At 71.7% G+C, this 55,861-nt stretch carries 53 protein-coding genes and 2 pseudogenes (2 of these 55 running past the window's edge); 25 read left to right on the plus strand and 30 right to left on the minus strand.

Annotated elements, in window-relative coordinates:
* The 10 genes from FHU36_RS15865 to FHU36_RS15910 all read right to left on the minus strand — a co-directional run.
* Nucleotides 1-988, minus strand: the beginning of a protein-coding gene (locus tag FHU36_RS15865; RefSeq protein WP_185084426.1) for a glycoside hydrolase family 5 protein. Its footprint begins 1,448 nt before the window's first position; the window shows 988 of its 2,436 coding nt (coding positions 1-988); its start codon is at nucleotides 986-988; its stop codon lies beyond the left edge, outside the window.
* Between the two features lie 207 nt (nucleotides 989-1,195).
* Nucleotides 1,196-2,491, minus strand: coding sequence for a glucosidase family protein (locus FHU36_RS15870; RefSeq protein WP_185084427.1), 1,296 nt, complete (start codon nucleotides 2,489-2,491; stop codon nucleotides 1,196-1,198).
* Complete coding sequence (locus tag FHU36_RS15875; RefSeq protein WP_185084428.1) at nucleotides 2,492-3,520, minus strand: LacI family DNA-binding transcriptional regulator; 1,029 nt, start codon at nucleotides 3,518-3,520, stop codon at nucleotides 2,492-2,494.
* Nucleotides 3,521-5,230 carry a glycoside hydrolase family 36 protein gene (locus FHU36_RS15880; RefSeq protein ID WP_185084429.1) on the minus strand — a complete coding sequence of 570 codons (1,710 nt, stop codon included), beginning with the start codon at nucleotides 5,228-5,230 and terminating at the stop codon, nucleotides 3,521-3,523.
* Nucleotides 5,231-5,232: 2 nt separating this feature from the next.
* Nucleotides 5,233-6,042, minus strand: coding sequence for a carbohydrate ABC transporter permease (locus FHU36_RS15885; RefSeq protein WP_185084430.1), 810 nt, complete (start codon nucleotides 6,040-6,042; stop codon nucleotides 5,233-5,235).
* Nucleotides 6,039-6,941: a carbohydrate ABC transporter permease gene (locus FHU36_RS15890; RefSeq protein WP_185084431.1), complete on the minus strand. Its 903-nt coding sequence runs from the start codon at nucleotides 6,939-6,941 to the stop codon at nucleotides 6,039-6,041. Before FHU36_RS15890 ends, FHU36_RS15885 begins: the two co-directional genes overlap by 4 nt.
* Nucleotides 6,938-8,245 carry an ABC transporter substrate-binding protein gene (locus tag FHU36_RS15895; protein WP_185084432.1) on the minus strand — a complete coding sequence of 436 codons (1,308 nt, stop codon included), beginning with the start codon at nucleotides 8,243-8,245 and terminating at the stop codon, nucleotides 6,938-6,940. Before FHU36_RS15895 ends, FHU36_RS15890 begins: the two co-directional genes overlap by 4 nt.
* Complete coding sequence (locus FHU36_RS15900) at nucleotides 8,242-9,348, minus strand: aminotransferase class V-fold PLP-dependent enzyme (RefSeq protein WP_185084433.1); 1,107 nt, start codon at nucleotides 9,346-9,348, stop codon at nucleotides 8,242-8,244. The genes FHU36_RS15895 and FHU36_RS15900 overlap by 4 nt, the downstream gene beginning before the upstream one ends.
* Nucleotides 9,349-9,863: 515 nt before the next feature.
* Complete coding sequence (locus FHU36_RS15905; RefSeq protein ID WP_312891608.1) at nucleotides 9,864-11,264, minus strand: MDR family MFS transporter; 1,401 nt, start codon at nucleotides 11,262-11,264, stop codon at nucleotides 9,864-9,866.
* A 421-nt stretch (nucleotides 11,265-11,685) separates the two neighbouring features.
* On the minus strand, nucleotides 11,686-12,279 hold the full coding sequence (locus FHU36_RS15910; protein ID WP_185084435.1) for a hypothetical protein: 594 nt from the start codon (nucleotides 12,277-12,279) through the stop codon (nucleotides 11,686-11,688).
* Nucleotides 12,280-12,485: 206 nt separating this feature from the next.
* On the opposite strand from FHU36_RS15910, the gene FHU36_RS15915 reads away from it, so the two are divergent.
* On the plus strand, nucleotides 12,486-13,097 hold the full coding sequence (locus tag FHU36_RS15915) for a Pr6Pr family membrane protein (RefSeq protein ID WP_312891640.1): 612 nt from the start codon (nucleotides 12,486-12,488) through the stop codon (nucleotides 13,095-13,097).
* Between the two features lie 39 nt (nucleotides 13,098-13,136).
* Here the strand turns inward: FHU36_RS15915 and FHU36_RS15920 are convergent, their stop codons facing one another.
* The gene (locus FHU36_RS15920; protein ID WP_185084437.1) at nucleotides 13,137-13,889 is read right to left on the minus strand and encodes an MBL fold metallo-hydrolase; all 753 of its coding nucleotides are present in this window, start codon (nucleotides 13,887-13,889) and stop codon (nucleotides 13,137-13,139) included.
* A gap of 28 nt (nucleotides 13,890-13,917) precedes the next feature.
* On the opposite strand from FHU36_RS15920, the gene FHU36_RS15925 reads away from it, so the two are divergent.
* From FHU36_RS15925 to FHU36_RS15945, 5 genes are all read left to right on the plus strand, one after another.
* The gene (locus tag FHU36_RS15925; RefSeq protein ID WP_185084438.1) at nucleotides 13,918-14,322 is read left to right on the plus strand and encodes a MerR family transcriptional regulator; all 405 of its coding nucleotides are present in this window, start codon (nucleotides 13,918-13,920) and stop codon (nucleotides 14,320-14,322) included.
* Between the two features lie 625 nt (nucleotides 14,323-14,947).
* The gene (locus tag FHU36_RS15930) at nucleotides 14,948-15,208 is read left to right on the plus strand and encodes a hypothetical protein (RefSeq protein WP_185084439.1); all 261 of its coding nucleotides are present in this window, start codon (nucleotides 14,948-14,950) and stop codon (nucleotides 15,206-15,208) included.
* 10 nt (nucleotides 15,209-15,218) lie between these two features.
* Nucleotides 15,219-16,034, plus strand: a complete 816-nt coding sequence (locus tag FHU36_RS15935; protein ID WP_185084440.1) for a hypothetical protein — start codon at nucleotides 15,219-15,221, stop codon at nucleotides 16,032-16,034.
* A gap of 10 nt (nucleotides 16,035-16,044) precedes the next feature.
* Complete coding sequence (locus tag FHU36_RS15940) at nucleotides 16,045-16,419, plus strand: YbaB/EbfC family nucleoid-associated protein (protein ID WP_185084441.1); 375 nt, start codon at nucleotides 16,045-16,047, stop codon at nucleotides 16,417-16,419.
* Nucleotides 16,412-16,795, plus strand: a complete 384-nt coding sequence (locus FHU36_RS15945; protein WP_185084442.1) for a YbaB/EbfC family nucleoid-associated protein — start codon at nucleotides 16,412-16,414, stop codon at nucleotides 16,793-16,795. The genes FHU36_RS15940 and FHU36_RS15945 overlap by 8 nt, the downstream gene beginning before the upstream one ends.
* 27 nt (nucleotides 16,796-16,822) lie before the next feature.
* On the opposite strand, the gene FHU36_RS15950 is transcribed toward FHU36_RS15945, so the two are convergent.
* Both FHU36_RS15950 and FHU36_RS15955 read right to left on the minus strand, forming a co-directional pair.
* On the minus strand, nucleotides 16,823-18,250 hold the full coding sequence (locus tag FHU36_RS15950) for an L-fucose/L-arabinose isomerase family protein (RefSeq protein WP_185084443.1): 1,428 nt from the start codon (nucleotides 18,248-18,250) through the stop codon (nucleotides 16,823-16,825).
* Between the two features lie 250 nt (nucleotides 18,251-18,500).
* Complete coding sequence (locus tag FHU36_RS15955; RefSeq protein WP_185084444.1) at nucleotides 18,501-19,238, minus strand: DeoR/GlpR family DNA-binding transcription regulator; 738 nt, start codon at nucleotides 19,236-19,238, stop codon at nucleotides 18,501-18,503.
* 183 nt (nucleotides 19,239-19,421) lie between these two features.
* On the opposite strand from FHU36_RS15955, the pseudogene FHU36_RS15960 reads away from it, so the two are divergent.
* From FHU36_RS15960 to FHU36_RS15980, 6 genes and pseudogenes are all read left to right on the plus strand, one after another.
* Nucleotides 19,422-21,662 (plus strand): annotated as a pseudogene (locus FHU36_RS15960) (family 78 glycoside hydrolase catalytic domain); the annotation flags it as partial.
* Nucleotides 21,663-21,758: 96 nt separating this feature from the next.
* Nucleotides 21,759-21,941: pseudogene (locus tag FHU36_RS46810) on the plus strand (alpha-L-rhamnosidase C-terminal domain-containing protein); the annotation flags it as partial.
* Complete coding sequence (locus FHU36_RS15965) at nucleotides 21,938-23,248, plus strand: extracellular solute-binding protein (protein WP_246502058.1); 1,311 nt, start codon at nucleotides 21,938-21,940, stop codon at nucleotides 23,246-23,248. The pseudogene FHU36_RS46810 and the gene FHU36_RS15965, both read left to right, overlap by 4 nt.
* Entirely contained in the window at nucleotides 23,245-24,177 is a 933-nt protein-coding gene (locus FHU36_RS15970) for a carbohydrate ABC transporter permease (RefSeq protein ID WP_312891610.1), read from the plus strand. Before FHU36_RS15965 ends, FHU36_RS15970 begins: the two co-directional genes overlap by 4 nt.
* A complete protein-coding gene (locus FHU36_RS15975; protein ID WP_312891611.1) occupies nucleotides 24,174-24,986 on the plus strand; it encodes a carbohydrate ABC transporter permease in 813 nt (270 codons plus the stop codon). The genes FHU36_RS15970 and FHU36_RS15975 overlap by 4 nt, the downstream gene beginning before the upstream one ends.
* Nucleotides 24,983-28,456 (plus strand): hypothetical protein, encoded by a 3,474-nt coding sequence (locus FHU36_RS15980; protein ID WP_185084446.1) that lies wholly within the window; start codon nucleotides 24,983-24,985, stop codon nucleotides 28,454-28,456. The genes FHU36_RS15975 and FHU36_RS15980 overlap by 4 nt, the downstream gene beginning before the upstream one ends.
* Before the next feature lie 306 nt (nucleotides 28,457-28,762).
* On the opposite strand, the gene FHU36_RS15985 is transcribed toward FHU36_RS15980, so the two are convergent.
* Nucleotides 28,763-29,611 (minus strand): helix-turn-helix domain-containing protein, encoded by an 849-nt coding sequence (locus tag FHU36_RS15985; RefSeq protein ID WP_312891612.1) that lies wholly within the window; start codon nucleotides 29,609-29,611, stop codon nucleotides 28,763-28,765.
* 80 nt (nucleotides 29,612-29,691) lie between these two features.
* Here FHU36_RS15985 and FHU36_RS15990 point away from each other — a divergent pair, with 80 nt between their 5' ends.
* Both FHU36_RS15990 and FHU36_RS15995 read left to right on the plus strand, forming a co-directional pair.
* Complete coding sequence (locus tag FHU36_RS15990) at nucleotides 29,692-31,077, plus strand: MFS transporter (protein WP_185084448.1); 1,386 nt, start codon at nucleotides 29,692-29,694, stop codon at nucleotides 31,075-31,077.
* 110 nt (nucleotides 31,078-31,187) lie between these two features.
* A complete protein-coding gene (locus FHU36_RS15995) occupies nucleotides 31,188-31,577 on the plus strand; it encodes a hypothetical protein (RefSeq protein WP_185084449.1) in 390 nt (129 codons plus the stop codon).
* Here FHU36_RS15995 and FHU36_RS16000 read toward each other — a convergent pair.
* The 7 genes from FHU36_RS16000 to FHU36_RS16030 form a co-directional block, all read right to left on the minus strand.
* Complete coding sequence (locus FHU36_RS16000) at nucleotides 31,571-32,557, minus strand: NAD(P)-dependent alcohol dehydrogenase (protein WP_185084450.1); 987 nt, start codon at nucleotides 32,555-32,557, stop codon at nucleotides 31,571-31,573. The two genes, FHU36_RS15995 and FHU36_RS16000, sit on opposite strands and share 7 nt — an antisense overlap.
* A 57-nt stretch (nucleotides 32,558-32,614) precedes the next feature.
* Entirely contained in the window at nucleotides 32,615-33,304 is a 690-nt protein-coding gene (locus tag FHU36_RS16005; protein ID WP_185084451.1) for a response regulator, read from the minus strand.
* Nucleotides 33,301-34,437, minus strand: coding sequence for a sensor histidine kinase (locus tag FHU36_RS16010; protein WP_312891613.1), 1,137 nt, complete (start codon nucleotides 34,435-34,437; stop codon nucleotides 33,301-33,303). Before FHU36_RS16010 ends, FHU36_RS16005 begins: the two co-directional genes overlap by 4 nt.
* 28 nt (nucleotides 34,438-34,465) lie before the next feature.
* The gene (locus tag FHU36_RS16015; protein WP_185084452.1) at nucleotides 34,466-34,963 is read right to left on the minus strand and encodes an SRPBCC family protein; all 498 of its coding nucleotides are present in this window, start codon (nucleotides 34,961-34,963) and stop codon (nucleotides 34,466-34,468) included.
* Nucleotides 34,960-35,322 (minus strand): metalloregulator ArsR/SmtB family transcription factor, encoded by a 363-nt coding sequence (locus tag FHU36_RS16020; RefSeq protein ID WP_185084453.1) that lies wholly within the window; start codon nucleotides 35,320-35,322, stop codon nucleotides 34,960-34,962. The genes FHU36_RS16015 and FHU36_RS16020 overlap by 4 nt, the downstream gene beginning before the upstream one ends.
* Before the next feature lie 21 nt (nucleotides 35,323-35,343).
* Nucleotides 35,344-36,075 (minus strand): class I SAM-dependent methyltransferase, encoded by a 732-nt coding sequence (locus FHU36_RS16025; RefSeq protein ID WP_185084454.1) that lies wholly within the window; start codon nucleotides 36,073-36,075, stop codon nucleotides 35,344-35,346.
* Between the two features lie 291 nt (nucleotides 36,076-36,366).
* Nucleotides 36,367-36,822, minus strand: a complete 456-nt coding sequence (locus FHU36_RS16030) for a nuclear transport factor 2 family protein (protein ID WP_185084455.1) — start codon at nucleotides 36,820-36,822, stop codon at nucleotides 36,367-36,369.
* Nucleotides 36,823-36,986: 164 nt separating this feature from the next.
* Here FHU36_RS16030 and FHU36_RS16035 point away from each other — a divergent pair, with 164 nt between their 5' ends.
* Nucleotides 36,987-37,763 carry a neutral zinc metallopeptidase gene (locus FHU36_RS16035; protein WP_185084456.1) on the plus strand — a complete coding sequence of 259 codons (777 nt, stop codon included), beginning with the start codon at nucleotides 36,987-36,989 and terminating at the stop codon, nucleotides 37,761-37,763.
* A gap of 71 nt (nucleotides 37,764-37,834) precedes the next feature.
* On the opposite strand, the gene FHU36_RS16040 is transcribed toward FHU36_RS16035, so the two are convergent.
* A complete protein-coding gene (locus tag FHU36_RS16040) occupies nucleotides 37,835-39,091 on the minus strand; it encodes a hypothetical protein (RefSeq protein ID WP_185084457.1) in 1,257 nt (418 codons plus the stop codon).
* 106 nt (nucleotides 39,092-39,197) lie between these two features.
* On the opposite strand from FHU36_RS16040, the gene FHU36_RS16045 reads away from it, so the two are divergent.
* The 3 genes from FHU36_RS16045 to FHU36_RS16055 are packed head-to-tail and all read left to right on the plus strand — an operon-like array spanning nucleotide 39,198 to nucleotide 41,807.
* The gene (locus tag FHU36_RS16045) at nucleotides 39,198-39,917 is read left to right on the plus strand and encodes a TetR/AcrR family transcriptional regulator (protein ID WP_185084458.1); all 720 of its coding nucleotides are present in this window, start codon (nucleotides 39,198-39,200) and stop codon (nucleotides 39,915-39,917) included.
* Between the two features lie 32 nt (nucleotides 39,918-39,949).
* Nucleotides 39,950-40,732, plus strand: a complete 783-nt coding sequence (locus FHU36_RS16050) for a DNA-formamidopyrimidine glycosylase family protein (protein ID WP_185084459.1) — start codon at nucleotides 39,950-39,952, stop codon at nucleotides 40,730-40,732.
* Nucleotide 40,733: 1 nt separating this feature from the next.
* Entirely contained in the window at nucleotides 40,734-41,807 is a 1,074-nt protein-coding gene (locus FHU36_RS16055) for a spore photoproduct lyase family protein (protein ID WP_185084460.1), read from the plus strand.
* Nucleotides 41,808-41,866: 59 nt separating this feature from the next.
* Here FHU36_RS16055 and FHU36_RS16060 read toward each other — a convergent pair whose 3' ends face one another.
* The 3 genes from FHU36_RS16060 to FHU36_RS16070 all read right to left on the minus strand — a co-directional run bounded on the left by FHU36_RS16060 (nucleotide 41,867) and on the right by FHU36_RS16070 (nucleotide 45,591).
* Nucleotides 41,867-43,645, minus strand: coding sequence for a PA14 domain-containing protein (locus FHU36_RS16060; RefSeq protein ID WP_185084461.1), 1,779 nt, complete (start codon nucleotides 43,643-43,645; stop codon nucleotides 41,867-41,869).
* A 254-nt stretch (nucleotides 43,646-43,899) separates the two neighbouring features.
* Nucleotides 43,900-44,925, minus strand: coding sequence for an NAD-binding protein (locus FHU36_RS16065; protein WP_185084462.1), 1,026 nt, complete (start codon nucleotides 44,923-44,925; stop codon nucleotides 43,900-43,902).
* A gap of 105 nt (nucleotides 44,926-45,030) precedes the next feature.
* Nucleotides 45,031-45,591, minus strand: a complete 561-nt coding sequence (locus FHU36_RS16070) for an ArsR/SmtB family transcription factor (RefSeq protein ID WP_185084463.1) — start codon at nucleotides 45,589-45,591, stop codon at nucleotides 45,031-45,033.
* A 79-nt stretch (nucleotides 45,592-45,670) separates the two neighbouring features.
* Here FHU36_RS16070 and FHU36_RS16075 point away from each other — a divergent pair, with 79 nt between their 5' ends.
* Nucleotides 45,671-47,176, plus strand: a complete 1,506-nt coding sequence (locus FHU36_RS16075) for an alpha/beta hydrolase family protein (RefSeq protein ID WP_221495909.1) — start codon at nucleotides 45,671-45,673, stop codon at nucleotides 47,174-47,176.
* A 34-nt stretch (nucleotides 47,177-47,210) separates the two neighbouring features.
* Here the strand turns inward: FHU36_RS16075 and FHU36_RS16080 are convergent, their stop codons facing one another.
* Nucleotides 47,211-47,609, minus strand: a complete 399-nt coding sequence (locus tag FHU36_RS16080) for a hypothetical protein (protein WP_185084464.1) — start codon at nucleotides 47,607-47,609, stop codon at nucleotides 47,211-47,213.
* Nucleotides 47,610-47,740: 131 nt separating this feature from the next.
* Between FHU36_RS16080 and FHU36_RS16085 the strand changes: the two genes are divergently transcribed.
* The 6 genes from FHU36_RS16085 to FHU36_RS16110 all read left to right on the plus strand — a co-directional run bounded on the left by FHU36_RS16085 (nucleotide 47,741) and on the right by FHU36_RS16110 (nucleotide 51,265).
* Nucleotides 47,741-48,097 (plus strand): MmcQ/YjbR family DNA-binding protein, encoded by a 357-nt coding sequence (locus FHU36_RS16085; RefSeq protein WP_185084465.1) that lies wholly within the window; start codon nucleotides 47,741-47,743, stop codon nucleotides 48,095-48,097.
* 10 nt (nucleotides 48,098-48,107) lie between these two features.
* Entirely contained in the window at nucleotides 48,108-48,722 is a 615-nt protein-coding gene (locus FHU36_RS16090; protein WP_185084466.1) for a GNAT family N-acetyltransferase, read from the plus strand.
* A gap of 15 nt (nucleotides 48,723-48,737) precedes the next feature.
* Nucleotides 48,738-49,115: a hypothetical protein gene (locus FHU36_RS16095; RefSeq protein WP_185084467.1), complete on the plus strand. Its 378-nt coding sequence runs from the start codon at nucleotides 48,738-48,740 to the stop codon at nucleotides 49,113-49,115.
* 18 nt (nucleotides 49,116-49,133) lie between these two features.
* A complete protein-coding gene (locus FHU36_RS16100) occupies nucleotides 49,134-50,198 on the plus strand; it encodes a DMT family transporter (RefSeq protein WP_246502059.1) in 1,065 nt (354 codons plus the stop codon).
* Between the two features lie 10 nt (nucleotides 50,199-50,208).
* The gene (locus FHU36_RS16105; RefSeq protein WP_185084468.1) at nucleotides 50,209-50,841 is read left to right on the plus strand and encodes a GntR family transcriptional regulator; all 633 of its coding nucleotides are present in this window, start codon (nucleotides 50,209-50,211) and stop codon (nucleotides 50,839-50,841) included.
* A 61-nt stretch (nucleotides 50,842-50,902) separates the two neighbouring features.
* Nucleotides 50,903-51,265, plus strand: coding sequence for a hypothetical protein (locus FHU36_RS16110; RefSeq protein WP_185084469.1), 363 nt, complete (start codon nucleotides 50,903-50,905; stop codon nucleotides 51,263-51,265).
* 70 nt (nucleotides 51,266-51,335) lie between these two features.
* Here the strand turns inward: FHU36_RS16110 and FHU36_RS16115 are convergent, their stop codons facing one another.
* The 4 genes from FHU36_RS16115 to FHU36_RS16125 form a co-directional block, all read right to left on the minus strand.
* Nucleotides 51,336-52,382 carry a 2-oxoacid:ferredoxin oxidoreductase subunit beta gene (locus FHU36_RS16115; RefSeq protein WP_185084470.1) on the minus strand — a complete coding sequence of 349 codons (1,047 nt, stop codon included), beginning with the start codon at nucleotides 52,380-52,382 and terminating at the stop codon, nucleotides 51,336-51,338.
* The gene (locus FHU36_RS16120) at nucleotides 52,375-54,219 is read right to left on the minus strand and encodes a 2-oxoacid:acceptor oxidoreductase subunit alpha (protein ID WP_185084471.1); all 1,845 of its coding nucleotides are present in this window, start codon (nucleotides 54,217-54,219) and stop codon (nucleotides 52,375-52,377) included. The genes FHU36_RS16115 and FHU36_RS16120 overlap by 8 nt, the downstream gene beginning before the upstream one ends.
* A gap of 143 nt (nucleotides 54,220-54,362) precedes the next feature.
* Nucleotides 54,363-54,437: a putative leader peptide gene (locus tag FHU36_RS46815; protein ID WP_357911006.1), complete on the minus strand. Its 75-nt coding sequence runs from the start codon at nucleotides 54,435-54,437 to the stop codon at nucleotides 54,363-54,365.
* Nucleotides 54,438-54,475: 38 nt separating this feature from the next.
* Nucleotides 54,476-55,861, minus strand: the 3' portion of a protein-coding gene (locus FHU36_RS16125) for a polysaccharide deacetylase family protein (protein ID WP_185084472.1). It continues 405 nt past the right edge of the window; 1,386 of the gene's 1,791 nt are visible here — the last part of the coding sequence; the start codon falls outside the window, past its right edge; the stop codon is at nucleotides 54,476-54,478.

Genomic DNA, 55,861 nt, shown 5'->3' on the forward strand with positions numbered 1-55,861 from the left:
CGACAGCCGCCATCCGTATCGGCGCGGAAAAGGCGACGCCCTTACTCGCCGGGCGAAGGGCGATTCTGCGCGCCGGGAGGAGGGCGACGAGGGCTGTCGTTGCGAGGGCGAGGAGAGCGCCGAAGGAGAGCGCGGGGGCAAGGCGGAGCACAATCGCCGGGGCCCAGAACGTGTCGCCGCCCTCCAGGTCGCCGGGGAGCCCGATGGCCACCTCGGCCAGGCCCAGCGTCGCGGCCGCTCCCAGCGCGGAGATCCCGGCCACGATGGCCCGCGGCGAGGTGGTGACGCTGAGCCAGCGGTTCAGTGCCCAGGTCATCACGCCCAGCAGGGTGACGGCGGCGAGGCAGCCCAGCGGTCCCGCCTCGGGCGCCGGGGCCAGTGGGGAGTCGCCGATGGCGTACCCGACGGGTGAGCCACCCCACCACACCCCACCGACCAACGCACCCAAGACCACGGCCGCCACCGCCGCCACCCACCCCGGCCCTGACGCCGACGGGACGAATGCCTCCGAGGCCGCAGCGGGTCCAGCGCTCGACTCTGGGGAGGGCGGGGAGGTCGAGCCGGAATGGAGTCGGGTGGGGCGGCGGCGCAGGAGCTGGGTGAGCCAGGTGGCTGCCAGGACCGGCAGGCCGAAGACCGCCGCCTTGACCCCGGTGAAGCCGGTCGACCACGCGAGGTAGACCACATCACCGAAGGCCATCACCAGTGACATCACCAGCTTGGCCGCCATCGCCGACCACACCACCGAGCCCCACACCAGCAGGGCCGTACGCAGCGGGGCATGTCCGAGCCCGACCACCCACGCCAGCACCCCCACCCCCGCCAGCAGCACCGGCACGTACACGGCCGGCGCAGCCACCTGCCAGAGTCCGGCGACGGGTAGCAGGTCGGCGCCCGTCCACGTGTACGGCGCGGCCAGCCCCGACGGGTCGAACATCGCCCCCAGCACGATGACTGCGGCCAGCACCACGACGGCAATCGGCGACAACCAGCGGTTCCTCATAGTGCCGGTGACCATACATGAGCATGGCTCATAAATGAAGGTCCAGATTGACAACATGTCTTCCCGCCGAAGAGCGAGCGGGTACTCCCGGAACGGCAGTGGACAGGTCCATCAGCCGGGCCGCGATGGCGTTGTCGAAGGCCGGCGGGATCGACCGCGTCCATGTCCATCGAGGCCGGGCGAATCCATGCGCTAACCGCGTTCTGAGGTGACGGTGGCGCCAGGCGGGACGTCCCGGGTGATGTCGGAACCGCCGGGGAAACGGGCGGTCCACCGGTACGTCACCTGGTGGGACAGGTTGGTGAGCGTGGTGGCGTGCTCGCCGTCGTGCCGCACGGCGACGCTGCCCTCGCCGATCGGGATGCCGGAGACGGCAACCCAGCCGATCTCCGCGGGCAGCCTCGAGACAGTGGTCAGCGCGTTCTCCGGTGCGTTCGGCCGGACCCCGAGCAGACCCTCCACCACCTGACTCACCAAGGTGAAGGAGACCTCCGGGTAGTCCCCGTTGAGCCCGCCGGCCACGTGCTGGGCGATGCGGGCGTGGAAGATCTCCCGCATCCACCGCCAGGCGGTCTGCGGCCTGTCGTGGCGGAAGAAGACGTCGGGCAGGTAGGTCCACGCCTCGACGTTCTTCGGCCGCTTCGGACCGCTCGCCTGGGCGTCGATGTAGTCGAGGTAGGCCGGGTCGTCGCGCAGGCCCTTCAGGGGCATGAACCAGCTGTTCTCCGCGCCCCACCCGGTGACAGGCCGGCCGTCGAAGGTGAAGCCGCGAGCGCCGTTCCACTTCTGCTCGTAATGGCGGCGCAACTTCGCGGCCAGCGCCTCGAACCTCTCGCCGTCATCGCCGCGCGCCCTGGCCAGCTCGGCCATCGCCAGGTGGGCGGCGTATTGTGCGGCGATGCCGTCACCGGCCACCGCAAGCGGCTCGCCGCTCAGCTCGTTGTAGCTGGCGGTGCCCTCGAAGATGCCCGTCCCCTGGCCGGTCGCGGGCAGCGCGATCGCGTTCGCGCAGTAGTCGTGCAGTGCGGGGTCGTGGACGTAGGCGCGGTCGCCGGTCCAGCGATAGAGCGCCGCCACGCACTCCACCAGCTCGAAGACCGCCGGCACCTCCCTGACGAACTCGTCGGGAGCGCGGTAGTCGATCGACAGGTAGGAGCCGTCGAAATTGAACGCCCACACCGGACGGTGGCCGTGCTCCTCCGTGGCGGAGGCGGCGAAGCAGCGCAGCATCGCCAGGTTGGCCTCGGACAGGCCGAGCAGGTGCGCGCCTGCCGCCTGGTGGACGAAGTCGCGGGCGTAGAACCCGCTGCGGTGCGCGTACCCGGCCCAGTAGGAGGGCAGGTAGAGGCCCTCACCGGTGCCGTACGGGTGCCGCTCGTCGACATTCACCGGCCCGCGCGTACCGCCGGGATGGGCCCAGCGCAGCGCACGGTCGCGCGCCCACGCGAACATCGCCACGAGTTCGTCGTGGCCGGAGTCAAGCTGCATTCACGGTCCTAGGCTTGGGCGGATCACCGGCTCGCCGGGGAGCATGAGCCCCGCCTGCGGGGTGACGCCGTCTTCGATGATCTGGAGGAGACGGCTGATCAGCGCCTCGGCAATGCGGCGCAGCGGCAGCCGTACCGTGGTCAGCGCCGGTTGGAGGAAGGCGGTGATCGGCAGGTCGTCGAAGGCGGCCACGGCCAGGTCTCTGCCGATCTCCAGCCCTTGCGCGCGCGCCGCCGTGTAGACGCCGAGCGCGAGCCAGTCACCGCTGGCGATGATCGCGGTAGGCCGGTTGCGCCCGGCCAGTTGGTCGCGGGTGGCCGTGACGATCTCGCCTGGATCGTCGCCCGGCACGGAGTACACCTGCCCGGCCAGGCCATGGCGGCGCACGCCGGCCAGAAACCCGTCGCGCCGGTCGTCCATCCACGGCTGCCCAGAGGTGGAGGCGAGGAAGGCCACCCGTCGGTGCCCTCTGGCCGCGACCAGGCCGACCAGATCGATCACCGCCTGCACGCTGTCGACATCCACCCAGGACTGCGGCTGATCGGGCAGGGTTCTGCCGAAGGCGGCGAACGGGAAACCCGTGCTGGTCAGGTGAGCCACGCGAGGGTCATCGCGCAGTATGTCCGACAGCAGGAATCCGTCCACGGTCCGCGCGGCGATCAGTTCGTCGAGCGCCTGCTCCTGGCTCTGGCCTGGCCGTGGGCGCACCAGCAGGATGCGGTAGCCCGCCTCACCTGACGCCGCCACGACCGCTTCGAGGAAGCCGCCCATCAAGGGGTTGGGGTTGGCCGGGTCGTCCACCGGTGTCGGGTAGGCGATGATCCGACGGGTGCCCGACTTCAGGCTGCGTGCCGACTGGTCGGGCCGGTAGCCGAGCTTCTCGATGATCGCGGAGACGCGCTCCAGCGTCTCGGCCTTCAGCCGGTGCGGGGCGTTGAGGGCGTTGGAGATCGTCTGGCGGGACACGCCGGCCGCTCGCGCGACGTCCTCGATGGTGACCCCGCGCTCGCGCGGCTGACGTGCCGTCACTCAGTCTCTCCTCAGCGTGAGCAGGCCGCCCATGGGCACCTCGACGAGGCAGACCCCGGACTCCAGCACGAGTGTGGCCGTTCGGACCAGGGCGCCGCCGCAGTTGTGGACCTCGACGTGTGCCGAGCCGGTGCCGTACAGGACGACCCGCGGGTCGGGGTCGGCGTTGGCGATGAGGAGTTCGCCGGAGTTCGGTACCTCGACGGGCAGGGGTGCGTACCGGGCGACGATCGTGGTGCGCTCGTCGCGGGCCCGCACAAGCGGGTAGCCGTGCTCAGGCTGCTCCGGCTCCAGTGTCCCCAGTTGAAGCGTGCCCAGGTGCCGGCGGAAGATCCCCAGCCAGAACCGGATCGCGGCGAGTTGGTCGGGGCGTTGCGCCGCCAGGTCGACCGAGATCTGCGGAACCGAGAACAGCGCGTTGATCAGATGCGCGGCCACCTGTTCCGCCGGCTCGTCGGGATGCCAGAGGATCATGTCGGAGTGCACCGCCACAGGACCGGCGGTGAGCCGCAGGTCGACCGTCCGCTGTCGGTTCTCCTGTGAGCTGAGCGGGCAGTCAACCGCTCTGATCATGTTCGCGTAATGCCACAGCCCAGGACTGGTGTAAGGCTGGCGGTGCTCGATCAGCACCTCCGGCTTGGTAAGGCGGAGCCGCGCGTCCAGGTCGTGCAGCAGCCGCCTGACCCCTTCGTCCACATCCACGCAGTCGGCCCCCGCGCCGGGCGCCAGGTCGCCGCCCGGGGTCGCGAAGCGGTCCACGAAGTCGATCTTCAAGCCGTCCATACCCCAGGTCTCGATGGCCCGGGCGAGCCGATCGATGAGGAATTCGCGCACCTCAGGATAACGCGGATCCAGCACGGCGGCGTCCATGTGGTCGAGGTAGCGCAGGAACCTGCCTTCGAAGCGTTCGAAGGCGGCGTTGTGTTTGCCGACGAACGGCAGCGCGTACCAGAGTAGGTAGGCCATGCCGAGCTCACGCACCCGAGCCACATGTCCCGAAATGTCAGGGAAGGCGGCCACGTTCGGCTCCCAATCACCGCAGAACGCGTACCCGCGCGCCCGGTCGGCGGTCTGCCAGCCGTCGTCCACGATGATCGTCTCGCAACCCAGCTCCTTGGCCAGCTTCGCCTGGAACTCCACGGACTCGGCGGAGACGTTCTGGTGCATGCTGTACCACGTCGAGTAGGCCGGCAACCGGGCACGGTCCGGCGTGGCAGGCAGGTCGCCCGCCTCTTCCTGCCACCAGGCCGCCACGCCGGCCACCGCCGCGGAGAACGGCCGCTCCGAAAGGTCCAGCCGGATCCGCAGTCCCTCACCGTGCAAGGTGAAGACGAACTCGCCGGTCTCCTCCATCACCCCGCCGGTGAAGCTGGCCTGGGCCACCGGCTCGGCCAGGCCGACCGTGCAGACGTTGGCCCCGGCCGTGCCGATGAGGGAGACCACCGGCGAGCCCGCGGTCAGCCTCGACATCAGCGGCGCGCTCCAGATCGGCGGCACCCAGTGGGTGCCGCCCACGGGCGTCCAGAACGCACTGACGTTCACGCACGGCACCCGCCACTGCGCGGCCGTGGCCCCTGGCGCATCGATCAGCCAGATGCCGTCGGAGACCTGCGTCACCGTCGCATCGGCCGCCCCGGCCATGGCCAGTTCGACCGCGCCGGCCCGTACCGGGGTCGTCTCGCCGAGCGCGTAGGGCTCCCAGACCTGCATGCCTATCCTTTCGTGGCACCGGCCAGCAGGCCGGAGATGAACTGTTTCTGGAGGATGAGGAAGAGCACCATCATGGGCAGCGAGGAGATGGCGGTGCCCACCATGACCTGGCCGAAGTCTGTCCTGGCCAGCCCCTGCAGAGTGGCCAGCGCGACGGGCAGGGTGTACATCTCCGGCGTGCGCAACGCGATCAGCGGCCACAGGAAGTCGTTCCACGCGCCGAGGAAGAGGAAGACGGCCAGCGCCGCCAGCACCGGGCGCATGACAGGGATCACCACCCGCCAAAGCACCCGCAGCTCGCCCGCTCCGTCGACCCTGGCCGCGTCGAGCAGCTCGTCGGGGATGGCCAGCAGTGACTGGCGCATCAGGAAGATGCCGAACGGCACCGACAGGCTCGGCAGGATCAGCGCCGGGAAGCTGTCGATCAGCCCGATGTCGTTCATCATCTCGAAGATCGGGATGATGGTCACACCGCCGGGGATGACCAGCGTCGACAGCAGCAGCACGAAGAAGAGGTTGCGCCCGGCGAACTGGAACTTGGCGAAGGCGTACCCGGCCAGCAGCGAGACCACGATCGCGCCCGCGGTCTGCGCGACCGCGACGAAGAGCGTGTTGCCCAGCACGTTGACCAGCCCGATCGACTCCTCCAGCTTCGCCGTGTTGGCCGCGAGCTGGTCACCGGGATAGAACCTTGGGGGCCAGGAGAAGATGTCGGAGTTGGCATGCGTGGCCGCCATGGCCAGCCAGTAGAACGGCCCGACGCACAGCCCGAACACCGCGGCGAGCACGAAGGTGAGCGTCCAGCCCTTCATCGTTTCTGCATCCTCATCTGCGCGATCCCGAATCCGACCACGATCAACGTGAGCGCGTAGGCGATCGCCGCGGCGTAGCCGAAGTCGAAGTAGCGGAAGCCGTTCTGGTACAGATACAGCGAGATCGTCAGGGTCGAGTTGTCCGGCCCGCCGCCGGTCAGCACGAACGGCTCGTCGAACAGCTGCAGGGTGCCGATCGTGGACAGCACCACGGTCAACAGCAGGATCGGCCTCAGCTGAGGCACCGTGATCGACCAGAACCTGCGGGCCGAGCCGGCGCCGTCCACCATCGCGGCCTCGTAGAGATCCTTCGGGATGCTCTGCAGGCCAGCTAGGTAGATCACCGCGTTGTAGCCGGTGTAGTGCCAGGTGAGCGCGATGACGATGGCGATGCGGGCCCAGAACGGGCTGCCCAGCCAGTCGATCGGGTCGACGCCGAAGAGGCTGAGCAGCCAGTTGAGCAGTCCCGCGTCCTTGCGCAGGATCACCGAGAACATCACGCCGTAGGCGACCAGGCCGGTCAGCGACGGCATGAAGACGCCCAGCCGCCACAGGCCGCGCAGCCGTACGAGGGATGAGTTGAGCCCGAGCGCCAGCAGCAGCGCGAGCAGCAGCATGATCGGGACCTGGACGACCAGGATCAGCCCTGTGTTCCACAGTGAGGTCCAGAACAGCGGGTCGTTCACCAGCCGCACGTAGTTGTCCAGCCCGACGAAACTGCGCGCCGCGCCCGCGCCGGTGGTCAGGCTGATGTACATGGCGGCCAGGATCGGATAGGCCTTGAACACCATGAAGCCCAGCAGTGCGGGCAGGACCAGCAGGTAGGGGATGTTCCGCTTGGTGACGAACGAGCGCCTGGGCACCGTCATCCGCCCGGGCCGCGGCAGGGTGAGCGTCATCCCGCGAGCTTCCTGTTCGTCTGCTGGGCCAGCAGCGTGGCGGCCTCGGTCAGTGCCGCGGCCGGGTCGGCGCCCTTGAGCAGGACCTTCGTCTGCGCGTCACTGGCGATCTTCAGCGCCCTGGCGTAGTCGCCCGAGTAGTAGGTGGCGTCGGCGCCCTCGGTGAGGGCGTCCACGAAGGTCTTGAGCGCGGGCTGGCCGCCGAAGTAGGGCTGGGGCGCGGCGAAGGCCGGATCAGAGTAGGCCTCGGTCAGCGCGGGGAAGACGCCGCCCTCCTTGAAGGCCTTGGTGACGACCTCGGGCTTGGTCAGCGCATACTCGACGAACGCGAACGCCTCCGCCTGGTGCGAGCTGGTCCCCGAGATCGACAGATGGGTCGAGTTGACGATCGCGGTGCGCTTGCCACCTGCCGCTATCGCGGGGGGCTGCATAACCCGCCACAGACCCTTCTGCTCGGGACGCATCTCGGGGATGTAGCTGACCGCCCAGGCCGCCCAGGGCAGCACGGCCAACTTGCCGCCGCTGATGAGTTGCTTGGCGGTGTTCTCGCCAGAGGTGTCCGCGACGATGCCCGCGTCGTTCATCTTCTTGATGAGGGTCATCGCCTGGATGGCAGGTGGGGAGGAGAGCGTGACCTCGTCCTGCTGGTTGAAGTAGAAGGCGCCCTGCTGCTGGAGCAGCGACTGGAAGAAGTCCATGTCCGCGCCGCCGGCCGCAGGCTTGTTCAGCCCGATGAGGAAGGCGCCTGTCTTCTCCTTGAGCGTCTTGCCCGCTTCGATGGCGTCGTCCCAGGTCTGGATCTTCTCCGGATCGATGCCCGCCTTCTTGAACAGGTCCGCGCGGTAGAAGAAGCCGACCGGGTTGACCTCCCAAGGCATCGCGTAGACGCCGCCGTCCTTGCCGGTCACCGTGGGCCACAGACCCTTGGCGAAGGCGTCCTTGTGCTTGTCGGCGCCCAGCTTACGCAGGTCGGCAAGGCCGCCGGAGAACTTGTCCATGTATCCAGGCAGGTAGTCGACGCCGATGTGCAGCACATCGGCCAGACCCTTGCCGCCTGCGGCCATGGCGATGGTGATCTTGTCCCAGATGGCCGGGTTGCCGACCGCCTGGACGTCGACCTTGATGCCGGGATGCGTCTGCTCGAAGTCTTTGGCGACGGCGGCCAGGCCGTCGGAGGCGGGCTTCCAGCTCCAGACGGTGATCTTGACAGGCCCGCTGCCCTTCTCGGGCGCCTTGCCGCCACAGGCGGCGAGGGCGAGCGTGCCGGTGAGGGCGAGCGCCAGGGCTCCACGACGGTTGATCATGGGTGTGTTTCCCTTCGGGGGGTGATTGCTGCGCGCAGCCGGTCGGCGGTGTCGGCGGGAGTGGTGGCGTGCGGGGAGAGCCGGATCCAGCCACCGCGCAGCGTGGTGGTGAGCCCGGCGGCGCCGAGTGCCGCGTGTGTGCTCGCGGGGTCGCGGCCAGGCAGTCGCACGCGCGCGATCCCGGCCGATTCGGTGGGGACCAGGACTTCGGCGCCTGCGGTCCTGGCGGCGTCCAGCAGATTCGCCAGGGTTCGAGCGATCTGCCGGGCGATGTTGCCTTCTCCGGCGGAGAGCACCAGGTCGATGGCGGTTCCCAGCGCGGCGACGGCGGTCAGGTCGGGGTTGGTGGCCATGTGTGCGATGGCTCCCGCCAGTGGCGGCGCGGGGTGCCGGACTCCGAACGGAGCCTGTACGCCCGCCCAGCCGCCGAGACCGGGGGCCAGGCGGTCGGCCACTCGGTCGCGGACGAGCATCAGGGCCGCGCCCCAGCCCGCCCGCAGCCACTTCTGCCCGCCGCAGGCGAGCACGTCCGCCGCCGCCACCTCCAGCGGCACCGCGCCGAGGCCCTGGACAGCGTCCACCACCAGCAGTCGGTCCTCGCCCAGAACTTCCTTCAGCGCGCCCAGCGGGGCGCGGTGGCCGGTTGTGGCGTCCACCGCGCTGACGGCGAGCGCCCTGACGTCGTCGTCGAGGTGCTCGCGCAGGACGTCGGCGTTGATCGCGACGGAGTCGATCCAGCGTGGCCGAAGGCCGCCGCGTTCCTGGAACCGCAGCCACGGGTAGACGTTGGCAGGGAACTCGCCGCGTGGGACGAGCACCACGCCGCCGTCCAGCCCTGCCGCTGCGGCGAACAGCGCATGGCTGGTGGAGGAGACGAAGGCCACCTCGTGCGGGGCGCAGCTCAGCAGGCGGGCCGCGGAGGCGCGTGCACTGCTCGCCTCAAGCTCCAGTCTGGTAAGCGCTGCGGAGGGATCGCACGCCAGCGACTCCGCAGCCTGCGCGACGGTCCGTGCGACGGCCAGTGAGGGCGGCCCGATCCTGGCGAAGTCAAGATATCCGGCCGGTTCCCGGAACTGGCTCAGATAGGCGTGTTGAACGTTCAAACCAGCTCCGACCAGGTAAAGCGGCGCAATGAGAGGAGGTGGCAAGGGCAAAGTGCCGACTTGCCTGGGCAAACGATATTTGAGCGTTCATATCGTGCGCAAGAGGGAGTTGCGGTGAGGTTGCGGAGCGAGAGATCGACGCAGAGGACGCCTTGTTGGGAAGCCTGAATCGTCGGCGAGTTGGTCAACGGCGCGCGGGGTGCCGGTATCCGCCGGATGGATCTCGATGCACTACGCATCCACGTGGCCGAGGCGCGAGCGCAGGCCCGCGCCTCGGCCACGGCGGATGACGACCGGTGGGGAGATCACCTCCCCCATGCCTCGGCGATCCCCGTCACGCCGCCCGCCCTCAGGGGCGCCCGGCCGAACCCATCCGGCAGCCCCTCAGCGTTCAGCACATGTATGTGAAGTGTGCGCTCCTGGCCCGTCCTGCCGCCGTTGATTCAGGGAGTGGCTGATGTCCGGGTGAACAGCCGGCCTGACAGGGGAGGGCACAGCGTCCCCCTCCACCGTCGTCACGCCGGTATCGGCCGGGTCTCCTCGATCTCGCCGGTGCTGTCCGCTCGGGCGGGCAGGAGCAGGGCGGTGACGACCACGACCACGGACATCACCGCGCCGATGATGAAGGCCAGCCGCATGCCGTCGAGGTTGGCGAGCACCTCCGTGGCTCCCGCGGATCTCAGGGCATCGGCTCGCGCGCTCATCACGGTGATCACGAGCGCGGTGCCGATGGCCGCGGAGACCTGCTGCAGCGTGCTCAGGATCGAGCTGGCGTGGGAGTAGAGCGGCGGCGGAACCGCTCCGAGCCCGAGGGTGAACACCGGGGTGAAGGTCGCGGCCAGACTCACCATCAGCAGCGCGTGCAGACCGAGGAGCTGCCAGAACGGCATGGTCATCGTGACCTGGGTGAAGCCGGTGAGCGCGAGGGTGATCCCGATCGCGCCGGGGATGACCAGAACCCGGCCGCCGAACGAGTCGAACAGGCGGCCGACGGTCGGACCGAGCAACCCCATCGCGAGGCCGCCCGGCATCACGAGGAGCCCGGTCTGCAGGGCGCTGAGCTCGCGGACGTTCTGCAGGTACAGCGGCAGCAAGATCATCGAGCCGAGCATCGCCATGAAGGCCACCGACATCATGATCAGCGCGACCGTGTAGGTGCGGTGGCGCAGAGTGCGCAGGTCCAGCAGCGGCACGCCGCGCTTCTGCAACGACAGCTGGCGGACGACGAAGACGGCGATGGCGACCAGGCCGGCCGCCACGATCGCGGCGGCGACGCGGACGTCACCGCCCTCGAACCGGCTGAGCCCGTAGACCAGGCCGCCGAAGCCGGCGGCCGCGGTCACCACGCTCAACCAGTCGACGGTGCTGAACTGGGGCTCCCCGACGTTCTTGAGCTGCTTGAGGCCGCTCCATGTGATCACGGCGGCGATGGGGAGCACCACGGCGAACAGCAGCCGCCAGGACCCGAACTGCAGGATCACCCCCGAGACCGTCGGGCCCATGGCGGGCGCGACCGAGATGGCCAGGGTGACGTTGCCCATCACCCGGCCCCGGTCCGACTCGGGCACCACCTGCATCAGCGTGGTCATCAGCAGCGGCATCATCACGGCTGTCCCGGACGCCTGGATGATGCGGGCGACCAGCAGCACCTCGAACGACGGCGCGATGCCGGCCAACGCCGTGCCGAGCAGGAACAGGCCCATCGCGGTCGTGTAGGCGGTGCGGGTGGACACCCGCTGCAGGAACCAGCCGGTGATCGGGATGACGGCGGCCATGGTCAGCATGAAGGCGGTCGAGAGCCACTGTGCGGTCTGCTCGGTGATGCGCAGTGCGCCCATCAGCCGCGGGATCGCGTTGATCATGATCGTCTCGTTGAGGATGACCACGAATGTGGCGAGCACCAGCAGCCGGATCACGGCCGGGGTGCGACCTGGAACGGCGGTCGCGGGGTTGGCGGGTGAGTCTAGCTGTGGGCTGGGCACGGTACCTCGATCGGGGTTGTCGGACATGACATTGTCACGGCTGGAGTCACCAGCCGTGGGTGCCACTGGAAGTCGTGGTCATGCAAGACTGACCGGCACCACTGACAAAACTCATCGCCGTCCCGAGCATTCCGGCAAGAATGCGAAATGTCACCCGGTTTTTTTCGCCGGCCGGACGGTTCGCTGTGTCCACTGGCCCGGGCTCCGGCGAGCACACGCCGCAAGTCGCGGGGATCCGGTACCGGCCACCTGGAGTGCGGGTGTCGCGCTCCTCGAAGTCATGGCGTACTGGCCGGTCAGTGACTCTCCAGCCAGTACGCGCGCGGAGGGGCCTTGTCCAGGCGCTGCGGCCGAGCTAGCAGACGCCGGGAAGCTTGCACACCTTGGCGGCCATCTTCCTGGCGTCCTTGGTCAGTCGGCCGGGGTCGTAGGCTCCCTCGTCGGTCGTGTAGATCATCAGCGCGCTGCCCCGGCGCGCGGCGATACCGGTGATCGTCTGGTTCACACTGCCGTCCTGCCAGGTCTGATAGCCCATGCCCGTGGCCTCGTCTCCCGCCCTGGCCTTACTCGTCCGCCACCGGATCCTGAGTTGGGGCACCGACGGGTCGCCCTTGCGCGCGCACCGCTTGACCTCGGCGCGCAGCCGGGTGAGCGCGGCACGGGCGGCACGGGGGCTGTTGTAGATGACGAGCTGTTCGGAGGAGCCGCTGGGCGCGCTGGTCCAGCGCGTGATCGTGCGGGCCGCCACCCGGTCGCGGTCGACGGCGTGCCGGTGCCAGCACGGGTTCAGCTCCAACGGCTTGGTGAGCTTGTCGCTGATCTCGTAGCCCTGTTCGTCCGCCTCATGGGGGTTCAGGTGCCTGCGCGCGTCGCGTTCGGTGATCAGGAAGTTCTTCGGAATCTCGGTCACCGTCGCCGGAGACAGGGCCAGCACCAAGGAGAGTGTCACGCTGATCATGAAGAGTTGGATGCCGGCGGGGACGGCTTGGTTCTCGGTCCTGTCGCCAGAGCGGCTCAGCAGATCGGGCTGAACCGCCCGCGTGCCGCCGACCGCGGCGGCCCGGCGGTGGTTCATTACGGTGAACCGCCCACCGGGCGAGTGCGATCCGTGCGACGGTGATCTTTATGGTTTGGGCGACGATGTTCCGCTTGGCGGTGATTCTGGTCGCGGTGGTCGGCCTGAGTTACACGTGGGTGGCGCTGGCCGATCCGCTGAACCCCCTCGTGCTCTTCACCGTGCAGAGCAATCTGCTGCTCGCGGGTTACTGCGTCTGGCGAGTGGTGAGGAGGGGGCGGCCTACCCCGGAGGTCAAGGGGGCGGTGACGCTCTACATCGTGATCACGGGGCTGGTCTGGCATTTTCTGCGCATGCGTGGAGCCAGCCCCTTCGAGCGGCTCTCCTTCTCCGGGTTCGGCCTCGGTAACTTCCTCCTCCACTACGTGACGCCGATCATGGCCGTGATCGACTGGCTGTTCCTCGACCGGACCGCGCACCGGCCGAGGTGGGCGGCGGCCTTCGGGTGGCTGGTCTATCCGATGGCGTATCTGGTCTTCGCCCTGGTCCGGGGTGCGCTGCTGCCCCCGGACGCCTGGAAGCGGTATCCCTATCCGTTCCTGGACGTGGACCGCTTCGGGTACGGCGGAGTCTCGCTCATGGCGGTGGCGCTGGCTGCCGGCTTCCTCCTGCTCGGCTTCGGGCTGATCGCCCTGCACCGCGCCGTCGATCGCCGGGTGCCCCGCGCTCCGGCCGAGACCTCGGCCCCCTAGACCGTCCATCGGCGGAGCCGGTGGCCTGCGGGAAAGGGCTCATGGCGTGGGCTCCCAGCGCCTGCCCGTCGGCAGGTCCACGACGTTCAGGTCCGGTCCGGCCAGGGCCGTCGCGTCCGAGGCCGTGCCCGTGGTGCGGAACAGCGCCGAGAGCGGATCGCGCCCGTGGGCGTCGTGCACCGGGACCAGCACACGCGCGCCGAGTACGGACGCGCCGGCCACCGCCTGGTCGGGGCCCATCACCAGGCGTGGCCCGAGGAGCGGTCGCAGGCCGTTCACCGGGAGCAGGGCCACGTCGACCGGTGGGTTCCCGGCCCGGTGGCGCTCCAGCGGCGCGACCTCGGCGATCTCCCCGCCGAAGAACACCCGGGAACCGGCCGTGCTGAACGAGTAGGCGTTGTTGGGCCAGACGAGGGTCCGCCCCGCGGGCACGACCCGCATCAGCACGCCGGGTGCGATCTCGCGGGTCTCCCCCCAGCGCACCCGCTGGGCGTGCCGGAAACCCAGCGCTCGCGCCCGGCGGGCCATGCCTGAGGTGGGGACGTACACCGGTGTTACGTCCTTGCCCGCCAGCATGCGCAGCGCACGAAGATCCCAGTGGTTGGTGGCCAGGTTGGTGACGACGACGGCGGCAAGCGGCGGCAGATCGGCGATCCGCAGCCCGAGCGGTTCACCGCGGCGCAGCCACCACCGTTCGGTGAACCAGGGGTCGGTGAGCACCGCGTGACCGTTCAGTTCGAGCAGCACACAGGAGTTGGCCGCGCGCGTGACCGCGATCGATTTCTTGATCATGCGGTCGACGGTGCCGGTTAATGTACGCATGAAGTCAAGTGCGGAACTGACGATCGGCGAGCTGGCGGAGCGGTTCGGGCTCGCCACCCACGTGCTGCGGTACTGGGAGAGCAGGGGACTGATCGAGCCCGCGAGGCGCGCGGGCGGTCAGCGCCGCTACGGACGGGACGCGCTGGTCCGGGTGGCGCTGATCCTGATGGGCAAGGAGGCGGGTCTCGGCCTGCGGTCGCTCGGGGCCCTGCTGTCCACGCCCGACCCGATGGACCACCGGGATCTGTTGCGCGGCCACGTCGCCGAACTGGAGCAGCGCATCGCGCGCGCACGCTCCGCCAAGGACCTGATCGAGCACGCACTCGCCTGTCCCCACCGCTTCGCGGACTGCGAGCACGCCCGTGATCAGATCGCGGCGCGCATCCCGCCCGTGCCCCGATGATCACCCCGTGCACATGGCGGACACTTCCGTGGACGCCGATGACGATCGTCCATTAGATTGTGGTCCGGCCCGTTATCGGAGGCTCCGCTTGGAGCCGGTCGTTGCGTCGCACCCGCTTCGTCCAGGCGGAGAGGAGGCAACGCGCTCCGGTCGCGGTTCCCAGTCGTCGGCCGACCGTTCTCGAAGCCGTGTCGCCCATCTGCTGAGCACATGGAAGGTGTATCGAGTGCCGGACGGTAACTCCCCGAGCCCGCCATATCCGGGCTCATCCGCGGGGCCCTCGCCGAGCGACTCCGCGTCGCCCGGTCCGTCCCCCAGTGACTCCGCGTCGCCCAGTCCGTCCCCCAGTGACTCGGGGTCGCCAGGTCCGTCCCCCAGCGGCTCCGGCTCGCCGAGCCCGTCACCGAGCTCGTCGACCCCCCCTCCGTCGAGCCTGCCCGCGTGCCCGCACGAGCCGCCGTGCCGGATTCGCCCGTGCCTGCCGACGGACAGGCTGGGCCGTCCGCCGGGTCCTCTTCAGCCCGGTCCTGACGACCACGTTCCGGCCCCGCCGCCCGCTCCGCCCGCCCCGGACGAGAAGGACGGCTACGGGGCGCGGACCGACAAGATCGTCGCATTCGCCGACGTGATGCTGGAGGCCGCGACGGACGTCGCCCGGATCAAGGCCAAGACGCCCGTGGTCGAAGACGGGGGGTGGTTCGACACCCCCCGCATCATCAGTCCCTTCCTCGACAGGCTCAACGGCTACGTCGAGGAATGGACCGCGGCCGCCGGAACCCTGGAGCGCGTGCTCAAGGAGGACGCGCCGAAGCTCATCAGCGTGGCGAAGAGGTATCGCGACGCCGAGGACGATGCCGGAGCAGCCGTCAATCAGATCAACCGGTGAAGGTGCCCAGATGCCGACCCCCTCGCGCAGATCGCCCAGGCCGCACCACAGCAGCAGCCACAACCTCCGGTACGCCCAGAACCGCGTGGAGCGTCTCGCGGCCCAGCAGGCCAGGCTCAACCAGGTCAAGGTCGATCCGGACTTCTTCAAGAGAGTGCTGAACCTGGCCAAGACCCACAACCGGCCGATCTACGCGGGGCTGGCCACCTCCGGCCTGGTCATCGCGGGCACGGCGATGGTCGTCGCCGCCGTCGGGAACGCGTCCGATCCGCGGAGGTTCTTCGACGACCGGAGCATGTGGAACGAGATGCTGGGCGACCTCAAGCTCAGCGCCTGGGACGTGTGGATCAGCTTCTTCAGCCTGGTCTCGCCCTACTGGGTGGGGCACGCGGCCGAAACGGTCCAGCGCTACCTCCGGTTCGAGTTGATCGGCATGTTCGACGAGCTCGGTCGCGTCGCCACGGAGATGAGCAACACCCTGACCAGCCTGGCCTGGGACGTCGTGGAGTACGACGTCAAGCTCGTCACGCTGCTGGTGTCGGCCGGCACCGCCTTCACCGCCCTTCTGCCGTTCAGCGCGATTCCGGCTGTCAAGCTCACCCTGGGGGTGGCCGCCGTCGCGTTCCTCTCGCTGCTTTCGAGCCTGATGCAGGAGTTCATCGGCAAGGTCAAAGCACTCGACCTCAAGTTGGAGGCTCTCGGCCACAAGATCTTCGAACTGCGCAGCCTCTTCTCCGTGGGAGACGACAAGTTGCATCTGCAGCCGCCGGGCAGTGACCCCGGCCTGTGGAAGCCCGTCACCGGGGAACCTCGTGCCGCACACTGACGCTTTCGACGTGGGTGACGGAGAGGGGTTCTCGGGGCTGTTCCGGGAGGTCGGACGTCTGGCCGAAGCGTTCGCGGACGAAATGCGCGAGGCGGAGGAGCGCAGGGTGCCCGGTGCCGACGGCGCCGGCCGGGTGGTGGCCACGGTGTCGGGCTCGGCGCGGCTCCTGCACGTACGCGTCGACGCCCGGGCGATGCGCGACCTCGACCACGTGGAGCTGGGCCAGGCCGTGCTGGACGCGGTCAGAGCGGCCCGCGAGGCGGCGGCGCAGGGCGTGACGGAGGCCGTGGGCAGGCTGAACGGTGGCCGGCCGCAGCCCGGCCCGGACGACAATCCGCTAGGGCGCTACCTCGACGCGATGCTGCGGGAGGCCGATCGTGGATGAGCTGGACAAGCTGCGGAGGATCACCGAGCAGCTCGAACGGCTGGAGCGGCTGTCGGCGACGCAGGCCGGGACCGCGGCGGCGGCGGAGCACCTGGTGACGCGGGAGTTCACCGGCAAGGCCGACAAGGGCGGCATCACGGCGACCGTCGACGGCGCGGGAAACCTACTGGCCATCGACATCAGCCGGCTGAGCAAGCGGCGGCACGACGGCGTGACGCTCGGTGACGCGGTGCTCGAGGCGATCCACGCGGCCGAGCAGGCCGCGGCCGAGGCGAAGACCGCGCTGATGGGCGATCTGGGCGCGGGCCTCGGCCTGCGCGACCTGTTCGGTGACGCGCGGCACCACTTCCGCGGGGTCGGGACCGACCCGCGCTAGGCGGCGCGCGCACGGCGGCGGCCGCCGTCAGGAGGGCTGGACGGGCACGAAGTCCACGTCGATCAGGTCGGCCACGGCCCGCAGCTCGGCCGCCCGGTGGCCGGTGCCGAGGGCCCAGTGGTGGGAGATCCCGCTGGCGCTCCAGGCGTCGGTCCACTCTCCCGGGTCGCAGCCGAAGTCCACCCGGGAGGTCGTGTTGCCGATCTGCAGCAGCGGGCCGGGCACGACCTCGCCCTCCGAGACGACGAAGCCGAAGCGCCCGTCGCGTGCCTGCCGCAGGCCGAACGCGGTGACGGGGCCCCTGGTGACGTCGAACTCGACGGACACCCCCCAGCCGCGCTTGCCGTGGTAGACGCCGAGGCCGCGCAGCAGCGGCCGGCGCGAGCTGATCTCCAGGTGGGCCGGCCCGTCGTGGCCCATCTCCACATGCCCGCGGGCGAAGTCCAGCGCCTGCAGCTCGGTGAACGAGCCGCCGCCGCCCAGCCGGTCCATGATCAGCATGGCCAGCGAGGTGCGCAGCTCGTACTCGCCGGCGGCCGGCACGCCCCGGGCGGTCAGCAGGGAGGCGCCGAGGATCATGCCGGCGCCGAGCCGCTCGTGGATCTCCCCGTCCAGCCCCCGGTGGTAGTAGGCGAGGCTGTCCAGCTCGAAGTCGGCGACCAGCCGGTCCAGCCCGACCGAGACCCGGGCGGCCCAGGACAGGTCGTCCTCGTTGACGGAGTCGGCCAGCTCGAAGACGTCGCGGGCGACTTTCGTGCGCTCCACGGCCTCGGCGTTGGTGACCTGCTCCACCCGTACGCGCAGGTCGTCGAACTCCAGCACCTCGACGTGCCCGCCGAGGTTGGCGCTCACCAGCGTGAGGTCGGTGGCCACGTCGAGCATGCCCGGGTAGAGGTGGCCCATGAGGCCGTGCCGTCCGTGCCGCAGCGCGCCCCGGACGCCCGCCGCCCGCACCCAGCGGGAGATCTTCTCCCACGCCCGCTCGTCCTCCAGGTAGCCGGAGACCGAGCGGAACGGGATGCCGCAGCGCATGAACGCGTTGGCCATCTCGGGCAGCGGGCAGGCGCCGCAGTAGGCGAGCCACTGCCCGGTGTCGAAGGTGGCGTGCTCCATCGATTCGGTGGGCTGCAGGTTGATCAGCAGCACGGGCGCGCCGCTGCGCTGCGCGACGGGCACGAGCATGGTGGCGGTCATGTAGGTGGTGAGGAAGCCGACGATGAGGTCGCAGCCGGCCTCGCGCAGCCGTTCGGCCGCCGCGGCGCCCTCCTGGGCGTCGGAGACGAAACCGGCGTCGACCACCTCGCAGTCCAGCGCCCTCATCCGTTCGGCCACCCGGGCCGAGGAGCGCCGCAACTGGGGCAGCAGGTCGGGGAACTGGGGCCAGTAGGCGCCCAGCCCACCCGCGACCAGGCCGACCTTGGTACGTCTCGGGGTGATGCGGGGGTAGGTGCTCACGCGGAAGATCCTCCTGTCAGCGGACTTCGACCTCGATGCTGCGGGTGTGGTCGTCGGGCGCCGTTCGAGGCTGGGTAGCGCTCGTGTCGAGCGTGTGGAGGTCCACGCGGGAGACCTGCTTCGGCTCGAGGCCCGGGCCGTCCACGGGTCGGCCAGGTTGGTGGTGAAGGCGAGGGCGAGGGGATTCCCACTTTGTAACAGGCGGCCAACCTCTTAACAAGAGTTGCGTTAGAAATACAATATCGAAGCGTTACATCTGTGCCACGTGAACGTTGCCGTGGTGGTCGCGCAGGCGCTGCAGCGTCTCGGCGGGGGCGTGGGAGTCGACCACAATGGCGTCGAAGTCGTCGAGCGGCGCGACCCGGTGCAGCGCCACCCGGGCGAGCTTGGAGTGGTCGACGGCCAGGATGCGGCGGGTGCCCGAGCGCAGCATCGCCCGCTTGACCAGCACGATCTCCTGCTCCTGGTGGAAGGCGTACCGCTCGGACAAGGCCGAGGTGGAGACCACGACCGCGTCGGTGCTCACCGCCTCCACCGCGTCGACGCAGCCGAGGCCGAGGAACGAGTCATGCGTGGCGTGATATTCGCCGCCGAGCGCGATGAGCCGGACGTCGGGGCTTTTCACGAGCAGCCTGATGATCTCCAGGAAGTTGGTCAGCACGGTGAGCGGCGCCGTCTCCTGCAGGTGGCGGGCCACGGCCAGCGCAGTGGTGGAGTCGTCGAGCATGACCGAGCTGCCCGGCTCGATCAGCCCCGCCACCAGCCGGCCGATCGCGTCCTTCTCGGCCGTGTGCGCCTCGATCCGGTAGGCGATGTTGCTCTCGAAGACGTTGGAGGCCTGGGCGGTGGCGCCCCCGCGGACCTTGCGCACCATGCCCTGGCGCTCCAGCTCGTCCAGATCGCGGTGGACGGTCATCACGCTGACTGAGAAGATCTCCGCCAGGTCTGTGACCGAAGCGGAACCGTGACGCACGACGTGCTCGGCCATGCCCTGTCGCCGAGACGACCTGTTGGAGGTGTGCTGCCCCGTGTTCACTGAGCCCCTATCTCGCTCGGACGGCCGTGAATCATACCCTTGACACCCTCCCGGGTGACTCGTAGCCTCCCTGAAACCCGGCGTTTTTAACAAAGTCTTAGTTAACTTAACAACGCCTGGTCGTTGGAGGTGGGTATGGGTCCGGTGCCGTATGGCCTGCGCTGCGGTCATCGCGTCACCCCGCTGGGCGTGGCAGATTCCCCTCTGCTGTCCTGGCAGCTGCGAGGCGCCGACCCGGTCGCCTTCCAGGTGGAGGTCGGCGGCGTCTGGTCAAGCGGCCGCGTGACGGACCCGGCCGCGATCAGCGCCAGGTACGCCGGGCCGCCGCTCCGGCCCGGGACCAGGTACGACTGGCAGGTCACGCTCTGGGACCGCGACGGCACCCCGGGCACCGCCCGCTCGTGGTTCGAGACGGGCCTCGACACGTGGTCGGCGGCCTGGATCGCGGCCGATCCCGACGCGGTGGAGCACGTCGACCCGCCCACCGAGGGCGATCTGGCGCTGCGCGACCACGGGCTGCTGCCCTGCCCCCAGCTCCGCCGCGCCTTCCACGCCCGCTCCCGCGTGGCCGCCGCCCGGCTGCACATCAGCGCCAAGGGGCTCTACGCGGCCACGGTCAACGGCCACCGGGCGGGCGACGGGCGGCTCACCCCCGGGTGGACCGACTACCGCCGGCGCATCCAGTACCAGACCCTGGACGTGACACGGTGGATCGCCGAGGGCGAGAACGTCCTGGGCGTCACGCTCGCCGACGGCTGGTGGAGCGGCTACGTCGGGTTCGACCCGCGCCGGCCCGGCTACCACTACGGCCGCTTCCCCGAGCTCATCGCCGAGCTGCACCTGACCTACGCCGACGGCTCCGCCGAGGTGGTCGGCACCGACGACGCCTGGCGCGTGGGCCACGGCCACGTCCGTTACGCCGACCTGCTCAAGGGCGAGTGCCACGACCTGCGCGCGGCGACGCCGGGCTGGGACCGTCCCGGCTTCGACGACGCCGGCTGGCGGCCGGTCGTGGTGACGGGTCGCGACCACACGCGGCTGGCGGCCTCGCCGGACGAGCCGGTCAGGGCGGTGCGCGAGATCGCCCCGGCCGCCGTCACCCGCCTCGGTCCCGCCGCGCACCTGGTCGACTTCGGCCAGAACCTGGCGGGCCGGCTCCGCCTGGCTCTGCCCGAGCTGCGGCCGGGCACGCGGGTGGTGATCAGGCACGCCGAGACGCTGGACGGCGCCGGCCGGCTCGACACCGCCAACCTCCGCACGGCCGACGCGACCGACGTGCTCGTCAGCGCGGGGCCCGCCACGGTGTTCGAGCCGGACTTCACCTACCACGGCTTCCGCTACGCCGAGATCAGCGGGGTGGCGGACCTCGGCGAGGTGTCGGCCGTGGTGCTGCACAGCGACACGGCCTGGGCCGGCACGTTCGAGTGCTCCGACCCGGAGGTCAACCGGCTGCAGCGGAACATCGAGTGGGGCCAACGCGGCAACTTCGTCAGCGTGCCGACCGACTGCCCGCAGCGCGACGAGCGGCTGGGCTGGATGGCCGACGCCCAGGTGTTCCTGCCGGCAGCCTGCTTCAACGCCGACGTGGCCGCGTTCTTCGCCAAGTGGCTGCGCGACGTGCGCGACGCGCAGACCCCGGACGGCGGCTTCCCCAACGTGGCGCCCCGGCTCAGCGGCGTCGCCGAGGAGGGCGCGCCCGGCTGGGCGGACGCCGGCGTGCTCGTCCCCTGGCAGCTGTACCGCGTCTACGGCGACCCCGCCTTCCTGGACGTGGACTCGATGGCCGCGTGGGTGGACTTCGTGCACCGCCACAATCCCGACCTGATCTGGCGCGCCAGGACGGGCCCGCACTACGCCGACTGGCTGGCGCCCGGTCCGGCCACCCCGCGCGACCTGCTCGCCACCGCGTTCTTCCACCGCAGCGCCGACCTGACCGCCAGAGCCGCCGGCGTGCACGGCCGCACCGCCGACGAGGAGCGCCTGCGCCGGCTGGCCGGGGACATCAGGACGGCCTTTATTAAAACGTTCGCACCGGCACCGGGCAGGCTGGCGGGCGACACCCAGACCGGCTACCTGCTGGCCCTAGCCTTCGGCCTGCTGCCGCCGGAGTGGGTCGCCCCGGCCGCGCGGCGGCTCGCCGAACTGGTCGAGGAGCACGGCCCGCAGACCGGCTTCCTCGGCGTCAACCTGCTCTGCCCGGTGCTGTCCGCGCACGGCCGCGCCGACCTGGCGCACGCGCTGCTGCGCCGCACCGATCCTCCGTCCTGGCTCCACCAGGTACGCAACGGCGCCACCACGGTCTGGGAACGCTGGGACGGCAAGGGCGCCCCGTCCATGAACTCCTTCAACCACTACGCGTTCGGCTCGATCGGCGCCTGGCTGTACGGCGGCGTCGCCGGGATCGGCCAGGCCCCCGGCTCGGTGGCCTATCGAGAGCTGGTGATCCGCCCGCTCCCCGGCGACCTGTCCTGGGCGCGAGCCTCCTACGAGTCGGCGCGCGGCCGGATCGCCGTGTCGTGGGAACGCGCGGAGGGCGCCTTCCACCTCGCCGTGACCGTCCCGCCCGGCTCGACCGCAACTGTCCACCTGCCTGACGGCCAGACCCATCACGTGCCCTCGGGGGACCACCTCTTCCGCTCGACCCAGGAGACATGACCATGACCGACCTGCGCAACGCCCGGATGAGCCGCGCCCAGTTCTTCCGCATGATGGGTGGCCTGGCCGCGGCCGCGGCAGCCACCACCGCCTGCTCGACCAGGCCCCAGACCACCGCGAGCACCGGCGACGGCCAGGCCGTGACGGAGCTGAAGTTCGTCGGCGTGGCCGACCAGAAGGCGCCGATGGACGGCCTGCTGACCGCCTACCAGCAGGCCCAGCCGTCGGTGCGGCTGACCGCCTCCTACGCCCCGACCGACCAGGTGCAGACCTCGCTGCGCACCCAGCTCGGCGCGGGCAACGCGCCCGACCTGCACGTGGTGTATCCCGGCAGCGGCAGCGCGATGTCGATGAGCCAGATCGCCGAGGCCGGGCTGCTGGCCGACCTGTCCGCGCAGGCGTGGGCGGCGACGATCCCCACCGGGTTCAAGCCGGCCTTCCAACTCGACGGCAAGACCTACATGTACTCCGCGGGCTCGTCGGTCATCGGCGCCGTCTACAACAAGAAGGTCTTCGAGCAGGCCGGCGTGCAGGAGCCGCCGGCCACCTGGAGCGAGTTCCTGGCCCTGTGCGGCAAGCTCAAGAAGGCCGGCGTGACGCCGATCGCGCTGGGCGCCCAGACGCCGTGGGTGACGCAGCTCATCACGTACGCGCTGGTCCCCTCGACCGTCTACGCCAAGGACCCGACGTTCGACGACAAGCAGCTCGCCGGCCAGGCGAGCTTCGCCGAGTCGGGCTGGCGCCAGGCCATGGAGATGTACCTGGAGCTGCAGAAACGCGGCTTCTTCAACGACAACCCGAACGGCACCACGTTCGAGCAGCAGACCTCCATGGTGGCCACTGGCAAGGCGGCCATGGCGATCCAGGTCTCGGCCGTCCTGCCGGACTTCCGCAAGGCCGCCTCAGCGCCGGACGACCTGTCGATGTTCCCGGTGCCGGGGGCCGACGACGCGGCGTCCGTCTGGATCCCCGCCGGAGTCGTCGTCGGGCTGGGCGTCAGCGCCAAGAGCAGGAACGTCGAGCAGGCCAAGGCGTTCGTCGACTTCCTCGGCAGGCAGGAGAACATCAACGCCTGGGCCAAGGCCATCGCCGCGATCCCGCTCACCCAGGACGCCGGCTCGACCGTCGACCCGGCGGTGCAGTCGTTCCTGCCGTTCACCAAGGACCGGGCGGTGCCGTTCATGGACCAGCGCTGGCCCAACGCCGAGGTGCAGCCGGTCCACTTCGCGGTGGTGCAGGAACTGCTCGCCGGCAAGGCCACGGTGGACGAGGCGCTGAAGAAGATGGACGAGGCGTACCGCAAGTGACCCACCTGACCGTCGACAAGCCGCCCCGGTCGCGCCCGGCCCCCGCCGGGCGGCCGGGCCCGCTGGGGCGCTTCAGCGCCTCCTCCCCGTCCTGGCTGTTCGCCGCGCCCGCCCTGGTGGTCTATGTGGCGGTGGTGCTCTACCCGGCCGCCGCCGGCGTGGTCTACGCCTTCACCGACTGGAGCGGCATCGGCCAGGAGATGTCCTTCGTCGGGGTGGCCAACTTCCTGACGTTGCTGGACGACGAGCAGGCCATGGGCTCGATCGGCAACACGCTGCTGCTGACCCTGGCGATCGTGGCCGTGCAGAACGGCGTGGGCCTGCTGCTGGCGCTGGGCGTGCACGCCAAACTGCGCAGCAGGGCCATGCTGCGCGTCGTCTTCTTCTCGCCGGTGGTCGTCAGCCCGGTGATGGTGGCGTTCCTGTGGAAGTACGTCTACAACCCCGACCCGTCAGCCGGCCTGAACGGGCTGCTCGGCCTGCGGGTCGACTGGCTGGGCGACCCGTCGGTGGCCCTGTGGTCGATCGCCGGCATGGTGGTGTGGCAGTACGCCGGATACTCCATGGTCATCTTCCTGGCGGGCCTGGAGGGAGTGCCCACGGAGCTGCACGAGGCCGCGATGATCGACGGCGCGGGCACGTTCCAGCGCTTCCGCTACGTCACCTGGCCGCTGCTGGCGCCCGCGGTGACGATCAACCTGATGCTGTCCACGATCGGCGGGCTCAAGCTGTTCGACCAGATCTTCGCCGCGACGAACGGCGGCCCCGGCTACGCCACCGAGACGCTGTCCACTGTGCTGTACAAGCAGGCGTTCGTGTTCGGCAAGTTCGGCTACAGCACCGCGATCGCGCTGGTGCTGGCGCTGTTCGTGGCGGCCGTCTCGCTCGTCCAGGTCTACTACCTGCGCAGCCGGGAGGTGGCCTCGTGAGAAGGACGTACCTGCTGGAGATCGTCATGGTCGCGGTGGCGGTCGCGTTCCTGTTCCCCGTCTACACCCTGATCGCGCTGTCGCTGAAGGACCCCGCCCAGATCTCGCAGACCCCGCTGGCCCTGCCGGCCCCGCCCACGCTGGACAACTTCGCCAAGGCCTGGTCGGCCGCGGCGCTCGGGCCGTCGCTGGTCAACAGCACGGTGATCACGGGGGTCAGCCTGGTCGCGCTGGTCGCGCTCGGCTCGTTCGCCGCCTACTTCCTGGCGCGGGCGCAGAGCCGGCTCGGCTACGGCCTGTACATCCTGTTCCTGCTGGGCATCGTGCTGCCGTTCCAGCTCGGCATGATCCCGCTCTACGAGCTGGTGAACGATCTCGGCCTGCTCGGCACGCACGCCGGGATGATCCTCTTCTACACCGGGATCCAGCTCCCCTTCACCGTGTTCCTCTACACCGGTTTCATCCGCGCGCTGCCCCGCGACTACGCCAGCGCCGCCCAGATCGACGGGGCCTCCCACCTGACCGCCTTCACCCGGGTGGTCTTCCCGCTGCTGCGGCCGATCACCGGCACGGTGCTGATCCTCAACGCCGTCTTCGTCTGGAACGACTTCTTCACACCGCTGCTGTACCTGGGCGGCTCCGGCTTCGAGACGGTCCCGGTGAGCGTCTTCGCCTTCGTCGGCCAGTACGTCTCCGACCACGGCCTGGTCTTCGCCGGGCTGGTGCTGGGCGCGCTGCCGATCGTGCTGGTCTTCCTGGTGCTCCAGCGCTACGTCATCAAGGGCTTCTCCAGCGGGCTCAAGGGATGAACCTCTCCGACATCCTGCGCGAGCCGCCCGCCTCCCACAGCCCGGCGGCCATCTGGTGGTGGAGCGGCGAGCCGCTGCGCCGCGACCGGCTGCGCTGGCAGATGGAACGGCTGGTGGCCGGGGGCGTGCGCAACCTCGTCATCCTCAACCTCGCCCCGTCGGGCCCACTGTTCGGGGCCGACGCCGACGACCCGCCGTTCCTGTCGGCGGCCTGGTGGGAGCTGCTCGACCAGGTCTGCGCCGACGCGCACGAGCTGGGCGCGTACCTGTGGTTCTACGACCAGCTCGGCTTCTCCGGCGCCGACCTGCAGGCCCGCCTGGTGCAGGAGAACCCGCGCTTCGCCGGCCAGTGGCTGGCGGCCGACGGGTCGATCACCACGCGCGGCTTCGACTACCTGTCACGCGAGGCGTGCGCCACGCTGCTGGACCGGGTGCACGGCGAGTTCGAGCGCCGGGTCGGCCACTGGTTCGGCTCGGTGATCGCCGGGTCGTTCCAGGACGAGCTGCCGACCCTGCCCACCTGGTCGGCCACGTTCGCCGAGGAGTACGCGGCCCGGCGCGGCGCGGAGTTCTCGCCGGCCGACCCCGACTGGCGGGCCTACCAGCTCACCCGCGCCGAGCTGGCGGAGGAGGCGTTCTTCCGCCCGCTGGCCGAGTGGCACCGGCGCAACGGCCTGATCGGCGGCTGCGACCAGCAGGACCCGGCCCGCGCCGGGCACCCGGTCGACGGGGTGCGCCTGTACGCCGACTACGCCCGTACCCACCGCTGGTTCGGCGCCCCCGGCTCGGACCACCACGGCGACGCGCGGCTGCACTCCTCCCTCGCCCACCTGTACGGCCGTCCGCGCACCTGGATCGAGGCGTTCCACTCCAGCGGCTGGGGCGGCACGCTGGAGGAGACCCTCGACTGGCTGCTGCCGTGGCTGCGGGCGGGCGCCACCCTGTACAACCCGCACGCCGTCTACTACACGACCAAGCGGGGCTGGTGGGAGTGGGCGCCGCCGTCCACCGACTGGCGCCAGCCGTACTGGCGGCACCACCGCGTCTTCGCCGACGCCGTCACCCGCCTGTGCGCGGCCCTGTCGCTGGGCCGCCACGCCTGCGACGTGGCCGTCCTGCTGCCCACCGCGACCGCGCAGGCCGGCACCCCGCCGGACGGCGCCGCCGGACCGGCGAGCGGGGCGGCGGGCGAGCTGGCGGGCGGGGCGGCGCGCGCGCAGCGGGTGTACCGCGAGATCGTGGGCGACATGGCCTGGTTCGCGACCGCACCCGGCGTGCTCGACCGGCTCTGCCTGGACGCCGATGTGATAGACGACGACTCGGTACGGCGCGCCGTCGTGGCGGACGGGCGGCTGGCCGTCTCCACCGAGGCCTACCGGGCCGTCGTGCTGCCCGCCGTCACAACCCTCGACGAGGACGTCGCGGCCCGGCTCGCTGAGTTCGCCGCGGGCGGCGGGCTGCTCGTGGCCGTGGGCGCGCTGCCGGACCCGCCCGTCCTGCGGGCCGCGTTCGAGGCGGGGACCGCCCGGTTCGCGGCGTCGGGCGAGGACCTGGGCGAGGCGCTGGCCGGACTCACCCGGCGGGTGGAGGCACCGGTGCCGCCGCTGGTGCGGGAGGTCGGCGACACCACGCTGGTCTTCCTGCTCGCCGCGTTCCCCATGGCGAGCCGGATCGGGGTGGGCCGGCCCGAGGAGCGCGGCGTCGCGCTGGGCTGGCTGGACGCCGCCGTCGACTTCGACCCCGGCCGGTACGCGCGTGAGATGCGCGTCAAGGTGAGGGGGGTCTCCGGGACACCGCTGCTGGCCGGCCTGTTCGGCGGCGAACAGCGGGCGCTGCCGTACACGGTGGACGGCGACGCGGTGGAGGTGGTCGTCCCGTTCGACGACGGCCCCGCCGCGTTGCTGGTGTTCGGCGGCGAGACGGGCGGGCGGCCGGGCGGGCAGGCAGCGCCCGCGCCGCCCCGCCCGTCCTATCGGACCGCGATCGACCTCGGCGAGGAGTGGGACGTCGAGGTGGTGCCGACCCTGGACGACACCTGGTCGGACTTCGGCGCCCAGGCGAGCGTCGAGTGCTGGACGCTGCGGACACCTGACGGCGAGCCGGTGCACGCCACCTTCGGCCCGCACGGGCAGCAGCGGGTGGCGGACGGGCCGTGGACACCGGCCGTCTGGTCGGTCTCGCGCGGACTGCGCAAGGACCCGATCCACCGCGAGACGCTCGGCCCGAAGGGGCACGTGCCGGTGGAGTTCCTCGCGTTCGGCCGGGTCGCCGCCGGCGGGCGGGCCCACTTCCGCAGCGTGCTCACCGTGCCGCCGGGGCCCGGCGGCCGGCTGGCGGTCGGGGCCGGCGCCGCGAAGACCGTCCGGCTGGACGGCACGGACGTGCCGCTCGACGACGCCGGATACGCCGCGGTCTCACGCGCGCCGGTGCCGCCCGGGACCTACGAGCTGGACCTGCTGCTCGTCCCCGACGAGGAGCACGACCTGCGGGCGCACGTCTGCCTGCTGGCCGACCCCGCCGACGCGGTGTGGCCGGAGTGGATCGGCGGCACGCCGCTGGCGACGACCGTGCGCGTGGGCGCGCCGCCGTACGAGGTGCTCCAGGTGGCCTCGACGGCGTTCTGCCGGGTGCTGGTCAACGGAGAGGAGGCGGGCCGGCAGGGCGGCTTCGACCCGTACGCCGAGGCCGACATCCCGCGGGTGCGCCGCTACGACGTAGCCCACCTGCTCCGGCCCGGCGACAACACGATCGCGGTGGAGTCGGACGGCTGGGTCCTGACCGACGGGCTGGCCGTCTCCGGCCCCGGCTGGTCGCCGGGCGTGCGCGTACGGCGGCGCCAGCACGGCGACCCGGCCGCCCTGTGGCTGCGCACCCGCCCCCATCCGCTGCCGGGGGCCGGCTGGCTGGACGGGCGCCCGACTTCGCTGCCCGCCGTGTTCGCGGCGCCGGGCGGCGGGCCGCGGGTCGAGCGGTTCCTGCTCGACCCGCCGCCGGGCGTGACGGGGATCGAGGTGGACGCGGCCGGGCCCGTGGAGATCTCCGGCGCCGAGCTGAGGGTGACGACGGAACCCGGCGCGCAGGCGGGGGCGGCGCTGTCCGGTCCCGTCCGGTTCACCTGCGGGCCGGGCCGGATGCGGCTCGGAGACTGGGAGGACCACGGGCTGCGGGGCTACAGCGGCGGCGTCCGCTACCACACCACGGTCCGGACGAAAGCGGGGCCGGGCCTGATCGACCTCGGCCGGGTCCGCGGCACGGCCGAGGTGACGGTCAACGGGCGGCCCTGCGGCATCCGGGTGTGCTCGCCGTACACCTTCGACGTCCTGATGGACGACGGCGAGAACACGGTCGAGGTGCTCGTCCTCGGCACCCTCGGCCCGTACCTGGACGAGGTCAGCCCGACGCACTTCGTCTTCCCCGGCCAGCGCGGCACGGGCCTGTTCGGCCCGGTCCGCCTCCACCTCGACCCGTGAGCCGCCCTCGACACGGGCGTGCGGTGGCCTGGCCGGCCGTGTTCCGCGGTCGGCCGGCGTGAGTCACACTTGCGGGATGTCGGTCCGTGTCGCGCTCGCCGTCCTCGCCCTGGTCCTGGTGCCGGCCTGCGGTGCGGCCCGGCGACGGCGCGCCCGACTACTCGGTCGGCCCCGCGGAGTGAGACCCGCTCACCGTCCCGGGCGGATGGGTTCCGGCCGGTCACCGGGGCCGGGTCGTGGGGCCTCCCGGCCCACGTCAACCGGGGTCGCGGCAGGCGACGAGCGCCGCCGACTCGTGGTGGCGGGTCAGCTCGGCGCCCGGGTGGTGGTGGCGGCGAGGTGGCGGAGCTTGTCCTCGGTCTCCGAGCCGGGCTCGGCGGCGAAGAGGTCCATGCCCTGCAGTTCGGGGTCGCCGGGCAGGCTCACCAACTCGGCGGACAGTCGCAGCTCGCCGACCACCGGGTGGTCGAGGACGTAGTCGCGGTGCGACGCGACGGCCACGTGGTGCTCCTCCCACAGCCCGCGGAACTCGGCGCTCGCCGCGCTGACCGCGTCGACATGCGCCATGACCCGCGGGTTCTTGGGGAAGCGGGCGGCCAGGACGCGGAGCTGGGCCACGTGCTCACGGGCGAGGCGCGGCCAGGCCTCGCCGTGCATGCGCCTGATCGCGTCGTCCAGGAAGATCAGGTGGGCGATGGTCCTGCGGTCCTCGGGGAGCGCGGCGAAGTCGGCGAAGACCGCGGCGGCCAGCGTGTTCCAGGCGACGACGTCGGCGTGCCGTCCGAGGACCAGGGCGGGGGTGAGCACCAGCGAACCGAGCAATCTCCGCAGCCCCGGCCGCACCGCGGCGCGCGGGACGTCCCGGCACCTGTGGGCGGGATGGGCCAGCGCGTGCAGGTAGGCCCGCTCGTCGCCGGTGAGCCGCAGCACGTCGGCGATGGCGTCGAGCACCTGGGCGGAGACGTTCTGGCCACGCCCCTGCTCCAGCCGGGTGTAGTGGGTGACGCTCACCCCGGCGAGCAACGCCAGCTCCTCCCGCCGCAGCCCGCGCACCCGCCGGGTCCCGCCGGCCGGGTACGGCACGCCCACGTCCTCCGGACGCAGCCGCGCCCTGCGGGACTTGAGGAACTCGCTCAGCTCCACCTCACGCTTCACATCCACTTAGCCTAGGCAAACTTTGGCTAGTCAGAACGCGGTACTGGCCCGCCCCGGCGACCGCGGCCAGGCTGTCCGGCATGCGATTGATCCCCCTGATCCTGCTCGGCCTGGGCAGCATGATCACCGCCCTGGACTTCACCGTCGTCTACGTCGCGCTGCCGCAGATCGCCCGCGACGTGGGGTTCTCGTCCGCCACGCTGCAGTGGGTGGTCAGCGCCTACGCGGTGCCGTTCGGCGGCTTCCTGCTGCTCGGCGGCCGGCTGTGCGACCTGATCGGCAGGCGGCGGATGTTCGTCGCGGGCATGGTGCTGTACGGCCTCGCCTCGCTGCTCGGCGGGCTGGCCGCCGACCCGGGCCCGCTGGTCTGCGCGCGGGTGCTGCAGGGGCTCGGCGGCGCGGTGCTGATGCCCGCGACCCTCTCGCTGGTCGCCACCCTGTTCGACGAGGGGCCGGAGCGCAACCGGGCGATGACCGTGTGGGCGGTGTGCGGCGCCAGCGGGCTCAGCCTCGGGGCGCTGCTGGGCGGCGTGCTGACCGGCACGTTCGGCTGGGAGGCGGTCTTCTTCGTGAACGTGCCGGTGGCGGTGGCCGGCGCCGCCGCAGCGTTCGCCGTGCTGGCGCCGGACGGGGTCCGGCGGCCGGGCGGGTTCGACCTGCCCGGCGCGCTCGCCGGCACGGCGGGCGTCACGGGCCTCGTGTTCGCCATCGCCCACGGCGCCGAATGGGGCTGGACCTCTCCCGGCGTCCTTGTGTCGCTCGCCGCCGCGGTGGCGCTGCTCGCCGGGTTCGTCGCGATCGAGGCCCGCAGCCGCGACCCGCTGCTGCCGCTCCGGCTGCTGGCCAACCGGCATACGAGCGCCGCGGCCGGCGCCATCCTGGTCTACGGCCTGACCCTGCAGTGCGTGCCGTACTTCCTGACCCTGCACTTCCAGAACGTCCTCGGCTACGACGCCATGCGGTCGGGTTTGGCCTTCCTCGGGCCGACGCTGGGCATCACGGTGGGCAACCTGGCCGTGGGGCGGCTGATCCCACGCCTCGGGCTGCGCGGCATGATGATCCTCAGCGTGCTCGTGGGCGCGGCGGGCACGGCGGTGCTGGCCGTGAGCCTGTCCGCCGACGGGTCCTATCTCGGCCTGCTCGCGGGCCTCGCCGGCTTCGGTCTGGGGTCCGGCCTGTCGTTTGCCACCATGTTCATCCTCGCCTCGACCGGTGTGGCCCCGCACGAGCAGGGCGCGGTGTCCGGGCTCGCCTCCACCGTCCTGCAGGCGGGCAGCAGCGCGGGCCTGGCCGTCCTGGTGGCCGTGGCCGGCCGTGACACCGCCGGCCTGACCGGGGAGGCGCTGCGTGCCGCCACCGCCGGCGGGCTGCGGTCCGCGATCCTCGTCGCCGCCGTGGTCGCCCTGGTGGGCCTGGCGGCGGTGCTGACACTGCCCCGCGGGGCCCGGACGCCGGTCGCGCGATGAGTCGTCAGGGCTTGCGGCGAGGCTGTCGTAGCAGCCCGGGTCGCGGTGCGCGATGATGGTTCGATCATGACCGCGAGGATGTCGGGGACTCGGCGCCGGGGGTGTTCGCTGTGGTGGGGGAACGGGCTGCTTCGGCGCGGCGCGGGGTGACGGCGCTGCTGGTGGGGGTCGCGGTGGCGGTGCCGGCGGGTTGCGGGATGCTCGAGGAGCAGCGGTTCGAGCGGTCAGCCGCGAGCATGGAACAGGTGGCCCGGACGGTCCGCGAGGACGACGACCCCACCAGGCGGCCTCGGGAGATCGGGTCGTTGGCGTTCGAGGACGTCTACCGCGACGGTGACCGGGTGTACTTCATGCTGGGCGAGGTCATCGAGGGCGTGGACCCGTACGGCTACGTCTACAGCCCGAACGAGCGGCCGGTCGACCATGACGACTCCGACTCGGTCGACTCGGCCTTCGAGCACATCCGGGGCCCCTGGTACCACTGGAGCGACACCTACTGAGGGTGGGCCGTGATGACGACCTTGCCCGTGGCGTGGCCTTCTTCCTGGTAGGCGATGGCCGCCGGGATCTCCTCGAACGGGTAGCTGCGGTCGATGACCGGCATGACCCTGCCGTCCTCGATGAGTTCGGTCAGCGTCAGCAGATTGCGCTTGGTCGCGGTGCAGCGGACCACCTCCGTCACGACCGTGCGCTGCGACGCGAACAGCGATGCCGCGAGCGTCGCGAACACGTGGCTGGCGGGTTGCAGCCACCGGCCGCCCGGTCCGCCGACGAGGACGTGGGTCCCCTTCCGGGTCAGCGCCCGGCGGCAGGCGGATCCGGAGCGGCTGCCCGCGATGTCCAGCAGGAGGTCGTGGCGCCAGCCGGTGCGGGTGAAGTCCTCCTTGGTGTAGTCGACGACCTCGTCCGCGCCGATCGACCGGACCAGGTCCACGTTCCGGGCGCTGCAGACGCCGGTGACCTCCGCGCCGAACGCCTTGGCGAGCTGCACGGCGAACGTGCCCACGCCTCCCGAGGCCCCGTTGATCAGCACCCTCTGCCCCGGCTGGACCCCTCCCTGGTCGCGCAGCGCCAGCAGGGCGGTGCCGGCCGCCATCGGCACCGCCGCCGCCTGCTCGAACGTCAGGTTCTTCGGCTTGGGCGCCAGCTCCGCCGCCGCGACGAGGGCGTACTCGGCGAAGCCGCCCTGCTTGGGCATGGCGAACACCTCGTCGCCGGGGCGGAACTCCGTCACGTTCCGGCCGACCGCCTCGACGTGACCGGCGACGTCGGCGCCCAGGACGGCGAACTTGGGCCCGCGCAGCCCGGGCCCGCCGCCCATCAGGCGCGCCACGTACGGCTGCCCTCTCAGGAAGTGCCAGTCGTACGGTTGGACGGACGTGGCACGTACCCGGACGAGCACCTCGTCGTCGCCGGGCAGGGGCTTGTCGATCTCGGCCAACTGGAGGGAACCGTACGAGCGCAGGACGAACGCCTTCATCACCGTCTCCTCATCTGCTGTGGAGCATCAGCGTAAAAAGGCTGGCCGCGGGGCTCATCAGCCGAAAGTACGCCCGTTCGGCGGCCGATCGGCCCGCTGGACGCGGTCGGTCTCGTACGCCCACATGGCGAGCTCGACGCGGTTGCGGGCGCCGAGCTTGGCCATCAGGCTCGCGATGTGCGTCTTGACGGTGCTGAGCGAGATGCGCAGCTCGTCGGCGATCTCGCTGTTGGTGCGGCCCCGCGCCAGGGTGGCGAGCACCTGTTCCTCCCGGTACGTGAGCGCCTCGATCGGCTGGACCGGCGGCGCGGCGCGTCCGGTGTGGGCGAAGGCGCCGAGCAGCCGCGCGGTGATGCTCGGCGCGATGAGCGCGTCGCCGCTCGCCGCGGCGTGGACGGCCTGGGAGAGCAGGGCGGCTCCGGCGTTCTTCAGCAGGAAACCCCGGGCGCCGGCCCGCAGGGCGGCGTAGACGTACTCGTCGAGGTCGAACGTGGTGATGACGACGACGGCGAGAGGATCGGCGACGGCCGGCCCGGCGAGGGAGCGGGTGGCCTCGATGCCGTCGAGGCCGGGCATGCGGATGTCGAACAGGCACACGTCGGGGCGCAGGCGGCGGGCGAGCTCGACGGCCCGCCTCCCGTCGGGGGCCTCGCCGACGACCTCGATGTCCGGCTGGGCGCCGAGGATCATCGAGAGCCCGGTGCGGACGATCTCCTGGTCGTCGGCGACGACCACCCGGATGGTCATGTCGCCGTCCCGGCACGGGGCAGCACGGCCGTCACCGTCCAGCCCCGATCGGGACCGGGGCCGGCCACGCAGGTGCCGCCGAGCAGGCCAGCGCGTTCGATCATGCCGATGAGCCCGTACCCGGACGACCCGCTCTGGCGGCCCGCGTCGTCGCCGTCGTCGCTCACGCGCAGGCGCACCGACGTGGCGTCGGCGGCGACGCGCACCTCGACGCGGGTGGCGTGCCGCGCGTGCCGCCGGGCGTTGGTGACCGACTCCTGGGCGACCCGGTAGATCGCGGCGGCGACCGACGGAGGGAGATCGTCGAGGTCGCCCGAGAGCTCCACGTCGACGGCCAGGCCGGACGGGTCACGGCCGGCGAGTCGCCGGAGGTCGCCGATGCCCCGGCCGGGTGCCAGGTCGACCGGCTCGTTCCGGCGCAGGACGCGGACCATGGCGTTCATCTCGGTGAGGGCGCGCGCCGCCTCGGCCTCGATCACGCGCAGCGCCTCGGTCGCGGATTCCGGCCGCGACGCCGCGGTGGCCAGGCCCGCCTGCGCGCGGATCGCCATGGCCGAGACGTGATGGGCGACGGTGTCGTGCAGTTCGCGGGCGAGTTGCTCGCGTTCGAGCAGCTTGACCTGGTCGAGCTCGCGCTGCCGTGCCCTGGCCCGGTAGCGGAACGCGGTGCCCAGGGCGATGGCCGCGACCAGGACGGCGCCCGCCGCGACCGCGTCGGCGGGGCCGACCCGGCCGACGGCGATCGACAGGCCGAGCGAGACGACCATGAGGGCCAACCCGGTCACGGCCGTGCGCCCGGACCCCCACCGGAACAGCGCGTACACCAGCAGCAGCAGGTACGCCAGCGTGTACGTCTCCTGGGCCGCGCCGCCGGTCAGCAGCGGGACCAGGCTCGTGACGCCGAAGGCGATCGCGAGCATCGGCAGCGGCCGGGTCCGGCGCCACAGCAGGGTGGGCACCAGCGCGACGGTGACGGCCACCGCGAGGACCCGCCAGGGCAGGTCGGGGCGCAGGACCCCTTCGAGCACCGCGACCGGCACGAGCACGCCGGCGAGCGCCCAGTCGCGCCCCACCCGCGCCGGCGGGTCAGGGGGAGGCGGCTCGTTCCACACGGAGCGCATGAGGCCGTGCACGCCCTCATGGTACGGGAGCGTCCGCCGCTCAGCCGGTGGTCAGGTCGTCGAAGTACGGCTTCATGGCGGGGTAGTAGGCGCCGAAGTCGGGCCGGGGGGAGCCGTCGCGGGCGGCCACGAGCATGTCGAGGTAGTACTCCCAGCCGGGGCCGACCTCGCCGATGCCGTCCTCGGTGGTGAGGTGCTGCACGAGCCGCAGCTCGGTGACGCCGTTCGCCTCCGACAGCAGGAGCTCCATCCGCCAGGTCCCGGAGGCGTCGGTCATGGACACGGCCAGCCGGCGCGGAGGCTCGCACGCGTCGACGAGCAGGTCGCACCAGGGCGTCTGCTCCTCGTACGCCAGCTGGACCTTGATCGTCCGGCCGGGGGCGGCGTCGCCCTCCCACGGGCCGAACCAGCGGGCCGTGCGGTCGGACTCGGTGAGGCTGGCCCACACGTCCTCGGCGGGTGCGCGGAACGTGCGGCGGAGGACGAGGTCGCTGCCGGTGTCCGTACGGAACAGCCGGCCGGTGGGGGTGGGGCTCATGCGGTGTCTTCCCTTCGTCGGGCCGTGGCGCCGCGGTCACGGTGTTCGCGGCGGGTCCGGTAGACCTCTGTCTCCAGGGCGTCGAGGCGGTGCTCCCATCCGGAGGGCCGGGTGAGCCGGGCGACCCAGTCGGTGAGCTCGGTGAGCGGCTCGGTGCGCAGGACGTAGAACCGCCGCCTGCCGACGAGTTCGTCGCGCACGAGCCCGCTGTCCCGGAGCACGCGCAGGTGGCGGCTCACGGCGGGCCGGCTGATGACGAACCGCTCGGCGATCTGCCCCGCGGAGAGCTGCTCGTCGCGCAGCATCATCAGGATCTCCCGCCGTACGGGATCCGCTATCGCCCCCGCCACCTCGTCCACGCGGAAAGCGTAACCTGTTGGTTACGCGTTAGGCAAGGGGCGGCGGAACAGGGCGGTCAGCAGGAAGGGGACGCCGAAGGCGGGGGCCTCCGGAGCCTGCTCCACCATCGGGCGCAGCTCGACCTCCGTGTAACCGGAGAAGATCCAGCGCAGTTCGTCGGGGGTGTAGGCCAGGCCGCCGTGCAGCCGCCCGTCGCGGTAGAAATCGTCGTCGGGCAGTTCGGAGCCCATGGCCCCGGCGGCGAAACAGGTGAGGCCGAGGTGGCCGCCGGGCGCCAGCACCCGGTCCAGGAGGTCGAGGTAGCTCACGCGGCGGTGTGGCGGCAGGTGGTGCAGGCAGCCGGAGTCGTAGACCAGGTCGTACCGGCCGGGGAGCGCGGCGGTGAAGGCGTCGCCGCAGTGGAAGCGGACCTCGGCGCCCGCCTTCCGGGCGCGCTCCTCGGCCCAGGCGACGGCCGTGGGCGAGAGATCGACGGCGTCGACCTCGAAGCCGAGCGACGCCAGGTGGATGGCGTTGCGCCCCGGCCCGCAGCCCAGGTCCAGGGCCCGTCCGGGCGTGAGCAGCCCTCGTCCGAGTGAGGACACCAGGTTCTCGTCCGGTTTGCTCGCGAAGAAGGGGACCGGCTTCGAGCGGTCGGCGTAGAAGTGGTCCCACCAGGTGGCCGCGTTCCCCGTCCACCGGTCCGCCTCGGGGGCGAACAGGCGGTCGAGCAGGTCCATGACGTCGTCCGTCGTACGGATGGTGCGCTTCACTCGGTCCCCCTGAGCTGATGGCCGTACAGTCGATCTTACGGTGCATCAGTGCTGGTCGAGGGCCGTTTCTCTGCCCCCAGGAGGGGGTGTGGAGAGCTCTGCCGGCGCGGCGGGGGACCGCTCCGCGGGCGCGTGGTCGTCACCCGGCAGGGTCGTCCTCAGGGGCGGCGGCGGGCATCCTGGAACCGGTCCCGGACCCCCGCCGAGAGGGCCCGGACGTGTCCTTGGTCACACCGGTCACACCGGTCACACCGGTCACACCGGTCACACCGGTCACACCGGTCACACCGGTCACACGGTGCGGCACGCTTCGGCGACGGCGGCCGGGTCCCAGTAGAAGGGGCGGCATTCGACCATGCGGCCGTCCCGTACCCGGATGAGCTGCACGATCTCGGTCTCCACCGCCCGGCCGGTGGCGCGGGCGCGGAAGCGCACGAGGTTGCGCGCCACGACCGTGTCCCCGTCTCCCCAGTGCTCCTGCTCCAGGAACTCCATCGACTCCCACACCTCGCTGAATTTGGCCAGGAAACGCTCCATGCCGTCATGGCCGCGCCAGGTGCCCGTGCCGGTGAACGGCAGCCCGGGAGCCTGGTGCAGCACCATCTCCGGATCCAGGTGGGCCGCCACCTCGGCGTAGTCGGCCTTGCCGTACCCGCCCGCCGCGACGTACGCCGCCTCGGCCGCGTAGAAGCGCTCCATCACCGTCCAGGCGTCGTCCCGCCGGTGCTCGACATTCGCTGTGGTCATGGTCCCAGCGTCACAGGCGGGCCCGCGGTGTGCTGGCCGGAATCGGACGCCGCGGCACGCGCGATCCCGTGGCCCGGGCGCGCCCGCTCCACAGCCGCCGCGCCGGATTCAGGTCCAAAAAATTGGCCGGATTCCAAGGTCATCAAACCACTATGCTGCGCGTCATGCGTTTCACCCCTCTTCTGGCGGCCTCCGCCCTTTTCTTCCTCTTACTTTCGGGAACGGCGCACGCCACCGCTTATCCCATCAAGGACCCCGTCCTCACCAAGAACAAGCTGTACCGCACGGGCGAGCTCCGGCCGAGCGACTGCCGGGAACGTGACATCGAGCCGGACGACGTCCCCGCCGCCAAGCGTTATCTGACCTCGGTGTTCAACTGTCTCAACGCCGCCTGGGGCGCCCATTTCAAACGCGCCGGGCTGCCGTTCGCCAAGGCCCGGATCGGATTCATCACCAAGCCGCGGAGATACTGCGGGGACAGCTGGGGAAAGTACACCGCGGGCGTCTATTGCCCCGCCGAGCGGCGCTTTCTCATCATCCTCGATGACGACACGCTCGACGATCCCTCGGACCTGTTCCTGTTCCAGCTCGCCGCCCACGAATACGGGCACCACGTCCAGAACATCACGGGCCTGGACCGCGCCTTCGACCGCTACCCGTACAAGGGCAAGAGCGAGTTGAACGAGCAGTACCGGCGCAACGAGCTCCAGGCCGAGTGCCTGGCCGGCGTCTTCATCGGCAGCGTCTGGGACTCCCTGGACCGTACCCGGGACGACTGGGAGCAGCTCCTGGACATCAGCCGCCGGAGCGGCGACGAGTGGACCAAGGCCCGTGACCACGGGAAGGGCCGCAACATCGCCGCCTGGCTCGACAAGGGCTTCCGGACCAGGACGCCGGGCTCGTGCAACACGTGGACGGTCCCGTCGTCCAGGGTGTCCTGACCTCCGCGGGCCACCAGCCTGCTCGACGGGCCGAGTCCCGCGCCCCCCGATGTCCGCTTCCTGGGGTGAGGTCAGCCCGCCCCGCCGGCGCGGTCGCCGCTGTGCAGGGTGAAGCCCTCTCTCACCTCCGCGGGGATCGGGCCGATCTCCACGGGGCCGCCTGGGTTGAGCAGGCCGGCGCGGTAGAGCTTGGCCGTGCCGGCGTCGCCGGCCGCGATGATCAGTGAGCGGCGGTCGCCGGAGACCGCGACCGAGATGATCGATGTCTCGGTCGCGGGGGCGATCTCGGCCTTCACCTTCACCTTCGTCGAATCGGCGTGGTCGAGGTCGTCGCGCGCGAGGGCCGGATCGACCGCCACGGTGTAGTAGTCGTTGCTCGCCCCCGCGCAGAGCAGGTCGGTGGCGTTTATCCAGGTCACGGGGGTGCAGTCCCGCCAGTCGTCGCCGTCGCGCACGGCGACCTGCATGCGGAAGGGCAGGTGGTCGGGGGCGTCGGCGTACCGGTCCACCCTGTCCGCCAGGAGGTCGAGCTGGAACCCCTGCACCGAGGACAGCCACTGGGCGACGCCCCTCGGGCTGGCGGCGAACCGCCCGGACGGGTGGACGGTGCCCGGGCACAGCACGGCGAGCGACCTCACGACGCGGTAGTAGGTGTCGTCGTTCCTGCGGCCGAAACAGGCCAGGCTGATCTGCCGGCGGGTCAGCCGGCCGGTCGGGTCCGCCGAGAAGTACTCCTGGCTGTCGCGGACGAACCAGAACGACCCGTCGGGCGCGAACCCGGGGTTCTTGTCGTGGAACGTCTCCGTGACGTACCCCTTCTTGTCGGAGGCGGCGGTGAGGTCCGTGAACGCCCCGGTGCCGAGGTCGAGCCAGCCCACGTGCGTCAGCGCACCGCCGGCTGAGAAGTCCACCTGGACGGCGACGCGCCGGCCGTCCGGCGAGACCGGGCTGACGCCCGGATCCCCTCCTGCGCCGCACAGGCTGCGGACGGACGCCTTCTCCGCGCCCAGTTTCGCGGCGATCGCCGCCAGTTGCGACTCGATGGTGGCCGGGGTGAAGCTCGCGGCACGGGTGCGGAAGGCGTCGTCGTAGGCCGTGGCCTGCCAGTGGTCGCCGTTCCGTGAGCAGACGACCGGCCCTGGGGCCGCCATCAGGGCCGCCAGGCTTTTTGCCGCCTCGGCCAGCGCCGTCTTCCCGGCGTCCGGGGTGGCCGGGGTGCCGGGCGCCCGCTGCGGTGCGGCGGCGGGATCGGCGCCCTTCGCGCAGGCCGCGGCCAGTAGGAGGATCGCGGCCACCGTCGCCGTCCGGCCGCCTCCGCGCACACGCATTCAGGTCTCCCTCAGTGATGATCCGTTAAAGAGTGAACACCATTAACCATGTGATGACCCTTCACCGCAAGTGGCCGTAACGGTCCAGACCGGACAAGATGGGCGGATGACAGGGTTGACGCGACGGGAACGACTGCGGGCCGAGCTCGAACGCGACGCCAAGGCCGCCGCCCGGCGGATCACCGAGGAGGAGGGCGTCGAGGGCCTCACCGTCGCCGCCGTGGCCAGGGCCGTCGGGGTGACGCCTCCGGCCCTCTACCGCTACTTCGACGGCCGGGCGGGTCTCGTCCGGGCCGTCTACGACGACGTCACGGCGGACTTCATCGACACCGTGTCCCGCGCAGCGGCCCGCCAGGACCCCGACGACATCAGCGCCCAGCTGCACGCCGCCACCCGGGCCGTGCTCGACTGGTCGCTGGCCCACAAGGCCGGGTTCGACCTGCTCATGGGCGCCGGCTTCCCCAAGGTCGCGGCGGAGGACGGCATCCCCTTGGTCATCCTGCGAGAGCTGGGCGGCCTGTTCGGGCGGCTGTTCGCCCGGTTGCTGCGCGAGGGGCGGCTGTCCTACCCCGCGGAGGAGGACATCGCCCCCGATCTGGCGCCGCAGATCCGCGTCTATCGCGACATCATCGGCCTGGAGCTGCCGGTCGGTGTGGCGCTGCTCATGATGACCTGCTGGCGGCAGATCTACGGCCTGCTCTGCCTCGCCGTCTACGGCCACCTCCGGGTCGCCTTCGGCGACCACCTGCCGCTGTTCGAGGACATGATGGACGACCTCCTCGGCCTCCTCGGCCTCACCCGAAGCCCCGGCCTGCGCGTGGGCTGAATGTCAGGCCCGGCGCGGGGTAGGTCGGCGGCATGCCGGAAGGCCACCTGCTCCACCGCTACGCTGGGCAGCAGCGCGAGGCGCTGGCCGGACGGGTGATACGCGCGTCCAGCCCGCAGGGCCGCTTCGACGCGCGGCCGTACGACGGGCGGCTCGTCAGCGGCGTGGAGGCCGTGGGCAAGCACCTGATCTACCGCATCGAGGGCGCCCCGGCCCTCCACGTGCACCTGGGCATGCGGGGCGTGTTCCTGACCTACGACGATCCGGCGGTGGAGCCCCGTGCGGGCACCCGGCTCCGGCTGGCCACGGACGAGGCGGCGTTCGACCTCATCGCCCCGGCCCGGTGCGAGGCGCTGAGCCCGGCGGGGGAGGCGGAGCTGCGCGGCCGGCTGGGCCCGGATCCGCTGCGGGCCGACGCCGATCGCGAGGAGGCGGTGCGGCGGCTGGCGTCCGCCCGGGCACCGGTCGGCGCCGCCGTGCTGGACCAGGCCGTGTGGGCGGGGATCGGCAACGCCTGGCGGGCCGAGCTGCTGTTCCTGGCCGGTCTCGACCCGGACGAGCGCGGTGTCGGCGCCGAGCGGGCGGGCCTGCTGTGGGACGCCGCTGTGCGGTTCCTGGCGCTGGGCCGCGACGCCGGGCAGGTGGTGAGCGACCCGGAGGCGCCCGACGAGCGGTGGGTCTACAAGCGTGAGCGCTGCCGCCGCTGCGGAGCCAAGGTGCGGGCGTGGCCGCTCGCCTCGCGGACGGCGTACGCGTGCCCGGTCGAGCAGCGACCGGCGGGCGGAAGCCGGGGTCGTCGTGGAGCGTTCCACTAGCATGGGAGCCATCGAACGTCGCCAGTTGCTCGACATCCGGCGCATCTACGTCGAGCCCGCCGCCGCCGAGCTGCCGCGCGGCCGCGAGGTGCTCGACCGCTTCCCGGGGGCCGAGCTGGTCGAGATCGCCGGCCACCACCGCATCCCCGAGCTGTACGGCGACGAGGCCAACGTCGCCCGCTGGGTGCGGATCAAGACCGAGGCGCTGGTGCTCGGCGTGAAGAAGTCGCTGACGGCCCGGCCCAACGGCCGCTCCGCCGACTTCATCGCCCCCTCCACCGCCAACGGCTGCGCGATGGCCTGCGCCTACTGCTACGTGCCGCGCCGCAAGGGATACAGCAACCCGATCACCGTCTTCGCCAACATCGAGCAGATCATCGGCTACCTCCGCCGCCACGCCGGCAGGCAGGGCGGCAAGCCGGAGCCCAACCAGGTGGACCCGGACGCCTGGGTCTACGACCTCGGCGAGAACTCCGACTGCTCGGTCGACGCGACCATCTCCGCCAACGTCCGCGACCTGGTCGAGCTGTTCCGCGACCTGCCGAACGCCAAGGCCAGCTTCGCCACCAAGTACGTCAACCGCGACCTGCTCGACTGGGACCCCCGTGGCCGGACCCGGGTGCGTTTCAGCCTGATGCCCGCCGCGGACGCCAAGCTGCTCGACATCCGCACCTCCTCCGTCGGGGAGCGGCTCGCGGCGATCGACGACTTCGTCGCGGCGGGGTACGAGGTGCACGTCAACCTCAGCCCGGTCGTGGTGCGCGACGGCTGGCTGGACGACTGGGCGGAGCTGCTCGGCGAGCTCGACGACGCCATCGGCCCGGCCACCCGCCGGCAGCTCGCCGCCGAGGTGATCTTCCTCACCCTCAACGACCGGCTGCACGAGGTCAACCTCGGCTGGCACCCCAAGGCCGAGGACCTGCTCTGGCGGCCCGACCTGCAGCAGGCCAAACGCTCGGAGACCGGCGGGCGCAACGTGCGCTACCGCACCGGGCACAAGGGCCGCTACGTCGCCGCGCTCACCGCTCTCATCGGGGACCGGTTGCCGTACTGCCGGATTCGCTACGCCTTCTGAGCAGCGGGTCCACGGCGAGAGGCCGACCGGCGCCCGGCCACACCGGTCGGCCGCACCGCCTAACCCGCGACGAGACGCTCCGCCGGGATGACCTGGCGCGGGGTGGTCGGGCTCGACCAGCGCAGCTCGGCGATGGCGTCGTAGCCGCTGTCGTAGAACTCCATCGTGATGTCGTGCCGACCGGCGGTCAGCGCGATCTCGGCGGTGTCGTCGCGCTTGGAGTGGTCGGTCCAGGCGTCGATGAGCAGCCGCCCGTCCACCCACAGCCGCACGCCGTCGTCGCTCGTCGTGATGAACGTGTACGTCTCCGCCTTGTCGGCCACGACCTGGCCGGTCCAGCGGGCGCTGAAGGTGTCCGGGCCGATGGCCGGGTCGGGGGAGGACGAGCCCCAGTCGAAGTTCACGGTGGGGTCGACGCGGGTGACGCTCTTGCCCGTGAGGTCGGCGTTGTCGAAGTAGGTGGCGGTCAGGCCCTGCTCGCCGATCACCAGGGTGGTGGCGGAGCCGGCCGGCAGTGTCACCGTGGCCCGGCCGCCGGAGATGGCCGCGGTGCCGGTCCGGTGCGGCGTCCAGGCGTCGGAGGTGCTCTGCCAGACGGCCGCGGTGCCGCTCGTCAGGCCGGTGAGGGTGAGGGCCGTCTCCAGCGGCTCGTCGCCCACGTTGACCAGGACGACGTTCTTGGCGTGGTCGGAGGCGAACACGTGCAGCTCGTCGTTGTCGGCGCGCGCCTCGACGACCGTCTTGCCGAACGGCCTGAACAGGCCCTCGCCGGTGTACATGCCGATGCCGTGGTAGATGGGCAGCGGCTCGCTGCGGGCGATGCCGCCCTCGCCCTTGGTGCTGGTCAGGCCGAGCTGGCCGTTCTTGTCGCCGTACTGGAAGGCGCTCGCGCCGGCGTGCAGCATCTGGCCGACGGCCGCCGCGCCCCACAGGGTGTTGAAGTGGGTCAGCGTCCGGTGGCCGTCCGGGTCGTCGAAGTCGGAGTTGAACTCGCCGATCTGCAGGTCGAGGTCGCGGCCGAGCTCGGACCGGATGAGGGCGCGCACGGCCGCGATGTCGGTCTCGTACTCGCGGATCACGTCGCCGAGCAGCGCCTCGTCGGTGACGGGCTCGGAGCCGTTGCCGTAGTCGTGGTAGTCGACGAAGTCCACCCGGTCGCCGGAGTTCCGCAGGAGGGTGCGGATGTAGTCGTGGTCGTCCCAGGCGGTGGCGGGGCCGCCGACCTTGACGGCCGGGTCCACGGCGCGCAGAGCGTCGGCGATGAGGTTGAAGCGCCTGCTGTACTCCGTGGCCGGCATCTCCGGCTTGTCCGGGGTGCAGGCGCAGTTGAGCTCGTTGCCCAGGATGAACCGCTGGACCGGCTTGCCGGAGGCGGCGAAGTGCCGGTAGAGGGCGACCGCGTCGTCCCGGTTCACCTCGGCGGTCTGGCGGCCGTCCACCTGGAGGATGACCACCGGCTCGGCGCCGAGGTCGCGGATGGCGGTGATCCAGGCGTCGCCGGAGACCTCGGTGGCGCACTTGTAGCCGCCGCACACGATGGGGCTGTCGTGGTCGCCCGGGGTCTGGTAGTGCAGCTCGATCCGCATCCGGCCGACGCCGAGCCGGCGCAGGTGGTCGCGGTGCTTGGCGTCGTTGGTGATGTACGAGCCCTCCCCGTACCCGGTGATCCCGACGCCGTAGTCGACGGCGGAGATCGTGCGGATCGGCTTGGTGAAGTCCACCGAGACGGTGGCGGCCGCGGCCGCCCCCGCCGGTGTGCCCGCCGGCCAGACCAGCGCGGCGGCGGTCAGGCCGCCGGCGAGTACGGCACGTAACGTGCGGCGTGCGAATGTCGTCATCCTGCTCCTGTCAGAGGGTCCTCAAGATCGAGAGGATCATGACATGTCCGGATGACCGGGGGGTTACGTGGTGGGATCTCGCTGTCAGCGCTCGCCCGGTGGCCTGACGAGCACGAGGTCTTCGAGGTAGCAGTCGCAGTTGCCGCAGCCTGGAGTCACCGGCCGCCCCTCTCTGGTAGCCCGAGTGTCGGATCTGCCCCGAATCTACGACAGACACCGCTCGCGGGCCCTGGCCGGGGAGGCCAGAAAAGCGTTCAGCGCAGCGCCGTGGCCAACTCGTCGGTGGTGAGGCGGCGGGCGCCGATGTAGTAGAGCACGGCGCCGGCCGGCAGCTCGCTGCTCCAGTCGGGGTTGACGAGCAGCGCGTCGCCGGAGCGGGCGGCCAGCATCGTGGCGCCGTAGAGGCGCCCGAGAGCGGTCTGGCAGCGCTCGACGGGCACCGCGCCGAGCGAGGCCGGCAGGCGCACCGAGTGGGTGCCCGCGCCGCCGTGGGTCATCAGCTCGGAGTAGATCTCGGTGATGCCCGGGTCCCGCAGCTCCTCGGTGATCATGAACGGGCTGTGCCACTGGACGCAGCTCAGCGACTCGGCGACGTAGCGCAGGTGGCGGGCCCTGTGCAGGTCGCGCAGCGCGACCACCAGGTGGGCGCCCTCGGTGACGTGGTCGGCCGTGAGGGCGACGGCCAGCGCCTCGTTGTCGTCGCGGGCGTCGACCAGGACGCTGAGCGCCCGGTGCACGCCGGCCCGGCGCAGCACGCTCTCGTCGGTCAGGTCGCCGCGGACGAACTCCACGCCCCGCTCGGGCATCGGATGCGTCCGCACCTCCTCCCAGGCGCACACCACGACCCTGGTCGTGCCGTCGGCCATCAGCTCGTCGGTCATCTGCTCGGTGCGTCCGGGCGTGTAGCCCAGCAGCACGATGTGGCCGGAAGCGTCCACGGTCACGGCACCTCGCATCCGTTGTCCCCTGCCGCGTTCCAGCACGGCGGCGAGCCTGGTGAAGACAGTGGTCAGGGTGGCGATGCCGCCCACGATGACGTAGGCGCCCACGACGTGGCCGGCGGTCGTCTCGGGCGTGAAGTCGCCGTAGCCGACGGTCGAGGCGGTGACCACGAAGTACCACCAGTAGTTGCCGGGTTCGACGAGCGCGCTGCCGGCGGGCTCGACGAGCGTCATCAGCGGCCAGCTCGTCACGAACACGACGCCGAACACGAGCACCGGCGTCCACCACGTGCCGAGTAGCGTCAACCGGGCGAGCAGGCGGGCAATGAAGATCGGCACCCATACCTCCCGTACGGCACGCTCCCGGTGCGGCTACCTTAACCGGACATAGGCCGTAAAGCATCCCTTGGGGCGCATGAGTTCGTCCAGGTCACAGCGGGGAGATCAGTCGTCGGCGGGGAAGGCCCACAGCCGGATGTACACCGGCCGGGCGCCGGGTGAGGCGTCCTCGGCCCGGCGGGCGTGCTTCGTCAGCAACGTCATGTACGCCTCGAAGAACTCCTCGAACTCCGCCTCGGTCATCCGGCTCAGGCCGCGCGAGGCCTTGACCCAGCGCGGGTCGCGCTCGTAGACGGCGGGGAGGCGTCCGAGCATCCGCAGGTCCTCCTCCAGCCCGATGCGGTGGAACTCGACCAGGGCCGGACGGTCCTCGGGGGAGAGCTGGTCGGGGGTGGGCAGGCGCAGGTCGCGCGGGCCGGGAGCCTTGCGCCACCAGCGCTCGCGCCCGGCCGAGCGCTCGGGGATCTCCTCGATGAATCCGTACTTCTCGAGCTGGCGCAGGTGGTAGCTGGTCGTGCCGGTCTTGGCGCCGAGCAGCTCGCCGAGGGTGGTCGAGGTCGCCGGGCCGTGGATCTCCAGGTGGCTCAGCATGCGGCGGCGCATGGGGTGGGCCAGCGCCTTGAGCCGGGCGGGGTCGTCGAGGAGGAACGGTTCGTCATCCTTCATGACGAGCAGCCTAGTCCCGGAGAACGAGATCTGCAGAGAAACGTTTGCCGAGAAGTCTCTGCAGAGTATTGTCTGCACCATGAGACGACGACGCATGCCGGTGGCGGCCATCGCCGCCGCGTTCACGCTGGTCACCGCGGTGCCCGCGGCGGCGGTGACGACCCGCGACGAGCCGCTCGCCGTACCCGCCGCTGCGGTGACGCCCGCCGTACCCGCTGCGGGGGTGACGACCGCCGGCGAGCCGGTCGCCGTGCCCGCGGACCTCGCGGCGACGGAGGTGAGCTTCCGCGGGGACGGCGGGCTCACCCTGCGGGGCACGGTCCTCGCGCCCAAGGGCGCCGGGACGCGGCGCCCCGGAATGGTGCTCGTGCACGGGGCCGGCACCGGCACGCCCCGCACGAAGCTCATGGTCGAGGCCGTGGAGTTCGCCAGGCGCGGGCTGGCGGTGCTCGTCTACGACAAGCGGTCCGAGGGCTACTCGCTCTTCCACCGGTCGTACGGACAGCTCGCCGGCGACGCGCTCGGGGCCGCGGCCGCGCTACGGTCGCAGCCCGGCGTCGACCCGGCGAAGGTCGGCCTCTGGGGGCTCAGCGAAGGCGGCTGGGTCGTGCCGATCGCGGCCTCCCGCTCGGCGGACGTGGCCTTCGTCGTGCTCGTGGGCGCCAACAGCACCCATCCGCTGCGCCAGCAGGCGTGGGCCGTGGCCGCCGGACTCCGCAAGGCCGGCGTGTCCGGGCCGCTGGTCGAACGGACCGAGCCCACCCTCTACCGGCTGCTGGCCGACGGCGACATGTTCCCCGAGCCCTACTACGACCCCGCCCCGACCCTGGCGAAAGTCCGGCAGCCGGTGCTCGGCGTCTGGGGCGTCCACGACCTGCTGACCCCGCCCCGGGAGAGCCCGCCCGGGTTCGCCGAGGCGTTCGAGCGGGGCGGCAACCGGCACTACACGTTCCGCTTCTTCGCCGGGGCCGACCACGCCGCCCACCTGACGCCGGACGGCGGGGTCACGCGGCTGCCCGAGCTGGCGCCCGGATACGCCGACCTGGTCGGCTCCTGGGTGCGCGACGTCACCTCGGGACGGCCGCCGGCGGCGAGCACGTCGGGGCCTGCGCCCACGCAGGAGACGCCGACCTTCCCGGTGCCGCCCACCGCCTGGTGGGAGTCGTCGTGGATGCAGCTCGCCGCGCTCGTCCTGTTCGTCGTGGCGTTCGCCGGCTACCCGGTGGTCGCCCTGGTCCGCCGGCTGCGCGGGACCGGGCGCGCGCCGGTGAGCCGGGCGGCTCGGCTGCTCAGCGGTGGCGGTCTCGCCGCGGTGCTGGGCTCGTTCGGCTACCTGATGTACGTGGTGATGACCGGCGCCAAGCTGGCCTCTCCGGGTCCGCTGCTGGCGGGCCGGCCGGTGGTCTGGCTGGCGCTCCAGGCGCTCACCGTGGCCTGCGTGGTGGCCGCCGTGCTCACGGCGCGGGCCTGGCGGCGGGAGCGCGGCCACCTGCCGCGCGGGGAGCGGGCCCGGCTCGGGCTGCTGCTCGCCGGCGGGCTGGTGCTCGTTCCGTGGGGGCTCTACTGGGGGCTGCTGCTGCCGTGAGAGTCCCGCTGGACAGGACGGCCGGCGGTCCGGGTTACTCCCCGCGGGCGAACCACCGGCCGGCGGCGGGGGTCAGCAGCAACCCCACGACCAGCACCGGCCCCGCCACGTTGACGCTCACCAGGTCGCCGGCGGTGAGGCCCGGGTCGAGCGCGCGCAGCACCAGCTCCACCGCGCACACGATCGCCTCGGCGCCTACGGCGGCCCAGCGCACCCGGCTCCCGCCCGACCGCGTGCGGCTCACCAGCCACCCCAGCAGGACCGCGGCCGCGGCAAAGTAGGCGAGGAAGACCGCCGTCCACAGCGACGCGACCATGGCGACGGCGAAGAAGGCGAGCCCGACGCAGTTGAGGAGCACCTGCGCCATCATGACGAACCTGGCGACCCTGACGGGGGACGGCATGGGCTCCGCCTTCGCGGTTGAGGCCGACATGAGATCATCATGCACCGCCCGGCCCCGGCGCGGGAGCCGCTTCGATCGTGACCGCCGTCCAGCCTCTGGGCCTGCGGAACTTCGCGAAGCGGACACCCGGTTTGTCGGTGGGCTCTGGTACACAGTGGCCTATGGGCGTGAGTGTCGAGGAGTTCCTCAAGCTGGTGGGCGAGCTGCCGGAGGTCAAGACCGGTCGGGGCGGTGACTGGGTGAGCTTCAAGGTGCGGGGCAAGGGCTTCGGCTACCTGTGGGAGGAGACCGAGACCGTCGGGGTCAAGGCCACGATCGAGGAGCAGATCGCGCTGGTCGCCGAGCGGCCCGAGGTGTTCGAGGAGCAGTTCACCGCCGGTCGCTACGGCTGGGTGGTGATCCACCTCGACCGGATCGACCGCGACGAGCTGTTCGAGCTGGTCGCCGAGGCGTGGTGCCTGACAGCGCCCAAGCCGCTCGTCGCAGCCTTCGAGGCGGCCCACCAAATCGGGCGATAGCCTGACAAACATGCCGCACAACGCCATCCAGCTCCGCGAGTGGCACGAGGACGACGCCCCCGCGGTGCTCGCCGCGTTCCAGGCGCCCGACATGCGCCGCCAGGCGCCCTGGCCCGTCGTGACGCCGAAGGACGCGATGGGCTGGATCGCCGCCTGGTCCGGGGTGGGCCACGCCTTCGCGGTGACGCTCGGCGGCCGGGTGGTGGGCAACGTCGCGGTGACGCGCATCGACGACCACGACAACGGCTGGGTCTCCTACTGGACGGTGCCCGAGGTCCGCGGCCTGGGCGTCGCCTCCGCCGCCGCCGACCTGCTGGCGCGGTGGGCGTTCGAGGAGAGGGGGCTCTACCGGCTGGAGCTCGGCCACCGCACCGACAACCTCGCGTCGTGCCGGGTGGCGACCAAGGCGGGCTTCCTGCCCGAGGGGATCGAACGCGGCAAGCTCGGCTACGAGGGCGTCCGCCACGACGTCGAACGCCACGCCCGCCTGGCCACCGACCCGCCACCCCGGCCTCCGGCCGTCACCGCCCTGCCCGCGACCGTGCCCGCCGACCTGCCCGCCGACCGGCCGGCCGGTCACGGGAGTTTCGACCGGCTCGCGCCTGGTCGGGCGACGCAGGGCTGATCTAGGCTCAGGGGCGTGGACGGCGAGAGTCTGGCCGCGACCGGGTTGCTGGCCGCGCTGAGCCGGGCGGCGGAGCTGCTGGCCGGCTTACGCCACCCCTTCGTCCGCAGCGAGCCCTACACCTACGCCGTCCCGCCCGCCGGCGCCCGCACCGGCATCGCCTTCACCCTCCCCGACGGCCGCGAACTGCGCCTTGAGGTCTCCATCAGCGCCGAGGGCGGCGCCTTCCACGTGGCGGGCGCGGCCGACGCCGAGGGCGACGTGCTCCTCGGCCTGCCCCACCGTGCGATCCCCGGCATCCACGACGCCCTCGTGGTCTTCGACGACTACGCGGCCGAGCTGGCGGGGGAGGCGGGCCGCCTGGTGGACGGCCAGCTGGACGAAATTGTCTGATTGTCTGACAATGGTCCTATGAAGAACGGACCCCTGGCCGTCGTGGCCGCCGCCGTGCTCTGGGGCACGGCCGGCACCGCCGGGCTGCTCGTCTCCGCCGACTCGATCGCCCTGGCCGCCGCCAGGCTCGTCATCGGGGGCGCCGCGCTGGCGCTCTTCGCCGGGCGCGGCGTCCTGCGGGTGCTGAGGCCCGGCCTGCTGCTCGCCGCCGTGGCCGTCGCGGCCTACCAGCTCTGCTTCTTCGCGGCGGTCGGCCGCACCGGCGTGGCCATCGGCACGGTGGTCGCGATCGGCAGCGGCCCGGTGTTCACCGGCCTGCTGTCGTGGGCGCTGCACGGCGAGCGGCCGAGCCGGCGCTGGGCGCTGGCGACCACGGCGGCCGTCTCCGGATGCGCGGCGCTGATCGTCGGCGGTGGCGCGCAGGCGGGCGGGCAGGTGGTCTCCGGGGTGCTGCTCGCCCTGCTGGGCGGCCTCATCTACGCCTTCTACGCGGTCACCGCGGCCCGCGCCATCTCCGCCGGCGCGCCATCGGGCGCCGTGATGGGCGTGCTGTTCGGCGGCGCCGCGGTCATCATGCTGCCGATCCTCGCCTGGCGTGGCGGGGCGTGGCTCGCCGAGCCCCGCGGCCTGCTCGCCGTCCTCTACCTGGGCCTGGCCGCCACCGCCCTGGCCTATTTCCTGTACGGGCGGGGCCTGCGCACCACCCCGGTGGCCACGGCGGCCACGCTCGCCCTGGCCGAGCCGGCCGTCGCCGCGGTGCTCGGCCTGCTCGTGCTCGGCGAACGCCTGACGCCGCTCTCCGTGGCGGGCCTGGTCCTGCTCGCGATCAGCCTGGTGGCGGTGGCCGTACCCGAGCGCGGGCCCGTACCCGAGCGCGGGCCCGTACCCGAGCGCGGGCCCGTACTCGAGCGCGGGCCTGTACCCGAGCACGGAGCCGTTACCGAGCGCGGGCCCGTACTTGAGCACGAGGCCGTACTTGAGCACGAGGCCGTACCTGAGCACGAGGCCGTACCCGGGCGTGGGGCCGCGCCGGAGCGGCGGCGGCGGGAGGCCGAGGCCGCCCGTGGCGGCGAGGGGCGTTAGAGTCGCGGGCGTGACGTTGCCGCTCAGACCCGTCTCCGCCGTCGGCGCGCTCGCCGACGCGCTGCGCCGCAGAGTGCTCTCCGGTGAGATCGCGCCGGGCACTCCGCTGCCCGAGCAGGAGATCGCGGCCGCGTACGGCGTGGCCAGGCCGACGGTCCGCGAGGCGCTGGCCACGCTCGTCCACGAGGGCCTGCTCAGGCGCGAGCGCAACCGCAGCGCGTACGTCCCGGAGGTCACGCTCGACGACCTGGACGACCTGATGTACGTGCGCCGCCCGCTGGAGGACCTGATGGCCCAGGCGGTGGCCGGGCGGCGGGTGCCCGCCGCGGAGGCGGCGCTCGCCCGGATGGACGCGCTGCCGGTCGGCGCCGCCTGGGCGGAGAGCGTGTCCGAGCACATGGCGCTGCACCAGGCACTGATCGAGGCGGTGGGCAGCCCGCGGCTGGAGCGCCTCTACGGCGCGCTCGCCGCCGAGACCCGGCTCGGGCTGGTCCGCCTGCGCGAGGTCTACACCGACCGCGACGTGCTCGTGCACGAGCACCGGGAGCTGCTCGACACGATCGCCGACGGCCCCGTCGAGGCGGCCCGGGCGGCGGTGGCGGCGCACCTGAGCCACGCGTGGGGCGGCGACGCGCCGTCCTGAACGGCATGGCCGACCGGCCGACCCTTGCGGTACGGCCCCATGACTCGCGAGAATCGCGCCCATGCACGGCAACCCGATGCCGGACTCCTACGTGTATGTCACAGAAGAGGGCGTGACCCGTCACTACGCCGACGGCAGCGTCGAGGCTCTCGCGTGGGAGGACGTGGTCGAGGTCCGTGTCGTGACCGAGCCGGGGACGGCCCCCGACTTCGACGTCCTCTACGTCCTGCTCGACCGCGACGGCGAGGGTTGTGTGGTCCCGCGGTCCGCGACCGACGCGACGTTCCTGGCCCGCCTGCGCTACCTGCCGGACTTCGATGTGGACCGGCTGCACCTGGCCGCCGCGTCGGCGAACGACGCCGCCGTGGTCGTCTGGCGCAGCCCCGACCCGCCGTCCGCGCTGCCGGACTTCGAGTACGACTGACCACGACGCGGCACGGCCGGAAACGCGAAAGCGCCCCGGGCCGGGGCCCGGGGCGCTGCTGGGACGCCGGTCAGCCGATGCGCCAGGTGTCTCCGCCCATGAGCAGGTCGCCGAGGTCGCCGGGCCCCTTCTGCGCCACGGCCTCCTCAAGCTGGTCGGCCATCAGCACGTCGTACGCGGGCCGGTCCACCTGCCGGAAGATGCCGACCGGCACGTGCTCGAACGCCGGCTCGTCCAGCCGCGACAGCGCGAACGCCACCGACGGGTCGGGGTTGTGCGCGTCGTGCACCAGGATCCGGTCCTCGCCCGCCTCGGCCCGTGGCACCACGGAGAGCGAGCCGTCCGCGTCGCGGACGACGGCCTTGGTCGCCGACACGATCGGCTGCCCGTGCTCCAGCCGGAGCGTGATGTCGTCGCGGACCTCGGGGTCCTTGAGCGGCTCGAAGGCGTTGTCGTTGAAGATGTTGCAGTTCTGGTAGATCTCCACCAGCGACGTGCCGCGGTGGGCGGTCGCCTCGCGCAGCACCGACTGCAGGTGCTTGCGGTCGGAGTCGAGCGTCCTGGCCACGAACGTCGCCTCGGCGCCGATCGCCAGCGAGATCGGGTTGAACGGCTTGTCCAGCGACCCCATCGGCGTCGACTTGGTGATCTTGCCGATCTCGGAGGTGGGCGAGTACTGGCCCTTGGTCAGACCGTAGATCCTGTTGTTGAACAGCAGGATGTTGAGGTTGACGTTGCGGCGCAGCGCGTGGATCAGGTGGTTGCCGCCGATCGACAGCGCGTCGCCGTCGCCGGTGATCACCCACACGCTCAGGTCGGGCCGGCTCGCCGCGAGGCCCGTGGCGATCGCCGGCGCGCGGCCGTGGATGGAGTGGAAGCCGTAGGTGTTGAGGTAGTACGGGAAGCGGGAGGAGCAGCCGATGCCCGAGACGAACACGATGTTCTCGCGCCGCAGACCCAGCTCCGGCAGGAAGCTCTGCACCGCGGCGAGGATCGCGTAGTCACCGCAGCCGGGGCACCAGCGGACCTCCTGGTCGGACTTGAAGTCCTTCAGGCCCTGCTTGGCGTCGTTCTTGGGAACGAGTGACAAACCCTTCCCGTTGAGCAGCTCAGTCACTGTCGATCACGTCCTGGATCACGCCGGCCAGCTCCTCGGCCTTGAACGGCAGGCCGCGCACCCGGTTGTAGCTGATGATGTCGACGAGGTAGCGGGCCCGCAGCAGCAGGGCGAGCTGGCCGAGGTTGATCTCGGGCAGCAGCACCTTGTCGTAGCGCTTGAGGATCTCGCCGGTGTTGGCGGGCAGCGGGTTGAGGTGGCGCAGGTGGACCTGCGCGACCTTGCCGCCGTCCTTCCTGATGCGCCGCACGGCCGCCGCGATCGGCCCGTACGTCGAGCCCCAGCCGACGACCAGCACCCGGGCGTCGCCGTCGGGGTCGTCGACCTCCAGATCGGGCACGTCGATCCCGGCGATCTTGGACGCGCGGAGCCGGACCATCAGGTCGTGGTTGCCCGGGTCGTAGGAGATGTTGCCCGTGCCGTCGGCCTTCTCGATGCCGCCGATCCGGTGCTCCAGCCCGGCCGTGCCGGGAATCGCCCACGGCCTGGCCAGCGTCTCGGCGTCACGCTGGTAGGGCAGGAACGCGCCGTCCTCGCCGTTGGGCTCGGTGGTGAACTCCTGCGAGATGTCCGGCAGGTCGGCGATCTCCGGCAGCCGCCACGGCTCGGAGCCGTTGGCGAGGTAGCCGTCGGACAGCAGCATGACCGGCGTGCGGTACTTCACCGCGATCCGCGCCGCCTCGATGGCCGCGTCGAAGCAGTCGCTCGGCGACATCGGCGCCACGATGGGCACCGGCGACTCGCCGTTGCGGCCGAACATGGCCATCAGCAGGTCGGTCTGCTCGGTCTTGGTCGGCATGCCGGTGCTCGGGCCGGCCCGCTGCACGTCCACGATGATCAGCGGCAGCTCGGTGGTGACCGCCAGGCCGACCGTCTCCGCCTTGAGCGCCACGCCGGGACCGGACGTCGTCGTCACGCCGAGCGCGCCGCCGAACGCCGCGCCGAGCGCCGCGCCGACACCCGCGATCTCGTCCTCGGCCTGGAACGTGCGCACGCCGAACCGCTTGTGCCTGGACAGCTCGTGCAGGATGTCGCTGGCCGGGGTGATCGGGTAGGAGCCGAGGAACAGGGGCAGCTTCGCCTGCACCGACGCCGCGATCAGGCCGTAGGCGAGGGCCTGGTTGCCGGAGATGTTGCGGTAGACGCCCGGGGTCAGCCTGGCCGGCTTGACCTCGTACGACACCGAGAACGACTCGGTCGTCTCGCCGTAGTTCCAGCCAGCCTGGAAGGCCGCGATGTTGGCCTTGGCGATCTCGGGCTTCTTGGCGAACTTCTGCTGCAGGAACGAGATCGTGTGCTCGGTCGGCCGGTGGTACAGCCACGACAGCAGACCGAGGGCGAACATGTTCTTCGACCGCTCGGCGTCCTTCTTCGACAGGTCGAAGCCCTCCAGGGCCTTGACCGTCAGCGACGTCAGCGCCACCGCGTGGACCCGCCACTCGGCCAGCGACTCGTCCTCCAGCGGGTTGGCGTCGTAGCCGACCTTCTGCAGGTTGCGCTTGGTGAACTCGTCGGTGTTGACGATGATGTCGGCGCCGCGGGGCAGGTCGCCGAGGTTGGCCTTGAGCGCGGCCGGGTTCATCGCGACGAGGACGTTGGGGGCGTCACCGGGAGTGAGGATGTCGTGGTCGGCGAAGTGGAGCTGGAAGCTCGACACGCCCGGCAGGGTGCCTGCGGGGGCGCGGATCTCGGCCGGGAAGTTGGGCAGGGTGGACAGGTCGTTGCCGAACTCCGCCGTGCCCGCCGTGAAGCGGTCTCCGGTGAGCTGCATGCCGTCGCCGGAGTCTCCGGCGAAGCGGATGATCACCCGGTCGAGTTGCTGGACCTGCTTAGTCACAGCTCAGTCCTCCTCGACGCGCCCATGCGCGGTCGCTGATGGCGCGTTCTCTTTTCCATGCTAGATCCTCGCGGGGGTCAACACGTTTCCTCAGCGCATAATGCGGGTAAACGCGGTCGCAGTCAGGGTGGACGTCGAAACCGTTAGAGGTGACACAGCCCTGAGGCGAGCCTGCACAGGTCCACATGGAGGCGAGCGAAGAGGACGGTTCGGGTCACGAGCGCCAACTATACGTCCCCCACGCGGGTGGGCCCCGTCAGGGGCCACCGGCCGCCGCGTTGCCCCCGGACCCCTCGGCGTGCTCCGTCCGCGAGCCGGGTTCTCCGTACAGCTCCCCAACGGTGACGAGGGCGTAGCCCTTCCCGCGCAACCCCTCGACGATCGCCGGCACCGCGTCCACGGCCGTGCCGCAGGTGTCGTGCAGCAGGATGACGGCGCCGTCGTGCGCCCCCTCGACGGCCCGCCTGGCGATCGTCTCCGCCCCCGGCCGGCCGGCCGTCGCGACGCCCACCGTCTCCGCGGAGCCGACCGTGTTCACGTCCCAGCCGACGAGCGTCAGCCCCAGCCGGCGGGCGGTGTCGCGGACCTCCTCGCTCTCGACGCCGTACGGTGCGCGCGCCAGCGTGGGCGCCTGGCCGGTGTGGGCCTTGATCAGCTCCTGGGTACGGCCGAGGGCGTCGGCGATCTTGCTGGTGCTGAGGCGTGACAGGTCCCGGTGCGCCCAGCTGTGGTTGCCGACCTCGTGCCCCTCGGCGGCCATGCGGCCGAGCAGCCACGGGTCGGCGGCGGCGTTGGCGCCGACGGTGAAGAACGTGGCGCGGGCGCCCAGGCCGCGCAGCATGTCGAGCAGGCGCGGCGTCTCCGGTCCGGGACCGTCGTCGAAGGTCAGCGCGACGCACTTGACCTCGGCGCAGTCCACCTGCTCGGAGGCGCCCTCGCCGGATGTGCTGGTGTCGGATGTGCTGGTGTCGGGTGTGTTCGTGTCGGGGGCTGCTGCGCCGGGGGCGCCCGCTTCCGGGACGGCCGCCGTGCCGTCGGCCCCCGCCGGCGCGCCCGCCCCTCCGGACGGCGCGTCCACCTCGGGCCACACCTCGGACATGCCCGGCAGGTAGGTCCTGCCCGCCGCCCGGGGGCTGTACTGGGCCCGGTGTCCCGTCGCCGACAGCAACGTCCCGGCCCGCTCGGCGGGCACGGCCACCGCGACGCGCCCTAGCGCGCACGACCCGATCTGGCAGTCGTCGAACTCCACCACCAGGTCGCCGTTCAGGTTGAACGCCATCGAGTCGAACAGCGCGGGGTCGGCGGTCACCCTGTCCCGCTCCACCGCGGCGCCCCGGCCCGCCAGCCCCTCCCTGACCAGCCGGGCGAGCTCCTGCAGCGCGGCCTGCCCGGACAGCAGCCCCGAGGACCCGGTCACCCTGTCGCGCGTGCGGTCGTACCAGAGGGTGCGGCTCGACCTGCCCCAGTCGACGCCGACGTGCCGTCCGGTGCGCAGCCGTACCCCGAAGACGGCGGGCGAGGCGGCGACGAGCTGCCAGTCCACGTTCAGTTCGGGCCGGGCCCCGATGCCCCGGCGGACGGCGGTCTCGTCCACGTCCGCCGCTCCCGGCCGCGCCCTGTCGGCGCCACCCATGTCCGGCCG

It is taken from the genome of Nonomuraea muscovyensis, assembly GCF_014207745.1.
Classification (GTDB): domain Bacteria; phylum Actinomycetota; class Actinomycetes; order Streptosporangiales; family Streptosporangiaceae; genus Nonomuraea; species Nonomuraea muscovyensis.

What these genes read in the sequence shown, in the direction of transcription:
- FHU36_RS15870 (WP_185084427.1), bottom strand. Translation starts at nt 2,491, where the DNA reads ATGCAGCTTGACTCCGGCCACGACGAACTCGTGGCGATGTTCGCGTGG.
- FHU36_RS15880 (WP_185084429.1), bottom strand. Translation starts at nt 5,230, where the DNA reads ATGCAGGTCTGGGAGCCCTACGCGCTCGGCGAGACGACCCCGGTACGG.
- FHU36_RS15885 (WP_185084430.1), bottom strand. Translation starts at nt 6,042, where the DNA reads ATGAAGGGCTGGACGCTCACCTTCGTGCTCGCCGCGGTGTTCGGGCTG.
- FHU36_RS15890 (WP_185084431.1), bottom strand. Translation starts at nt 6,941, where the DNA reads ATGACGCTCACCCTGCCGCGGCCCGGGCGGATGACGGTGCCCAGGCGC.
- FHU36_RS15895 (WP_185084432.1), bottom strand. Translation starts at nt 8,245, where the DNA reads ATGATCAACCGTCGTGGAGCCCTGGCGCTCGCCCTCACCGGCACGCTC.
- FHU36_RS15920 (WP_185084437.1), bottom strand. Translation starts at nt 13,889, where the DNA reads ATGATCAAGAAATCGATCGCGGTCACGCGCGCGGCCAACTCCTGTGTG.
- FHU36_RS15925 (WP_185084438.1), top strand. Translation starts at nt 13,918, where the DNA reads ATGAAGTCAAGTGCGGAACTGACGATCGGCGAGCTGGCGGAGCGGTTC.
- FHU36_RS15935 (WP_185084440.1), top strand. Translation starts at nt 15,219, where the DNA reads ATGCCGACCCCCTCGCGCAGATCGCCCAGGCCGCACCACAGCAGCAGC.
- FHU36_RS15955 (WP_185084444.1), bottom strand. Translation starts at nt 19,238, where the DNA reads ATGGCCGAGCACGTCGTGCGTCACGGTTCCGCTTCGGTCACAGACCTG.
- FHU36_RS15965 (WP_246502058.1), top strand. Translation starts at nt 21,938, where the DNA reads ATGACCATGACCGACCTGCGCAACGCCCGGATGAGCCGCGCCCAGTTC.
- FHU36_RS15980 (WP_185084446.1), top strand. Translation starts at nt 24,983, where the DNA reads ATGAACCTCTCCGACATCCTGCGCGAGCCGCCCGCCTCCCACAGCCCG.
- FHU36_RS15990 (WP_185084448.1), top strand. Translation starts at nt 29,692, where the DNA reads ATGCGATTGATCCCCCTGATCCTGCTCGGCCTGGGCAGCATGATCACC.
- FHU36_RS16000 (WP_185084450.1), bottom strand. Translation starts at nt 32,557, where the DNA reads ATGAAGGCGTTCGTCCTGCGCTCGTACGGTTCCCTCCAGTTGGCCGAG.
- FHU36_RS16005 (WP_185084451.1), bottom strand. Translation starts at nt 33,304, where the DNA reads ATGACCATCCGGGTGGTCGTCGCCGACGACCAGGAGATCGTCCGCACC.
- FHU36_RS16015 (WP_185084452.1), bottom strand. Translation starts at nt 34,963, where the DNA reads ATGAGCCCCACCCCCACCGGCCGGCTGTTCCGTACGGACACCGGCAGC.
- FHU36_RS16030 (WP_185084455.1), bottom strand. Translation starts at nt 36,822, where the DNA reads ATGACCACAGCGAATGTCGAGCACCGGCGGGACGACGCCTGGACGGTG.
- FHU36_RS16035 (WP_185084456.1), top strand. Translation starts at nt 36,987, where the DNA reads ATGCGTTTCACCCCTCTTCTGGCGGCCTCCGCCCTTTTCTTCCTCTTA.
- FHU36_RS16040 (WP_185084457.1), bottom strand. Translation starts at nt 39,091, where the DNA reads ATGCGTGTGCGCGGAGGCGGCCGGACGGCGACGGTGGCCGCGATCCTC.
- FHU36_RS16045 (WP_185084458.1), top strand. Translation starts at nt 39,198, where the DNA reads ATGACAGGGTTGACGCGACGGGAACGACTGCGGGCCGAGCTCGAACGC.
- FHU36_RS16050 (WP_185084459.1), top strand. Translation starts at nt 39,950, where the DNA reads ATGCCGGAAGGCCACCTGCTCCACCGCTACGCTGGGCAGCAGCGCGAG.
- FHU36_RS16055 (WP_185084460.1), top strand. Translation starts at nt 40,734, where the DNA reads ATGGGAGCCATCGAACGTCGCCAGTTGCTCGACATCCGGCGCATCTAC.
- FHU36_RS16060 (WP_185084461.1), bottom strand. Translation starts at nt 43,645, where the DNA reads ATGACGACATTCGCACGCCGCACGTTACGTGCCGTACTCGCCGGCGGC.
- FHU36_RS16070 (WP_185084463.1), bottom strand. Translation starts at nt 45,591, where the DNA reads ATGAAGGATGACGAACCGTTCCTCCTCGACGACCCCGCCCGGCTCAAG.
- FHU36_RS16075 (WP_221495909.1), top strand. Translation starts at nt 45,671, where the DNA reads ATGAGACGACGACGCATGCCGGTGGCGGCCATCGCCGCCGCGTTCACG.
- FHU36_RS16080 (WP_185084464.1), bottom strand. Translation starts at nt 47,609, where the DNA reads ATGTCGGCCTCAACCGCGAAGGCGGAGCCCATGCCGTCCCCCGTCAGG.
- FHU36_RS16085 (WP_185084465.1), top strand. Translation starts at nt 47,741, where the DNA reads ATGGGCGTGAGTGTCGAGGAGTTCCTCAAGCTGGTGGGCGAGCTGCCG.
- FHU36_RS16090 (WP_185084466.1), top strand. Translation starts at nt 48,108, where the DNA reads ATGCCGCACAACGCCATCCAGCTCCGCGAGTGGCACGAGGACGACGCC.
- FHU36_RS16100 (WP_246502059.1), top strand. Translation starts at nt 49,134, where the DNA reads ATGAAGAACGGACCCCTGGCCGTCGTGGCCGCCGCCGTGCTCTGGGGC.
- FHU36_RS16110 (WP_185084469.1), top strand. Translation starts at nt 50,903, where the DNA reads ATGCACGGCAACCCGATGCCGGACTCCTACGTGTATGTCACAGAAGAG.